At 68.3% G+C, this 43,216-nt stretch carries 29 protein-coding genes and 2 pseudogenes; 9 read left to right on the top strand and 22 right to left on the bottom strand.

The window, feature by feature from the left end; translation table 11 throughout:
* Window positions 1–390 (top strand): annotated as a pseudogene (locus ACIPEK_RS33155) (hypothetical protein); the annotation flags it as partial.
* A gap of 15 nt (window positions 391–405) precedes the next feature.
* On the opposite strand, the gene ACIPEK_RS33150 reads toward ACIPEK_RS33155, so the two are convergent.
* From ACIPEK_RS33150 to galE, 7 genes are all read right to left on the bottom strand, one after another.
* A complete protein-coding gene (locus tag ACIPEK_RS33150; RefSeq protein ID WP_402003798.1) occupies window positions 406–1,794 on the bottom strand; it encodes a GDSL-type esterase/lipase family protein in 1,389 nt (462 codons plus the stop codon).
* 44 nt (window positions 1,795–1,838) lie between these two features.
* Complete coding sequence (locus ACIPEK_RS33145) at window positions 1,839–3,842, bottom strand: PIG-L family deacetylase (protein ID WP_402003795.1); 2,004 nt, start codon at window positions 3,840–3,842, stop codon at window positions 1,839–1,841.
* Between the two features lie 58 nt (window positions 3,843–3,900).
* On the bottom strand, window positions 3,901–6,774 hold the full coding sequence (locus ACIPEK_RS33140) for a stealth conserved region 3 domain-containing protein (protein WP_402003792.1): 2,874 nt from the start codon (window positions 6,772–6,774) through the stop codon (window positions 3,901–3,903).
* Window positions 6,775–6,783: 9 nt separating this feature from the next.
* On the bottom strand, window positions 6,784–7,725 hold the full coding sequence (locus tag ACIPEK_RS33135) for a hypothetical protein (protein WP_402003789.1): 942 nt from the start codon (window positions 7,723–7,725) through the stop codon (window positions 6,784–6,786).
* Window positions 7,722–9,578: a stealth family protein gene (locus ACIPEK_RS33130; RefSeq protein WP_402003786.1), complete on the bottom strand. Its 1,857-nt coding sequence runs from the start codon at window positions 9,576–9,578 to the stop codon at window positions 7,722–7,724. Before ACIPEK_RS33130 ends, ACIPEK_RS33135 begins: the two co-directional genes overlap by 4 nt.
* A 352-nt stretch (window positions 9,579–9,930) precedes the next feature.
* On the bottom strand, window positions 9,931–10,944 hold the full coding sequence (locus ACIPEK_RS33125) for a hypothetical protein (RefSeq protein ID WP_402003783.1): 1,014 nt from the start codon (window positions 10,942–10,944) through the stop codon (window positions 9,931–9,933).
* Window positions 10,945–11,147: 203 nt separating this feature from the next.
* Complete coding sequence (gene galE / locus ACIPEK_RS33120; RefSeq protein ID WP_402003780.1) at window positions 11,148–12,134, bottom strand: UDP-glucose 4-epimerase GalE; 987 nt, start codon at window positions 12,132–12,134, stop codon at window positions 11,148–11,150.
* Window positions 12,135–12,315: 181 nt separating this feature from the next.
* On the opposite strand from galE, the gene ACIPEK_RS33115 reads away from it, so the two are divergent.
* Window positions 12,316–13,422, top strand: a complete 1,107-nt coding sequence (locus ACIPEK_RS33115; protein ID WP_402003777.1) for an LCP family protein — start codon at window positions 12,316–12,318, stop codon at window positions 13,420–13,422.
* A gap of 42 nt (window positions 13,423–13,464) precedes the next feature.
* A complete protein-coding gene (locus ACIPEK_RS33110; RefSeq protein WP_402003891.1) occupies window positions 13,465–13,872 on the top strand; it encodes an NTP pyrophosphohydrolase in 408 nt (135 codons plus the stop codon).
* Between the two features lies 1 nt (window position 13,873).
* On the opposite strand, the gene ACIPEK_RS33105 is transcribed toward ACIPEK_RS33110, so the two are convergent.
* From ACIPEK_RS33105 to ngcE, 9 genes are all read right to left on the bottom strand, one after another.
* Window positions 13,874–15,385 (bottom strand): amino acid permease, encoded by a 1,512-nt coding sequence (locus ACIPEK_RS33105; protein ID WP_402003774.1) that lies wholly within the window; start codon window positions 15,383–15,385, stop codon window positions 13,874–13,876.
* 171 nt (window positions 15,386–15,556) lie between these two features.
* Entirely contained in the window at window positions 15,557–17,485 is a 1,929-nt protein-coding gene (gene dxs / locus ACIPEK_RS33100; protein ID WP_383075130.1) for a 1-deoxy-D-xylulose-5-phosphate synthase, read from the bottom strand.
* 168 nt (window positions 17,486–17,653) lie between these two features.
* On the bottom strand, window positions 17,654–18,967 hold the full coding sequence (locus ACIPEK_RS33095; protein WP_402003771.1) for a sugar ABC transporter permease: 1,314 nt from the start codon (window positions 18,965–18,967) through the stop codon (window positions 17,654–17,656).
* Complete coding sequence (locus ACIPEK_RS33090; protein WP_402003768.1) at window positions 18,964–19,758, bottom strand: ATP-binding cassette domain-containing protein; 795 nt, start codon at window positions 19,756–19,758, stop codon at window positions 18,964–18,966. The genes ACIPEK_RS33095 and ACIPEK_RS33090 overlap by 4 nt, the downstream gene beginning before the upstream one ends.
* Before the next feature lie 280 nt (window positions 19,759–20,038).
* Window positions 20,039–21,136, bottom strand: a complete 1,098-nt coding sequence (locus ACIPEK_RS33085; protein ID WP_383075096.1) for a substrate-binding domain-containing protein — start codon at window positions 21,134–21,136, stop codon at window positions 20,039–20,041.
* Window positions 21,137–21,259: 123 nt separating this feature from the next.
* Entirely contained in the window at window positions 21,260–22,459 is a 1,200-nt protein-coding gene (locus ACIPEK_RS33080; protein WP_402003764.1) for an ROK family protein, read from the bottom strand.
* Window positions 22,460–22,657: 198 nt separating this feature from the next.
* Complete coding sequence (locus ACIPEK_RS33075) at window positions 22,658–23,575, bottom strand: carbohydrate ABC transporter permease (protein ID WP_383075092.1); 918 nt, start codon at window positions 23,573–23,575, stop codon at window positions 22,658–22,660.
* 91 nt (window positions 23,576–23,666) lie between these two features.
* On the bottom strand, window positions 23,667–24,590 hold the full coding sequence (locus ACIPEK_RS33070) for a carbohydrate ABC transporter permease (protein WP_383075090.1): 924 nt from the start codon (window positions 24,588–24,590) through the stop codon (window positions 23,667–23,669).
* Window positions 24,591–24,640: 50 nt separating this feature from the next.
* Window positions 24,641–26,089 carry an N-acetylglucosamine/diacetylchitobiose ABC transporter substrate-binding protein gene (gene ngcE / locus ACIPEK_RS33065; protein ID WP_402003760.1) on the bottom strand — a complete coding sequence of 483 codons (1,449 nt, stop codon included), beginning with the start codon at window positions 26,087–26,089 and terminating at the stop codon, window positions 24,641–24,643.
* 499 nt (window positions 26,090–26,588) lie between these two features.
* Here ngcE and ACIPEK_RS33060 point away from each other — a divergent pair, with 499 nt between their 5' ends.
* Window positions 26,589–30,434: a GH92 family glycosyl hydrolase gene (locus ACIPEK_RS33060; protein ID WP_402003757.1), complete on the top strand. Its 3,846-nt coding sequence runs from the start codon at window positions 26,589–26,591 to the stop codon at window positions 30,432–30,434.
* 166 nt (window positions 30,435–30,600) lie between these two features.
* Here ACIPEK_RS33060 and ACIPEK_RS33055 read toward each other — a convergent pair whose 3' ends face one another.
* The 3 genes from ACIPEK_RS33055 to ACIPEK_RS33045 all read right to left on the bottom strand — a co-directional run bounded on the left by ACIPEK_RS33055 (window position 30,601) and on the right by ACIPEK_RS33045 (window position 32,755).
* On the bottom strand, window positions 30,601–31,263 hold the full coding sequence (locus ACIPEK_RS33055) for a histidine phosphatase family protein (protein WP_383075083.1): 663 nt from the start codon (window positions 31,261–31,263) through the stop codon (window positions 30,601–30,603).
* A 194-nt stretch (window positions 31,264–31,457) separates the two neighbouring features.
* The gene (locus ACIPEK_RS33050) at window positions 31,458–31,784 is read right to left on the bottom strand and encodes a hypothetical protein (protein ID WP_402003753.1); all 327 of its coding nucleotides are present in this window, start codon (window positions 31,782–31,784) and stop codon (window positions 31,458–31,460) included.
* 71 nt (window positions 31,785–31,855) lie between these two features.
* A complete protein-coding gene (locus ACIPEK_RS33045; protein WP_402003750.1) occupies window positions 31,856–32,755 on the bottom strand; it encodes an aminoglycoside phosphotransferase family protein in 900 nt (299 codons plus the stop codon).
* Window positions 32,756–32,944: 189 nt separating this feature from the next.
* Here ACIPEK_RS33045 and ACIPEK_RS33040 point away from each other — a divergent pair, with 189 nt between their 5' ends.
* Both ACIPEK_RS33040 and ACIPEK_RS33035 read left to right on the top strand, forming a co-directional pair.
* Window positions 32,945–33,790 (top strand): Scr1 family TA system antitoxin-like transcriptional regulator, encoded by an 846-nt coding sequence (locus ACIPEK_RS33040; protein WP_402003747.1) that lies wholly within the window; start codon window positions 32,945–32,947, stop codon window positions 33,788–33,790.
* Window positions 33,774–33,971, top strand: a complete 198-nt coding sequence (locus tag ACIPEK_RS33035; protein WP_402003744.1) for a DUF397 domain-containing protein — start codon at window positions 33,774–33,776, stop codon at window positions 33,969–33,971. Before ACIPEK_RS33040 ends, ACIPEK_RS33035 begins: the two co-directional genes overlap by 17 nt.
* A gap of 86 nt (window positions 33,972–34,057) precedes the next feature.
* On the opposite strand, the gene acnA is transcribed toward ACIPEK_RS33035, so the two are convergent.
* Window positions 34,058–36,772 (bottom strand): aconitate hydratase AcnA, encoded by a 2,715-nt coding sequence (acnA, locus tag ACIPEK_RS33030; protein WP_402003741.1) that lies wholly within the window; start codon window positions 36,770–36,772, stop codon window positions 34,058–34,060.
* A 336-nt stretch (window positions 36,773–37,108) separates the two neighbouring features.
* Between acnA and ACIPEK_RS33025 the strand changes: the two genes are divergently transcribed.
* On the top strand, window positions 37,109–37,732 hold the full coding sequence (locus ACIPEK_RS33025; protein ID WP_402003738.1) for an RraA family protein: 624 nt from the start codon (window positions 37,109–37,111) through the stop codon (window positions 37,730–37,732).
* A gap of 319 nt (window positions 37,733–38,051) precedes the next feature.
* Window positions 38,052–39,581, top strand: coding sequence for a helix-turn-helix domain-containing protein (locus ACIPEK_RS33020; RefSeq protein WP_402003735.1), 1,530 nt, complete (start codon window positions 38,052–38,054; stop codon window positions 39,579–39,581).
* 147 nt (window positions 39,582–39,728) lie between these two features.
* Here ACIPEK_RS33020 and ACIPEK_RS33015 read toward each other — a convergent pair whose 3' ends face one another.
* On the bottom strand, window positions 39,729–40,493 hold the full coding sequence (locus ACIPEK_RS33015) for a tyrosine-type recombinase/integrase (protein ID WP_402003732.1): 765 nt from the start codon (window positions 40,491–40,493) through the stop codon (window positions 39,729–39,731).
* Between the two features lie 297 nt (window positions 40,494–40,790).
* On the opposite strand from ACIPEK_RS33015, the pseudogene ACIPEK_RS33010 reads away from it, so the two are divergent.
* Window positions 40,791–42,042 (top strand): annotated as a pseudogene (locus ACIPEK_RS33010) (IS701 family transposase).
* Between the two features lie 27 nt (window positions 42,043–42,069).
* Here ACIPEK_RS33010 and ACIPEK_RS33005 read toward each other — a convergent pair.
* Entirely contained in the window at window positions 42,070–42,882 is an 813-nt protein-coding gene (locus tag ACIPEK_RS33005; RefSeq protein WP_402003888.1) for a phosphotransferase family protein, read from the bottom strand.
* Window positions 42,883–43,216: the final 334 nt, after the last annotated feature.

The following is a 43,216-nucleotide window of genomic DNA, read 5'->3' as shown; positions in this document are numbered from 1 at the left end:
GTCGACGGGGCCGACGTCGTCGGGTCCGTGCCGGACGGCTGGTGGCGCGGCCGGCTCGCGGTGTACGGGGAAGGGCGTCGACGCGATCCTGGTGGTCGACGGGGCCGACGTCGTCGGGTCCGTGCCGGACGGCTGGTGGCGCGGCCGGCTCGCGGTGTACGGGGAAGGGCGTCGACGCGATCCTGGTGGCCGAGGGTGCGGCGCGAGGGGTCGAGTCCGTGCCCGGGGTACGGGTGGAGTCGGCGGCGGGCGGCGGGGACGACCACACCGTGGAGCCCGTGGGGCGGCTCGGACGCCCGTGCACCGTGGTCACCGCCGACCGTGAACTACGGCGCAGGGTGGAGGAAGTGGCTGCCAGGTGTGGGGGGGCCGAGGACCGTGTATTCGTGACGGCCCCGCACCGCGTCACCAGACGGGCAGGGCCGGATAGTGCTCGCAGTCCGGGCCGCAAGGCAGGCGCCCGGACATCGACGTGTGCAGCCAACTGTCCTCGGGAACGCCGTGCACCTTCAGCTCCAGACGCGCCGGAGGTGAGTGGATGGCGCTGAACACCGCGACGAACTCCACCGTGTAGGTGCCCGGTCGCCAGTCGTGAGGGTGCGTGACCCGCCAGCTTCCGTCGTCCTGCACCGGGGCCTCGGCTATCAGCCGGCCCTGCTCCAGCACCATGATCTTCTGGACGCCGCGCCCAGCCGTGCCCGAGAACCGGGGGCGGGGGCCGCTCCACGCTCCCCGGCGCGGCCCGATCACCTCGGGCGCCTCCAACCGGTCGAGAACCTCGAACTCCGTCTCCGCCTCCGTGGACACCGCGGTGCCTGCGAGGGCGATCGCAGTCACCTTGTGCCGGCCGGCGGGCCATCGCACGGCACGCCGCCACTGCCATGTCCCGTCCTCGGCGGTGCGGGTCCCGCCGAGGTAATCGCCCTCCTCGAAGAAGAGCACATACTCGGCGCCCTCCGGCGCCGTTCCCGTCAGCTTGCGTCCGGCACCGACCAGTTCAGCGAGGGCCGGCGACGTGACGGCCGGGGCGACGGCCACCTCGGGCTGCGCGGTCAGCGCGAGCTGCGGCTGCTGCACGGTGAACTCGGTCTGCACCGGCGGCATCTGCCCCGGCGCCAGCCGTTGGATGTCCACTGTCCCGGGCGGCAGTCCCGGAACGCCGGCCAGACCGCTCGCCACGAGCCGAGCCACTGCCCGGGCCCCGACATGGTTGAAATGGGAGGCGTCGATGATGCCGTGCGGGTGCGCCGGGTGCTCTCCCGGGTCCAGCCACCGGAAAAGACCCCGGGCCCGCATGGGACCCAGCTCGGCAAGGAGCTGGGTGGTGGAAGCGGTCATGTCGATGACCGGGCAGCCGAGTTCCGCGGCGGCCTCCAGAGTCAGCCGCGGGTATCCGTCGCGGGTGTCCACCGGACTCCCCGAGATGTCGAAGACGCAGCGGGCCGCCGGGGTCAGGAGGACCGGCACGGCACCCTCGGCCCGGAGCGCCTCGACATACAGCCGCAGATACTCCTTGTACTCCTGCGGGCCGTGGTAGCGGTTGAGCTGGTTGATGCGCTGCTCGACATGGCCGAAGGCGATGAGCACGACGTCACCGTGGCTGACGAGCGTGAGCAGCGCCGCGAACCGCTCGGTGTAGTAGTCCCGCAGCGTCATGGCGTCGCGCGCGTAGTTGCGTACGTCGCAGTCGGGCCCCACGAACTCCTCGAGGTACTGCCCCCAGCCCGCGAGCGGCGCCTCCTCCGCGGTGCGGGAGGCAGCCACCGAGCTGCCGATGACGCAGATCTTTCGCATGTCTTCTTCTCGTCTCCATTGTCACGTGGGGCCCCGGGTCGGGGTCAGCACGCCTGCCAGGGGCCGAAGCCGACGCCCGGCCGAGATTCTTCCTGCCGCGCCCAGTGCAGTCGGCTGTCGGTACCGAGCACCGCGACGACCGCCCGGCCGTGCGCGTCGGCGGCGATCGCCGGTGCCCCGACCATCTGGATCTCGTGGCGTTCCCAGTCGGGCCGCGCAGAGATGTGGTCGTCCGCGGACAGCACGGTCACCGCGGGCCTGCTCCGCTCGTCCCTGCGGGCGACGACCAGAAGATCACGGTCCGGGGCGAGCAACCGGGCCGCGGCGACGGCCCCGGTGCCACCGTCGTCGCTGAGCCGCTCCACCCGCTGCTCCCACGTTCCGTTGGGACGCTGCTGGTGGCGCATCACCGCTCCGGAGTCCTCCTCCCGGTAGAACAACGCCATGCGGTTGCGGCCGACCTGCACGGGAGTGAGACCGGAGGCCGGCCGCCAGCTCTCCGGCACGCCGGTGACCAGTTGGTCCTCCAGCTTGAATGGTCCGTACACGGCGTCCTGCCGCCATCGCACCCCGCCGGTGCGGTTCGTGGCGTACATGTCGATACGGCCCGTGGAGCGCAGCACAGTGGTCAGGGCGTCCTGCATCCAGCGCCCACCGAGCGCCTCCCAGGCGGTCAGCCCCTCCGGCGTCTCGCGTCGCAGGCTGACGCCCACCGAGAAGTTCCGTACGAAGACATGGAGGTGGCCGGCCGGGTCCACCACAGCCGCGGGCACACCGACCTCGCGGCAGCGCCGCCAGTCGCGGGTGCTCTCGTCGGGGTTGCCGAGAGACTCCCAGGGCAGCACGGAGCCGGTGTGCGCCTGGCGCCACATGCGCACCACTTCGACATCGACCCGGCCCTCGGCACCCGGGAGGCGGCGCAGTCCGACCAGGTGGACGCCGCCGGTGCGGTCGGGGGCGACGGCAAGGTGCGGCAGGAGGTCACCGCCGGGCAGCAGGAGCGGTCCCTCGAAGCGTCCGGCGCCGGCTTCGGTCTCCGTCCACACTGCGGCCTGGTCGCCGAGGACCGCGTAGGCGGCGAGCCGGCCGTCGGTCTGCCGGTGCAGCCACTGTGTGCCCTGCGGGTAGCGGCTGCGGGTACTCCAACCGTAACGGCGGATGTCGGCTCCGTCACCGAGTTGGAGGTCGCCGCAGTAGCGGTGCGCACAAGCGTGGCCGTCGGCCCCCGCGTACACATCGACCAGGGACTTCTTCAGCGCGTGGGAGCGCTCGCTCAGATTGTTCGGCCAGTTCTTGTTGCCGTAGCCCGTGAAGTGTTCGGTCAGCGGCGGTCGGCCTCCGGAGCGCAGGTGACGGCGGAGCGCCTCGCGGGCGAACTGGGCTGTGGCGGTGTGGTCGGCGTGGTCGCTGGAGGTGATGCCGCCCACCTCGTCGTACGACTCGTGCAGCGGGTCCGGGTCCATGGTCCACAGCAGCGTGGGCTGCGCGTAGGAGAGAAGTTGCGCGAGGGCGGCGACGACGTCCTCGCAGCCGAGGGCCAGCGGTTGGTGCAGCTCGGACTCGGCGGCGACGAGGGTGGGCTGACGGGCGGCGCGTCCGTCCCACAGGCTCGTCAGCCGGACCGACGGCTGGTCTGCGGGGAAGCCGTGTGCGGCGTCCACCATCCGCAGGCCCAGGAAGAAGAGCTGCACGTGTGGCGCCTCCGACAGATAGCACCGCTCCGCGGCCACACCCGGCACGAGTTCGACCGGCTCCCGGACCCAGGGGGCCTCCCTCTTGCCGAGGACCATGGTGGCGTAGGCGGCGCGCAGTCCGTTCTGGCGTGCCTCCATGTAGCCGGCGAAGTCGACCGGGGCCTGCTCCCGCAGCGGGTCACGGGTGTCCACGTTGCGCCCGTCGGCCTCGCCGGCCGTGAGGTAGACGCTGGTGACACGGTGGCCTGCGGCCAGCAGCCGGTACAGATCGGGATTGACGAAGTAGAGATCGTCGTCGGCGTGGGCGAACACCTGGAACAACGAGGTGGAGTTCGCCTCGGCGGGCTGGGTCATGGTCGGTGGACGCTCCGATCGGGCGCGGCTGACGAACGGCAGGCGGTGCGGGACACGCTCACAGCGGCCACCCCGGCAGATGTCCGGCGTGGAAGCGCTGATTGCGCGGGGAACCTGCCTCGAACTGGCTGGCCACCGGGAAGTACGACGGCAGGAACGCCGCCAGGACGGCATCCTGCTCGTCCTCGGTGACATCACCGTCGTGGTAGTCGTTCAGGCAGAAGACGTCGTGCGGACGGTTGAGCTGGAGGCGGGAGAGCCGCTGCTTGTGCTCGCTCAGACCCACGTTGACGAAGCCGCAGTTGATGCTGCCCGGTGCCGAACGCTGTGTGTGGAAGCCGAAGTAGTGGTGCAGCGACGACGCGATCGCAAGGTCGGAGTGACTGCGGAAGAGGCTGGCGGCGGTCGCCTCGACGGCATCCGGGTAGTGACGCTCGATGTCCGCGAGGACGCTGCGGCGCAGCGGGTGCGGCGCGTGCAGGAACGAGTGGGCGAGAACCTGCCCGAAAGTGTTGGCTATCAGACCGCGGTTGTTCTTGGCCGCGCTCATGTTGAACTCGTCACCGGTCGTGGCCGGCCCCATGGGCACAGTTGTCGGAGACATGAAGTGCTTGGCGACGCCGTTGCTGTGGAAGAAGACGCTCGGCTGGAGCACACGGCCGATGAACACGTCGTCGTTGAAGTACAGGAAGTGCTCGGACAGCCCGTCTATGTGGTGCAACTGACTTTCGATGGCGTGCGAGTTGTACGTGGGCAGCACCGACGGGTCGGCGAAGATCTCCCTGTGGTCGACCACGCGGACCCGCGGATGGTTCAGGTCGAGCCATTCCGGCACCTGCTGGTCGGTGACCAGGTAGATGGTGCGGATCCACGGGGCGTACATGTCGATGGAGCGCAGCGAGTAACGCAGTTCGTCCCGGTCGCGGAAGCGGGCGGCGCTGCTCGCGGAGTCCTCGGTCTGCATGCCGAGGGCGCGCATCACCGCGTTCTTCCGCTCCAGCCAGGAGATGTCGCCTCCATTGACCCATGTGTACACGGCGTCGACGGGGAAGTCGACGTCCCCGTGGACGGCATGGGCGTACGGCTCGATGGTGGGGTAGGTGCGCCCGCCGAGCACGGTCCCGGTCACGCTCATGGTCTGCGTGGGCACCCTGTCGCCCACCACGGTGCGGACCGGGGAGACCATCATGTAAGGGTCCTCCGGGTCCTCCTCCCAGAAGTTGATGGTGCAGCCGTAGACCCCGGCGAGGCGGAGGGTGCGGGCGGGCGTGACGGCGTTCTGGTAGACGCGCACGGCCGAGCAGGGGGTCTGAACGTACTGCTCGGCGAAGGCGGCGAGGACTGTGGCGGTCGGGTTCTGGCGTTCGTTGAGCAGCGCCACGTAGACCGCGCTGCCACCGTGCGCGGCGGTGAGCGCCTTGAGCACGGCCTCCCGGTTGGAGGCGTGGACGGCGACCGCGTGCCGGACGTTGGTGTCCCGGGTGACGAAGTACGGGATCTGCGCGTGTTCCAGGGCTGTGGCGACCAACGCCAGATTGTGCTGGACCACGTCCCAGGGGGATTCGCTCCCCATCCGACGGCACAGCTGTCCGCCGTCGCGCACGAGACCTCGGTCGGAACGGAGCAGCCGCTCCTCCAGGGCCCGCTGTTCCTTGGTGTCGATGGAGGTGGCGGGGGCCGGGGCGGCCGGACGGAGGATCCCTTCCTGGCCGCTCATCAAGGAGTGCAGCGCCTGCCGCTCCGCCTTGCGGGCCTCACGCTCCCCGGATGCCCGCTCGCCTTCCAACTCGGCGAAGACGTTCTCCCACATCGCGGTCACCACGGGCGGAGCGAGCCGGGCGACCGATTCGGCGGCCGCGTGCCCCATGCCGTGGCGCAGAGGGGCGTCCTCGATGAGCCGGATGAGCGCCTGGGCGGCGGCATCGGTGTCGCCCGCCGGCACGAGGATGCCGGTCTGCCCGTCCAGGACGACTTCGCGCGGGCCGTTGGGGCAGTCGTAGGAGACCACGGGCACACCGGCGGCCTGGGCCTCGGTCAGCACCAGCGGGAAGGCCTCGTTGCGGGAAGTCATGAGAGCGATGCTGGCCTTGGCCCACTCCTCGGCCAGGTGGGGGGAGTTGCCGTTGAGCTGGACACTGTCGTGCAGGCCGAGCACGTCGATCTGTCGCCGCAGGGCGCCGGCGAGTGGGCCGTCACCGAAGATGCGCAGCGTCCAGGTGGGGTGCCGACGGGCCACGGTGTCCCAGATGGTGATGGCGTGGTCGATCTGCTTCTCGCCGACCAGACGGCCCGCGATGACGACGGTCCGGGTCTCCAGGGTGGAGCGTGGCCGGAACCCGCGCGGCAGGGCGTTGGGGACGACATCGATGCGCGGCGCACTGTGGCCGAGGGTCTCGGCGAACCAGTTGCGCGTGCGGTCGCTGAGCACGGCGAGCGCGTCCAGGCGGGAGGCGTAGCGCAGCAGCGGTTCGGCGCTGGGACCCCGCAGTTCGGAGACACGGTGCTCCTGATGGAGCGTCATCACATGCGGGGGTGCCAACTGCACCGCGAGCGCCATGAGCGCCGGCGTGGTGGTGATCAGCAGATCCGTGTCGGTGTGCTGAAGCGCGTACTCCAGTTCCAGGTCGGTCAGCCTGCTGAACGCCGCTTCCCAGGCGGGATCCACCAGGGTGCTCGGCCGGTCGGCCACCTGCGCCCATGCCTCGGCGGTCAGGCCGGTGGGGCGGATCGGGACGGGAACGGGCCCGGTCCGGTCGATCAGATAGTCGACACGGATGCGCTCGTCGACCGGGAAGAACAACTGCGGCTGGGTCTTGAGGATGCTCAGCACGCGGACGTCGTGGTTGCCCACGAGTTCGGCGGCCTGGTTGAACACCGCTCGTTCGGTGCCCCCGACGGCGTCCGCGGTGAGCAGGAGAAAGGTGATCTTCATTGTGTGCGGTTACGCGGCTTCCGTCATCGGGCTGCACTGGATGCGGAAGTTACCCGCGGGTGTGTAGCGGGGCAGTACGAGCATGGGGTGCCGGCCGACGGGCGTCACGGCGGTCTGCCGGAAGGCGAAGACCCGCCCGGGGTTGCGAACGTCGTGCAGGCGTCGCCCCAGGCGCATGTCGCGCAGGTTGTCCGAGCACAGGACCAGGTCCCACTGCTCGGCGCGGTCGCGGCGCGGCGCCATGAGGTGCAGCGGCACGGACACCCGCCACAGCCCTCCGTCGAGCCGGTCGACGTCGGCCTTCAGACGACGCCCGGAGGCGACGAACTCGGCCCAGGGGGCTTCGGGTTCACCTCCGACCACGCGGAAGGCGACCTCGACCTGGCTGTGGGCCACATGGACACGCACGACCTCCGCCGAGGGCTGGGACGGGCTGAACGTCACCCGGGCGCTCCCGGTGACGCTACGGCCCAGCCGGTAACGGGCCCCGGTCGCCGCAGATGCCTCCATGGGCCGCGTCGGGCCGCCGTACGGCACGGGAAGGTCGACGAGGAGCAGGGGCAGCGTGCGGCGGCGCAGCCCCCGTGACAGGCGCAGCCGGATCTTCCAGCGGCCGGGGGTCAGGGGCAGGCCGCTCACGTCCTGCCCGAGCAGGATCGCGGCGTCCATCGCGACGCCTCCGTCGTGGTCGGTGTAGACCTTGGCGGCTGTGGCGAGCCGACGGCCTCGGCGTCTCAGTTCGATCCGGGCCCCCTCGTCCGGCCGGACCCAGTGCGGCATCCGGGCGTGCAGGTTGACGGTCTGCCCGTCGAGCACCGCGGCATAGCGGAGTACGGCCGCCCGGCCCTTGCGCCGGGGCAGGAAGAACCGGCGCAGCAGGACCGACCGGACGCGAGTGGTCTGGCGGCGCATCCGGCGGCGCAGTGCGCGCAGGGGTCGTCGGCGCTTCATCGGGCGACTCCGTCGGCGAGGCCGTGGTGGGTGGGGACCGCGTCCAGACTCGGGGGCAGGATGCGGCGGTCGGTGAGCCGGGTGGGACCGGTGGCCCCGTCGGGCAGCTCGTATCGGCTGGGGACGGGGAAGTAGCTCTCGAGGAACGACCGGACCATGCGGTCCTGCGCCTCGGGGTCGGGATGCACGACCGTGTCGTTGAGGCAGAACGTGTCGAAGTTGCGGCGGGCGAGCAGCGAGTTCAGGCGGCGCCGGGCCTGGTCGGCGGCGAGGTCCACATAGACGTAGCGCAGGTTGCCGACGGTCGCGCGGCTGGTGTGGAAGCCGTAGTAGTGGTGCAGGGACGACGCGATCGGTACATCCTGGGGCGAGCGGAAGCGTGAGTGCTGGGTGCGGCGGTGCTCCTCGCCGTACACCAGCTCGATGTCGGCGAGGACACTGCGGCGCAGTGCGTGCGGGGTGTGCTTCATCTTCTGCGCGATCCGGGTGCCGAAGGACCGCTCGATCAGGGCCCTGCTGTTCTTGCCCGCGGCGTTCACCGGCAGGTCGTCGTGGTTCGAGGAGCCGGTCGGCACGACCGCCTTGGACTGGAAGAACTTGCTCAGTCCGTTGGCGTGGAAGAAGTGTCCGGGGGTGAGCGGGCGGCCGAAGAACACGTCGTCGTTGAGGTACAGGAAGTGCTCGGACAGCCCGTCTATTCGGTGCAACTGGCTCTCGATGGCATGCGAGTTGAAGGTCGGCAGAGCGGTGGGGTCGGAGAAGATCTCGCGGTGGTCGACGACCTGCAGGCCCGGCACGTCGGTATCGAGCCACGCGGGCACCTGCCCGGCGGTGACCAGGTAGATGTTGCGCACCCAGGGTGCGTACTGGTGCAGGGAGCGCAACGAGTAGCGCAGCTCGTCGCGGCTGGTGAACCGGGCGTCGTTGGCGGCCTGCGCGTGCAGACTCGGAGCGGGCGCGCCGGGGCGCCCCGAACGGGCGGCGTCCCGTTCCGCCGCCCACACCGGGTCGGAGTCGTCGACCCAGGTGTAGACGACGTCGATGGGGAAGAGGTGGTCGTCCGGCAGCGGCTGGGTGAACTCCGGCAGGGTACGCGTGACGCCGGTGGTGTAGGCGCCGGGCACGAGGGCGAACAGGGCCTGCGGAGCGGCCGGTCGCGGTGTGTCCGCGGGGACCAGATCGACCACTCGATTGGGGCGGGGGGCCTCGTACTGGCCGTCCCGTTCCGTCCAGAACTCGAGGTCGCACCCCTGGTCGGTGCCGAAGACGAGGTGCTGCGTGGGATCGGTGACGTACCAGGCGAGCCGGAGGGCGTCGTGCTTGCGCAGCTGGCGCCAGGACTTGTCGTCGTCGCCCGGTCGCATGTCCGACTCCGATGCGCTGGCCACGCCCACATAGCCCGGGGTCTGCTCGAAGGCGATCTGGAGCATCACCTCCGCCGACTCGCGCAGCGCGACGGGCACCGCGACCGTCGGGACGTCCTTCGTGGCACCGCGGACACAGAAGTATTCGACGTCCCCGGCCTCCAGCGCGGAGATGAGAATGTGCAGATTGCGGGCCCGAGCCGCCCACGCCGTGGCGCCCTCCACGAGCAGGGCACGCATGTGCCGGCCTTCGACGCGCACCACCCGGCGCACGGAGGCCGCACTGTGCCGGGGCACCTTGCGGCGGCCGCCCATCGCCCAGACGACCGTCGCCGACCGGATGGCCTCGACGGAGGTGAACGAGGACTTGACGGCGGAGCGCAGCGGCGCCGGCACCTTGCGGACGATGCCCCTTCGCGCGCCCACCGGCACCACGGACCGATAGGCCGCGACCAGCGATCCCGCCTCCGGGTTACCGGAATCGACCACGAGGCATCCACCACCCACGCCACTGCGGTCCAGCGCCTACCGCGGCCGGGACACCACCTCGTGCCCGGACTGCGGACGGTATGAGACCGAAACCTGTCATCCACCATGTGGACCGCCCCCACCGGACGGTCAGACCTGCCCCACCCGCGAGCAAGTCACAGAACTTTCACATAAAAAACCAATCAACGTCCAGCCAAAAAAGTGGACATATACGACATGCAATCGTGAGGAATCCCACCGGTTACTCGTACAACCTTTTACAACTTCACGAGAACATCACATGACATCGAGGTGACGCACCTCTGTCGCTCGGCACCCTGGAAGGCGATCCGGGACGACCTTCCCCGTCGGGTCACAGCCGGTGCCAGTGCGGCGAGAGCGTGAGCCCGGGCCCCACTTCCTGCCGGGCGACGGACACGACCCCGTCCCGCCCGCGAATCGCTACGACGACGCGACCGTGTCCGTCGAGGGCGAGCGCGGGGTCACCGACGCACTCCTCGGTAGTGTCCGACCACCAGACGCCGTGCTGCTCCCCCTCGGTACCGCAGACCCCGATCAGCAGAGTGCCGCCCGCCCCGCGCTGCGCGAGAACCGTGCAGTCGTAACCGTCGAGCGGGGCGCGCAGCGCCACGACGGCGCCGTCCCCGGGGTACCCGCCCACCGGCACGGGCCAGGCGCCCGCCCGGTAGGCGACGACCCCTGCCGTGTTCGCATCGGTCCAGTAGTAGGTGAGGCGGTCCGGCGCCGTCTCCAGCGCCGTCACGGAACCCGTCAGCGCATAGAACTGCAAGGGCGGGGCGATCTGCAGCGGGCCGTCCGGATCATCCTGACGCCACTGCTGCACCCCGCGATCGCTGGGCGCGAAGACCTCCACCAGCCCGCTCGAGGTCACCGACGGCACAAGCTCGGCGGCGAGCCCGACCCCCTTGAGGTCCTGCCAGGCTCCCCATTTACCGCCCTTCCCCTCGCGGCGCACCTGGAGTCCGCGACCCGCGTTGCGCACGAAGACGAAGACAGCGCCCTGCGCGTCGACTGCCCCGGCCGGCGCACCGACCTTCCGACCCGCCTCCCGGTCACGGTAGAAGTTGCCGAGGGAGCGCCATTCGGTGACGGGACGACCGGTCTGGTACTGGATGGCGTGCACGAAGTCCACACCCGGCCCGTCGGAACCACTGCGCTCACGCCGCCCGAGGAAGTGCACGTACGAGTCGGCACCCTGAACGACGGTCAGATCCGTCAGGTCCGCGATCGGCACGAACTCAGGGCCGTCCCACCGGTCCCCGCCCGGACTCCGCTGCGTCCAGCGCAACAGACCGCCGTCCGTGCGGGCGTAGATCGTGAGCCTGCCGTCCCTGCCGAGCGACATCCAGCGGCCACGCGGCGTTCCGGAGACCTGGTGGCACCCGGACGACGGGACGGGTGGGCGGGCACTGCTCGCGGAGTCCGGTCCTCTTCTCCGCATGACCCGCAACGCCCTCTCCGCCTCACCGGTTCTTCATCCCGCCCTCACGGGGCCGACACATCATATGCTCAGCGTCGCCCCGCCCCGGCGGGGCGTCGACACTCGGTTCAGCGCCGCGCCTGCGGCATCCGCAGACACCACCCGGCCCATGCCGAAGCGACCATGGCACGCGCATCGTGCTGCGCGTGCCAACCCAGCTCGCCGCGGATGCGGTCGGCTGCGGCCACGACGCGGGCAGGGTCACCGGCCCGGCGCGGGGCGCTCACGGGTGTGGCGGCGGCACCGTATCCGGTCACTTCCCCGATCAGTTCGATCATCTCCCGCACGGAGACACCCTCCCCGCGGCCGATGTTGACGGTCAGGTCGGTGCCCGGCTCACGGTCGAGGAGTGCTCGCGCCGCGGCCAGGTGCGCCGAGGCGATGTCGGCGACGTGGATGAAGTCGCGCACGCAGCTGCCGTCCTCGGTGTCGTAGTCGTCACCGAACACCACCGGCGCCTCGCCCCGCGTGAGTTTCTCGAAAACCATGGGCACCAGGTTGAAGACGCCCGCGTCGGCGAGGGCCGGTGTGGCCGCGCCGGCGACGTTGAAGTACCGCATCGAGGCGGTGGCGATGCCGTGCGCCTTCCCTGCGGCGCGCACCATCCACTCGCCCGTCAGCTTGGTCTCGCCGTAGGGGTTGATCGGGGCGCACGGAGTCGTCTCCGTCACCACCGGTACGTCGGGCATTCCGTAGACGGCCGCCGACGAGGAAAAGAGGAACGCTCGCACCTCACTGTCGGCCACTGCCTCCAGCAGGGTCTGCAGGCCCTGCACGTTCTCCCGGTAGTAGAACAGCGGGCGCTCGACGGACTCCGCCACCTGCTTCTTCGCGGCGAGGTGGACCACCCCCCGCACCGGCAGTTCCGCCAGGGTGCTCCGCAGCAGGGCCGCGTCGAGCGTCGACCCCCGGACGAACGGGACATCCGCGGGCACGCGCGAGCGGTCGCCCGTCGAGAGATCGTCGTACACGACGACCGACTCACCGGCCTCGCGCATAGCGCGGACGACATGCGCCCCGATGAAGCCCGCCCCACCCGTGATCAACCAAGTCATGAACGAATAGTAGTTCGAGCAGCGCAGATCAGGATTCCGGGGGCCAAAACACCCATTCGCGCGGTCCTCTGTTCTATAGTGCACGCTCAGTCAGGCATACACGGACCGGCCACACCCCCCACCCGAGTCCCACGCACTTCACAGCCCACCTCGGGCCATGAGATTTGAGGACTCGACCAGGATGAGCCACGACGCCATGACACAGGGCACGCACGACGGTCGTCCGGCCTCCGGTGGCGGCGGACGGAAACAGCGGGGAGCCCCTCGCAAGCGCCGCCGCGGCCTCAAGATCACCCTCAGCGTCCTGCTCATCCTGCTGCTCGCCGGCGGCGGCACCGCCTACTGGCTCTACAGCCGCCTCGACGGGAACATCAAGGGCGTCGACATCGACAAGGCGCTCGGCGACGACCGCCCCGAGAAGCTGCCGACCAGCGGTCAGAACCTGCTGGTTCTCGGCTCCGACTCCCGGGCCGGTGCCGAGAACAAGAAGCTGGGCGGCGGCGGAAACGTCAGCGGCGCCCGGTCCGACACCGCGATGGTGGTGCACATTCCCGAGGGCCGTACCAAGGCCGTCGCCGTGTCCATACCCCGTGACACCCTGGTGACCAGGCCCGAGTGCACGAAGGCCGACGGCTCGGCCGTTCCGTCGGCGAACCGCGTGATGTTCAACTCCGTCTATTCGCAGGTCGGTCCGGCCTGTGTGGTCAAGACCGTCGAGAAGATGTCCAAGGTCCGGATCGACCACTATCTGGAGATCAACTTCGCCGGGTTCAAGGATCTGGTCGACGCCATCGGCGGTGTCACGGTCGATGTTCCGCAGGACATCCACGACAAGTCGTCCGGCCTCGACCTCACCGCGGGGCCGCACAAGCTCGACGGCACCCAGTCGCTCGCGTACGTACGCACCCGGCACGGCATCGGGGACGGCAGCGACCTCGGCCGGATCGGGCTGCAGCAGCAGTTCCTGCTGGCGCTGCTGAGCGAGGTCAAGTCGCAGAATCTGCTGGGCAGCCCGACGGACACATACAAGATCGCCAACTCGGCGACCAAGTCACTGACGACCGACGACGGTCTCGCCTCGCTGACGTCGCTGTCGAAGTTCGCCCGCTCCATGCAGGGCGTCGATCCTGCCTCGATGGAGACGATCATGCTCCCGGTGGCGTACGACAAGGCCGATCCGAACCGGGTCGTGGCGGCGCAGCCGCAGGCCAACACGTTGTGGAAGGCGATCCGCGAGGACGCCGCGATCCCGGAGTCCGCGAAGAAGTCCCCGGCCACCGGCGGCTGACGGTCTCCGGCCGCGGTCGGCACATGGCACCCTTCGGGGGTGCTGAGCGAACCGACCCTGGTGATCGTCGACGCGGCCAACGTGGTCGGGTCGGTACCGGACGGATGGTGGCGGGACCGGCGTGGGGCGGCCGTACGACTGCGGGATTCGCTGGTCCCGTTCGCCGCGGACGGTCTGGACTCCTTTCCCGGTCCCGCCGAGCTGATCCTCGTCGTCGAGGGCGCGGCCCGGGGCGTCGAATCACTTCCCGGGCTACGGGTGGAGTCGGCGCCCGGGAGCGGTGACGACCGGATCGTCGAGCTGGTCGCGGACGCCATGTCCCGTCCGGCGGCCCGTATCTGTGTGGTCGTCACCGCCGACCGGGGGCTGCGGCAGCGGGTGGAGGCGTACGGAGCGCAGTGCGTGGGCCCCCGTTCTGTACGGCCGCTGCCTCCCTCCCGCAGCGACTGATCTACGGCCGGCCGACGGGCTCGTTGATCCGGCTGTGCCTGCGCCCGTACGCGAAGTAGATGACCACGCCGATGGCCATCCAGATGGCGAACCGCAGCCAGGTCTCGGCCGGCAGATTGAGCATCAGCCAGACCGAGGCGGCCACCGAGAGGATCGGGATCAGCGGCACCCACGGGGTGCGGAACGCGCGGTGCAGATCGGGGCGGGTGCGGCGCAGCACCATGACGCCCAGGGCCACGACGACGAACGCGAAGAGCGTGCCGATGTTCACCAGCGTCGCCAGTTCGTTGATGCTCGTGAAACCCGCGACGATCGCGATGATCACGCCGAGCAGGATGGTCGGGCGGTACGGGGTGCGAAAGCGGGGGTGCGTCACGGAGAAGAACCTCGGGAGCAGACCGTCACGGCTCATCGCGAAGAACACCCGGGTCTGTCCGAGCAGCAGGATCAGACAGACCGTGGTGAGGCCGATCGCTGCGCCGAAGCTGATGAATCCCGCGTAGACGGGATGGCCGACGGCCTTGAAAGCATCGGCGAGCGGGGCCTCGACCGACAGCTCGCTGTAGTGCTGCATGCCCGTGACCACCAGTGACACGGCGACATAGAGCACGGTGCAGATGAAGAGCGAAGCGAGGATGCCACGTGGCATGTCACGTTGCGGAACCTTCGTCTCCTCCGCAGCGGTGGCCACCACGTCGAAGCCGATGAAGGCGAAGAAGACGACGGAGGCGGCGGTGAAGATGCCAAGGACGCCGAAGTTCGTGGGCGCATATCCGAAGATCAGCTGGATCAGCGGCGCGGTCAGTCCGGAACCGGAGGGCTGTGGCTGTGCCTCGGGGATGAAGGGCGAGTAGTTGGCGGCCTTGACGAAGAACAGTCCCGCGATGATCACGACCAGGACCACGGCGATCTTGATGGCGACCACAATGGTGGTGACCCGGGCGGAGAGCTTCATGCCGAGCACCAGCACGACGGTCAGGACGAGTACCAGGACGAAGGCCAGGATGTCGAAGCCGAATCCTTTCGCCACATCGGGTCCGGAGAGCACTTCGGGCATGCTCCAGCCGAAGTTGTCCATCAGCGAGCGGACATAACCGGACCAGCCGACCGCCACCACCGCCGTGCCGAGTGCGAACTCCAGCACCAGGTCCCAGCCGATGATCCAGGCGATCAGTTCGCCGAGCGAGGCGTACGAGAAGGTGTAGGCGGAGCCGGCGACCGGGACGGTGGAGGCGAACTCGGCGTAGCAGAGCGCGGCCAGGGCGCAGACGATGGCCGCGGCCACGAAGGCGAGGGCGGTGGCGGGGCCCGCGGTCTCCTTGGCCACCTTGCCGGTGAGCACGAAGATGCCGGTGCCGATGATGACGCCCACTCCGAAGACTGTGAGGTCCAGCGCGGAGAGGGACTTCTTGAGCGCGTGCTCCGGCTCCTCGGTATCGCGGATGGACTGTTCGACCGTCTTGGTCCGGAACAGTCCGCCACTGCTGGGTGGTGTGTCCTGCTGGGCAGTCACCGGCGTACCTCCACGCACTCGTCGTGTACGCCATGATTGGGACCATATCTGCGGCGCAGGGCTCCGCGCGGGGCGATTTCACGCGAATGGGCCGGTCGGACCACTCGTACAGGGTGGCCGACCGGCCCATTGGCCGTATCGTTTCCGGCCGCCGGGACCGGGTCGTACGGATCAGTCGCGGACGGGCTCGATCACGGAGCTGCTGTCCGTGTCCGTCTCGTAGCGGCCGTCCAGCCTGGCGACCAGGCCGGTGACCTGACGGGCGATGTCCGGCGCGGTCAGTCCGATCTCGGCCATGACCTCCTTGCGGGAGGCGTGGTCGAGGAAGCGCGGCGGGATGCCGAAGTCGCGCAGCGGTACGTCCACCCCGGCGTCACGCAGCGCCTGGGCGATTGCGGAGCCGACGCCACCGGCCCTGCTGTTGTCCTCGACGGTGACGACGACCCGGTGCTGCTCGGCGAGCGGGGCCATGGCCTCGTCGACCGGCTTGACCCAGCGCGGGTCGACGACGGTCGTCGTGATGCCCTGGGCGTCCAGCAGATCGGCGATCTCCAGGCACATCGGGGCAAGCGCGCCGACGGAGACCAGGAGGACGTCCGGCCGGATGGTGCCGGGCTCGCGCAGGACGTCCATGCCGCCGACCCGGCCGACGGCCTTGACCGCCGGGCCGACCGCGCCCTTGGAGAAGCGGACCACGGTCGGGGCGTCGTCGACCTCGACGGCCTCGCGCAACTGGGCGCGAACCTGATCGGCATCGCGCGGGGCGGCGATCCGGAGGGTGGGCACGCACTGCAGGATCGACATGTCCCACATGCCGTTGTGCGAGGCACCGTCCGTGCCGGTGACACCGGCCCGGTCCAGGACGAACGTCACACCGCACTTGTGCAGCGCGACATCCATCAGGACCTGGTCGAAGGCGCGGTTGAGGAAGGTGGCGTACACCGCGAAGACGGGGTGCAGTCCGCCGGTGGCGAGGCCGGCCGCGGAGACCGCGCCGTGCTGCTCGGCGATGCCGACGTCGTAGATCCGGTCCGGGAACGCCTTCTCGAACTTGGTCAGGCCGACCGGCTGGAGCATGGCCGCGGTGATCGCGACGATGTCCTCGCGCTCCTTGCCGAGCTTGACCATCTCCTCGCCGAAGACGGAGGTCCAGTCGAGGCCCGAGGTGGCGACCGGGAGGCCGGTGTCGGGGTGGATCTTGCCGACGGCGTGGAAGCGGTCGGCCTCGTCGAGCAGGGCGGGGGTGTAGCCGCGGCCCTTCTCGGTGAGGCAGTGCACGATGACGGGCCCGCCGAAGCGCTTGGCGCGCTGGAGCGCGGACTCCAGGGCCTCGATGTCGTGTCCGTCGATCGGACCGACGTACTTCAGGCCGAGGTCCTCGAACATGCCCTGCGGGGCGATGAAGTCCTTCAGCCCCTTCTTGGCGCCGTGCAGCGTCTCGTACAGCGGCTTCCCGACGACGGGGGTGCGCTCCAGGATGTCCTTGCCGCGGGCCAGGAAGCGCTCGTAACCGTCGGTGGTGCGCAGGGTGGCGAGGTGGTTGGCGAGGCCGCCGATGGTCGGGGCGTAGGAGCGCTCGTTGTCGTTGACGACGATGACGAGGGGGCGGTCCTTGGCGGCGGCGATGTTGTTCAGCGCCTCCCAGGCCATACCGCCGGTGAGCGCGCCGTCGCCGATGACCGCGACGACGTGGTCGTCCTTCTTCAGCACCTCGTTGGCCTTGGCGAGGCCGTCGGCCCAGCCGAGCACGGTGGAGGCGTGCGAGTTCTCGATGATGTCGTGTTCGGACTCGGCCCGGGAGGGGTAGCCGGAGAGGCCGCCCTTGCTCTTGAGCTTCGAGAAGTCCTGGCGACCGGTGAGGAGCTTGTGCACATAGCTCTGGTGACCGGTGTCGAACAGCACCTTGTCCTTCGGCGAATCGAAGACCCGGTGCAGGGCGATGGTCAGCTCGACCACGCCCAGGTTGGGGCCGAGGTGGCCGCCGGTCTTCGAAACGGCGTCGACCAGGAAGGTCCGGATCTCTTCGGCGAGCTGGTCCAGCTGCTCGGGAGTGAGCCGGTCCAGGTCACGCGGTCCACCGATGCGGGTCAGCAGAGCCACCCGTTCCTCCTTGCGTTCGAGCTGGTCGAGCATGCCGATCCGATGAGTCTAATGTTCCGTCCGTCGTCGCAGGCATCGGGCAGGGGGTATGCAGTCGCCCCCCTCCCCGCAGCCGACAGTGCCCGGCGCCTGATCGGGCGCCGGGCACTGGATCGGGCGGGCGTGATGTTACGCGCGACCTGCGGTCTTCTGGGTGCGGCGGGAGACCGAGTCGATGACCACGGCGGCCAGCAGAACCGCGCCGGTGATCATGTACTGAATGGCGTTGGCCATACCGATCATGTTCAGGCCCTGCTGGATCGACTGGATCACGATCATGCCGAGCAGCGCGGACCAGACCTTGCCCCGGCCTCCGAAGAGGCTGGTGCCGCCGATGACGGCGGCGGCGATGACCAGCATCAGTGTGTTGCCGCCGCCGACGCTCTTGGTGGCGCCGCCGGAGAGGCTGGCGATGAAGAGGCCGCCGAAGGCGCCCAGCGTGCCGGACAGGGCGAAGACGGTGATCCGGACCCGGTCGACGTTGATACCGGCACGGCGCGCGGCCTCCGGGTTACCGCCGACCGCGAAGACCTGACGGCCGAAGCTCGTGCGCCGGGCGACGAAATCCGCGACGACCAGGACGGCGAGGAAGAGCACCAGGGCGAGCGGCAGGCCACGGGCGCCCTCGGGTTCGTTCAGGACATACGCGACGACGAAGCACAGGACCGCGACGACGGCGGTGCGCAGCACGACCTCGCTGGTTGGCCGGGCGGGCAGGCCTGCGGCCTTGCGGCGCCTGCTGTCCACCAGGAGCGAGGCGGCGTACGCGAGGACGGCGACCAGGGCGAGTCCGTAGCCGGCGGCCTTGTCCTCGAAGAAGTAGTTGGTCAGGTTCTCGACGGCGCTGCCGGACGGCGTGTTGATCGAGCCTTCCCCGCCCATCATCCAGTCCTGAAGACCGCTCCAGCCGAGGAAGCCCGCCAGCGTGACGACGAACGCCGGTACACCGATCTTGGCGAAGAAGAAGCCGTGCAGCGCACCGAGAGCCATTCCGGAGAGCACGGCGGCGATGATCGCGAGCCACTCGTTCCAGCCGTTGTTGACGTTGAGCACGGCCCAGACGGCCGCGCCGACGCCGGCGACGGAGCCGACCGAGAGGTCGATCTCGCCGAGCAGCAGGACGAACACGATGCCGACCGCCATGATGCCGAGGCCGGAGCTGTAGACCGCGATGTTGGCGACGGAACTGGCGGAGAGGAAGTTGCTGTTCTGGAACTGGAAGACGATCGCGATGACGATCAGGCCGACGAAGACCGGCAGGGAGCCCAGCTCACCACCACGTACCTTGCGGGTGAACTCCGACCAGTAGCCCTTGAAGCCCTCTTCGCGTACGAGGAGCCGCGGGTCCACGGCGGAGGTCGGGGCTGCCGACTGCTCGGCGGCCGGTGCCGTGGCGGCGGGCTTCTCGGTGGAAGTCCCGGGGGTCTTGGCGAGGTCGCTCACTTCGCGTCCTCCTTCGTGGCTGTGCGTACCTGGCGGCGCGTGACGGCATTGTCCGTGGCGCCGGTGATCGCGGCGATGATCTCTTCGTGGGAGGTGCCCGCGACGTCGAAGACACCGTTGTTGCGGCCCAGGCGGAGCACCGCGACCTTGTCGGCGACGGCGCGCACGTCGGCCATGTTGTGGCTGATGAGGATGACGCCGTGGCCACGCTCGCGCAGCCGCTCGACCAGGTCGAGGACCTGGGCGGTCTGTTCGACGCCGAGGGCCGCGGTCGGCTCGTCCAGGATGACGACCTTGGGGTCGCCGATCAGGGCGCGGGCGATGGCCACGACCTGGCGCTGACCACCGGAGAGCGAGGCGACCGGGATACGGACACTGGGGATCCGGATGGACAGCGTGTCCAGCAGTTCCTTGGCGCGCTTCTCCATCGCGATCTCGTCGAGGACGGAGACCTTGCGCAGTTCGCTGCCGAGGAAGAGGTTGGCGACGACATCGAGATTGTCGCAGAGGGCCAAGTCCTGGTAGACGGTGGCGACTCCGAGCTCCTGGGCGTCGTTCGGCCGGTTGATCCGGACCGTCTCGCCCTCCCACTCGATGGCGCCTTCGTCGATCGGGTGGACACCCGAAATGGTCTTGACGAGGGTCGACTTGCCGGCGCCGTTGTCGCCGACCAGGGCAACCACTTCGCCGGGGTGAATCTCCAGGTCCACGTCGGTGAGCGCCTGGACGGCGCCGAACCGCTTGGAGATTCCGCGCAACGCCAGCACGGGCGTAGCGGACACGTGAATCATCTCCTTCGCCGCCTGACCGGCGGGGATGGTGCTGCTGAGCACAGGGGGGTAGGGCCGTCGTCCGACCGCTGTCCTGCCCCGGAGGGCCGTCGCTCGACAGACGGCGGGGTGACGACGTGCCCCCAGGTCCCGTCGTCGGGCCGCCGCCGTCGCCCGAGGGGGCGGCGGCGGTCAGACGACCGGACCTGGGAAGGAGTCCGGCGCCCACCCCCGCTTGCGGGGCGTTGACGGGGCGGGTGCCGGACTGGCAGAGGTGCCCGGGGGAGCTTGCCCTCGGGTGCTACTTGATGCCGGCTGCGTCGCAGGCCGCCTTGTACTGGGCGGTGCAGATCTCCTCGACCTTGTAGACCTTGTCCGCGACGATCGTGGAGGCGATGTTCTCCTTGGTCACGACCGAGGCGTCGTACAGCTTCGACGGGGTGCCCTTGAACTCGCCCGAGAGGCTGTCGACCTTGATCGGGGCCAGATCGTCGATCTTCTCGCCCTTGAGCAGCCTGACGGCGATCTCGGCGGTGGTCTCGGCCTCCGGCTTGATCTGCTTGTAGATCGAGAAGGCCTGCTCGCCCGCGATGATGCGCTGCAGACCGGCGAGCTCGGAGTCCTGACCGCCGACCGGAACCTTCACACCCTGCTTGTTCAGGGCCGTGATGATGCCGCCGGCCATGCCGTCGTTGGCGGAGTAGACACCCTGGAAGCCGTCCTTGCCCAGGGAGTCGATGGCCGCTCCCATCTTCTTGTTGGCCTCGTCCGCCGACCAGTCCGGGATGTCCTGCTCGTAGACGACCTTCTTGACCTGCTTGTCGAGGACGCTGTGCGCGCCCCTCTTGAAGAAGGGGGCGTTCGGGTCGGTCGGCGAGCCGTTGATCATGACAACGTTGCTGTCCTTGGCCTTGGCGCCCAGCGCCTTGACCAGCGCCTCACCCTGGAGCTGGCCGATCTTCTCGTTGTCGTACGACACATAGGCGGAGATCGGCCCCTCGGCGAGACGGTCGTACGCGACGACCTTGACGTCCTTCTTCGCGGCCTGCTGGACCCAGGACTTCGCGGCCTTGTAGTCGACGGTGTCGAGGATGATGACCTTCACACCCTGCGTGACGAGCGCGTCGAACTGCTTCTTCTGGGTCTCGGTGTCCTGCGCGGCGTTGTTGTACTTGACCTTGCAGTCGGCGCAGAGCGCCTTGATCTTCGCCTCCATGATGGGGCGGTCGAACGTCTCGTAACGCGTCGTCTTGTTCTCCGGCAGCAGCAGACCGATGGTCTTGCCGTCGCCACCGCTGCCGCTGTCCTTGTCGCCGCCCGCCTTGCCGCAGGCTGCGAGGGAGACGGCCATCGAAACTGCGGCCGTGCCTATGACGATGCGTCGCGTCATTGCGTTCATTGCGGGTTTGCCTCCCTGACGAGGCCGCAACGTTGCGGCCGAGGTGGCTGGAAGTCAACTCGGCCGCGACGTCAGCGTCAAGGAGTAAATTCTTAACGAGATGACAACGGTGCCATTCGTTATCTAAGTGAAGACAGGGGTCGCCGTCGACAGGGTGCTTTCCAAAAGGGTTGAATCCCCCATCTCGCTCAGCACCAGGGCCAGCGCGCCCAGCACCTCGGCCCGGCCGCCGAGCGCCCCGGGCAGCACCGAGAGCTGCCTGGCGGCGCTGGGAATGGCATAGCGGGAGACCGAGTCGCGGATCGGCGCGAGCACCAACTCGCCCGCCTCGGCGAGCGATCCGCCGAGCACCACCCTGCTGGGGTTGAGCAGATTGCAGAGGTTGGCCACCCCGCTGCCGATGTGCCGCCCGACGTCGCCGATCACCCGACGGCAGCCCGGATCGCCCCCGCGGGCCAGCTGGACCACCCGTTCCATGGTGAGATCGGGTCCGTGGCTGGGCTGGAGCAGTGGCAGGACGTATCGCGCGGCTGCGAACGTCTCCAGGCACCCCCGGTTGCCGCAGCGGCACACCGGGCCCGATTCGTCGAGCGTGATGTGCCCGATTTCGCCGGCTGTGCCGCCCGGCCCCCGGTAGATGTGCCCGTCGATCACCAGACCCGCGCCGACACCGCTGGCGACCTTGATGTAGGCGAGGTCCTTGACCCCGCGGCCGCTCCCCCAGACCAGCTCGCCGAGCGCCCCGAGGTTGGCGTCGTTGTCGACGTACACCGGAACGCCGAGGCGGCCTGCGAGCTCCTTGCTGGGGTTGATGCCCGTCCAGCCCGGCAGGATCGACGTGGAGCCCAGTGTGCCGGACTCGACGTCGATCGGGCCGGGAACACCGAGGCCGACCCCGATCACCTTGTCCGGGCTGATCCCGGTCGTCTCGATCAGCCGTTTGACCAGGCGTTCCGCCCGTCCGAACCCCTCCGCAGCCGAGGCGTCGACGTCCATCGGCTCGGACTCCTCTGCGAGCACCTGGTGAGCGAGATTACCGACCGCCACCCTCAGATGCGTATGCCCGAAGTCGACGCCGATCACAATGCCCGCGTCACCGCTGAGCGAGACGCTGCGGGCCCGGCGGCCGCCCGCCGAGGTGGGGGTCACCTCGACCGTGCCGCCGTCCTTCAGTTCGCGAACGATGTTGGAGACGGTGGCCGCTGACAGGCCGGTGCTCCGTGCGATCTCCGCCTGGGTGAGCGAGCCCGCCATGCGTACCGCGCGCACCACCCGCTCAAGGTTGGCGCGATGCAGAGATGTCTGCGAACCCGGAGTCTCCATCGACTCTCTCACTCCTACCGATTTCTCTAACATGTGAACTCTAAGCTGAGCGTTTTGAGGTACTCCCCGTCAAGACCTTGAGCATGCGAAGCCGCGGATGAGCACAGTGCCCGCCCCCGAGGCAGCCCTGTGCACGCGCGAACCGCCCGCCGGCGCGTGGCCGGCGGGCGGTTCGTGTGTGTACGGAGGGTAGGAGTGCTACTTCACCGCACCTGCGGTGAGCCCTGCCACGACCTGACGCTGGAAGATGATGTAGGCCGCGAGAACCGGCAGCATCGCCATCACCAGACCGGCGAAGAGACCGGACCAGTCACCCTTGTATCCCTGGCTGTTGGCCAGTTCGACCAGCCCCTGGGAGAGCACCCGGTGGCCCGGATCGGTATTGAGCACCGTCGGCAGCATGTACTGGTTCCACTGCCCGAGGAAGTTGAAGATACCGACGCTGATCAGGCCGGGCTTCGCCATCGGCAGCATCACCTGGAAGAACGTCCGGGTGTGCGAGGCCCCGTCGAGCATCGCCGCTTCCGCGACCGAGGTCGGCAGCGTCCGGAAGAACGAGGTGAGGAAGAAGACGGTGAACGGCAGCGAGTACGCGATGTAGACCATGATCAGTCCGTGCCGCGTGTTCAGCAGGCCCATGTTGTTCATGACGAAGAACAGCGGAACCAGCGCCAGGATGATCGGGAAGCTCATCCCGCCGATGAACAGGTAGTAGAGGAAGCGGTTGCCGGGGAAGTCGAACCGCGCCAGTACGTACGCCGCCATCGACCCGAGCAGCAGAGTACCGACGAGCGAGCAGCCCACCACCACGACCGTGTTGAAGAAGTAGTCGCTCATGTGCGCCTGGCTCCAGGCGCGCGACCAGTTGTCGAAGTGCAGCTTGTCCGGCAGCGCCCAGGGCGTCGACAGGATCGAGTCGTCGGTCTTGAACGACGCCATCACCGCCCACAGCAGCGGCATGACGACCAGGATCGCCCAGATGATCAGCACACCGTGCGAGAAGACATTGAGGACCTGGCCCTCGCTGCTCTTCTCCTTGACTGCGGGCGCCGACGCCTTGGCCACGGGGGCCGGGTCCACGTCCGGGACCGCGGGCGGGGTGTCAGTGGTCTTCACGTGTACTCACCTCGTACTGTCGAGCCGGACACGGAGGCCGACCTGTGGTGCCTGCCGGTGATCCGGGGGCCGTCTCCCGTCAATCGCAGCATCAGAACTCCAGCCGCTCGCGCCGGCCCAGCCGCATCACGATGGCGGCGAAGGCCATGGTGACGATGAGCAGTCCGACACCGATCGTCGTTGCGTATCCGGCCTGCCCGTCGCGGAAGGCCGTCTGGTACACGTACAGCGGAAGGACCGTGGTCGAGTAGTCGGGACCACCGGGGCCCACGGTCATGACCTGTACGGCGGTGAACGCCTCCACGCCGAGGGCCAGGATCCCCATGTAGACCCAGCCCGACTGCACCGTGTCCCAGAGCAGCGGAAGCGTGATCCGGAAGAACGTCGTGAAGCGGTCGGCGCCGTCCAGGAGCGCCGCCTCGTAGAAGTCCTTCGGGATGGACGCCATTCCGGCCGAGAAGAGGACGACGAAGAATCCGACCGTCGACCAGACCAGCACCGACATGACGCAGACCAGCGCGAGACTCGGATCGCCCAGCCAGTCCGGCTGGATGGAGCCCAGACCGATTCCCTTCAGTGTCGAATTCAGCATCCCGCTAACGGGGTTGAAAGCAAACTGGAAGAGCAGGGCGACGATGACGATCGAGAGCACCTGCGGGAAGAAATAGGCGATCTTGTAGAAGGACGAGCCCCGCACGCCGGAGACCGCGGCGTTCTTGCGCCGCCGGCCTCCGACATTGAGCATGAAGGCGAAGAACAACGCCAGGCCCAGCGTCACCAGCGGCAGCAGCAGCACGAGCAACACGCTGTGCTGCAACGACTTCCAGAAGATGTCGTCCTTCAGCATCCTCGTGTAGTTGTCGAACCCGACCATCTTGAAGTCCGGGCTCAGGCCGGTCCAGTCCGTGAACGAGTAGTAAATGGACTGGATGAACGGCCAAATGACGAAGACCGCGTACAACGCCAGTGGGACTACCAAGAACCCCACGATGAAACGGTACTTGCCATGCTGCATCGTTTACCGACCCCGATCTTTCCGCGGGTGCCGCCGCTGGTGACGGTTGCTCACTGGTGCTTGTAGTGCTTGATGGACTGGTCCTTGGCCGCCGCGTCGGCGAAGGCCTGGATCTTCTTGATGGCTTCCGCCGGGGTCGCGCGGCCGGCCATCATCTCGCCGATACCGGCGACGCCGATCTGCTCCTTCTGGAGCTTCACGTACCAGTCCTGCAGACGCGGGTTCACCACGTTGTCGCCGGCCTTCTTCAGCGAGTCGACACCGGACTGCATGGCGGTCGACAGGGTCAGACCGTCGGTGCCGCCGTTGAAGGCGCTGAGCGACTTGACCTGCTTGGTGAAGTTCTTCGAGGACTCCTCGGAGAGCATGATGCGTAGCTGCTCCATGCCGCCCTCGGGGTTCTTCGCCTTGGCCGGGACGACGAAGGGTTCGCCGCCGGAGGCCCAGATGGTGCCGAACGGCATCGCGTCGGACGAGTCCAGGCTGGACGGCGGCGCGACCATCATCTTGAAGTCCTTGGGCGTGGTCGGCGCCGCCTCGTTCTCCACCCACGAACCGTTCGGGATGAAGAGCGCCTTGCCCTTGGTCCACTCGGTCTGCGACTGGATGTGGGTCAGGCCGGGGGTGCCCTTGAGGATGTACCCCTTCTGGTACAGCTCGTAGTACGCCTCGAACGCCGCCTTGACCGCGGGGTGCTTCCAGGCGTTCGGCTCCAGGTTGTCGATCTTGTCGAGAACCTCCCGGCCACCGATCTTGGCGATGAACGGGTAGAGCGAGAACGGCAGGTAGTACGGGTACTTACCGGCGTACGTCCAGCCGGCGATGCCCTTCTTCTTCGCCTTCGCGCAGAGGGCGAGCATGTCGTCCCAGTTCTCGGGGTACTGCGCGTCGAGGTTGTCGAGCGCGGTCTGCGAGTACCAGACGCCGTACACGGTGTACGCGTAGTACATGATCCAGACCGGGTCGCCGTCGAACTGCCCCATCTCCAGAACACCCGGACGCAGCGTGTCGCGGACCTTCTTGGTCGGGTCGTCGATGGACGGGGCGTCCATCAGCGGCGTCAGGTCCAGCAGCTGCTTCTTGCCGACCAGGACACCCATGTCCATCTGCTCGGCGCCGGAGTTGTCGATCAGGTCCGGCGGGGTCCCACCGTTGAAGCGCGGCTGCAGCTGCGACTGGATCTTCTGGGTCGCGACGTGCTTGACCTTCGGGGCCTTCGGGAACGCCGCGTTGTACTTCTTCTCCGCGTCGATCGCGTACTGCTGGCCGAAGCCGCCGTCGAAGATGACCACCTCGAGGGGGGCCGTCTCGTTGACGCCGAGCGGGTTCGTCTTGCTGGTCTTGCCCTTCTCGACCTTCTTGTCACTGCCGCTGTCGCTGCTCGCACACGCCGACAGGAAACCCATCGTAGGAACGGTGAGCAGGCCGAGCGCGGCAGATCGCTTGATCACATCGCGACGGCCGAGGCCCTCATTCTTGTGGGCGGAGGTGGATCCCATGCTCAAGTCCTCGCCTTCTCCAGGACTCAGGCGGTGTGTACCGGTCGCCCGTCGATATTCGCCTCAGGCGAAGGGCCCCGCCACCGCGGTCAGTTGCGCTTGGGTAGTGCTGATCTCAGGCTAGCCATGTGCAGTGGGGGCTTCGGGAGATCGCGCATCGGATGCACTTGTTGTGCACTCCTTGACCGTTCCCCGTGTCCCCCTTGTCCGCGCGCCGGAAAAAAGCTGTGCGGACGCCGACAGGTATAGTCCACTCACGGCCGCCTGAGCAAGATCGAATGCAAGGTTGAGCGGCAGTCTTTCCCGAGTTGAGACCTCGCGGATACCTGGGCCCCGTGCGTCCCGGTCCGGGTGTAACGATTTCCGCATTACGGTCGATTCGACTGGCGATTCATGCCCAACACCCTTGACACGTCCTGGCACTTGGCTCCCTACTGGACCTTGCGCATCTCCATGACAACGTTGTCCAAGCACACTTCCTCGGGAGGAATGGCTCGGCATGCAGCCCCGACATGGTTCTCGCAAGAGACAAAGCCGTACGGCCGCACTGATCGCGGCTTCACTGGTCCTGGTCGTGACAGCCCCCACCGCGGCCGCCGCTCAGTCGGCCGGGACAGGCGAAAAGGACCAAAGCCCCTTGGGGGAACGGACATTCAGTTCGTCCTTCGAATCAGACGAAAAGCAGCCGGACTGGCGTAACACCGTCGAAGAAGGTCTTGACGGAAAGAAGCGGTCATCGGGTGTCGATGGCGGCTTCTCCGCAGGAATACCGGGCAATGTCACGGACAAGGTGACAGATGTCCGCGCCAGTGCCGAGAACACCGGCGGCGGGGAGGTGAAGGAGAACCTGATCGACGGGGAGTCCGGCACCAAGTGGCTGTCCTTCGAGCCCACCGCCTGGGTCGAGTTCGATCTCACCGAACCGGTGAAGGTCGTGACATACGCGCTGACGTCGGCCAATGATCACGACGAGCGCGATCCGAAGGACTGGACCCTCCAGGGCTCCGCCGACGGCAAGGCCTGGCAGGACCTCGACTCCCGGACCGGCCAGACGTTCACCGAGCGGTTCCAGACGAAGTCGTACGATTTCACATCTGACACGGCATACCAGCACTACCGACTGCAGATCACGAAGAACAACGGCGCCTCCGACGCGACCCAGCTCGCCGACGTCCAGTTCTCCGACGGCGACACCTCGGTCCCGGCGCCCGACACGATGCGCAGCCAGATCGACCGCGGCCCGTCCGGCTCCCCCACCGCCAAAGCGGGCGCCGGCTTCACGGGCAAGAAGGCCCTGCGATACGCCGGTACGCACAAGGCGGACGGCCGGGCCTACTCGTACAACAAGATCTTCGATGTGAACACGGCCGTCACCCGTGACACCTCACTCTCCTATCTGATCTACCCCCAGATGGGCGAAACGGACCTCTCCTACCCGGCGACACATGTCTCGGTGGACCTGGCGTTCACGGACGGCGCGTATCTGAGCGATCTGCGGGCCACCGACAGCAACGGCGGCCTGCTGACCCCCCAGGGCCAGGCCGATGCCAAGCGGCTGTACGTCAACCAGTGGAACAAGGTCGACTCGACGATCGGCACGGTCGCGGCGGGCAAGACCGTCGACCGGATTCTGGTGGCGTACGACTCCCCCAAGGGCCCGGCGAAGTTCCAGGGCTGGATCGACGACATCAAGATCGCCCCGAAGGCACCCGAGAAGCGCCGCTCGCACCTCTCCGACTACGCGTCGACGGTCCGTGGCACCAACTCCAGCGGTGGTTTCTCGCGCGGCAACAACTTCCCCGCCACCGCGGTCCCGAATGGCTTCAACTTCTGGACGCCGGTCACCAACGCCGGATCGACCAGCTGGCTGTACGACTACGCGCGCGGCAACAACGACGACAACCTGCCCACCCTCCAGGCCTTCAGCGCCAGCCATGAGCCGAGTCCCTGGATGGGCGACCGGCAGACCTTCCAGCTGATGCCGTCGGCGGTCTCCGGCACCCCGGACGCCTCCCGCAAGGCGCGGGCCCTGCCGTTCCACCACGAGAACGAGACGGCGAAGCCGCACTACTACGGTGTGACATTCGACAACGGCCTCAAGGCCGAGATGACACCGTCCGACCACGCCGCCCGGATGCGGTTCACCTACCCCGGTGACGACGCGAGCATCGTCTTCGACAACGTCTCCAACGACGGCGGGCTCACCCTCGACCCGAAGAGCAGCTCCTTCACCGGCTTCTCCGATGTGAAGAGCGGCGGCTCGACCGGCGCCACCCGCCTCTTCGTCTACGGCGTCTTCGACGCGCCGGTCACCGCGAGCGGCAAGCTGTCCGGCGGCGGCGGCGACGATGTCACGGGCTACCTCCGCTTCGACGCGGGCAAGGACCGCACGGTCGACCTGCGACTGGCGACCTCACTGATCAGCATCGACCAGGCGAAGCAGAACCTCGCCGCCGAGATCCCCGCCTCCCGTTCCTTCGGCCGGGTGGAGGACCGGGCGCAGCAGGCCTGGGACGACATCCTGGGCAAGGTGGAGGTCGAGGGCGCAACGGCCGACCAGCTGACCACGCTGTACTCCAGCCTGTACCGGCTGTATCTGTACCCGAACTCGGGCTTCGAGAAGGTCGGCGGCAAGGACAAGTACGCCAGCCCCTTCTCACCGCAGGTCGGCTCCGACACCCCGACCCACACGGGCGCGAAGATCGTCGACGGCAAGGTGTACGTCAACAACGGCTTCTGGGACACCTACCGGACGACGTGGCCCGCGTACTCCCTCCTCACGCCGGACAAGGCCGGCGAGATGGTGGACGGCTTCGTCCAGCAGTACAAGGACGGCGGCTGGATCTCCCGCTGGTCGTCCCCCGGCTACTCCGATCTGATGACCGGTACCTCTTCGGATGTCGCGTTCGCGGACGCCTACGTCAAGGGCGTGAAGTTCGACGCCGAGGCGGCGTACGACGCGGCCCTGAAGAACGCCACCGTGGTCCCGCCGTCCTCGGGCGTCGGCCGCAAGGGCATGCAGACGTCCCCGTTCGTCGGCTACGCGAACACCTCCACGCACGAGGGCCTGTCGTGGTCGCTGGAGGGTTACCTCAACGACTACGGCATCGCGCAGATGGGCCGGGCGCTCTACGAGAAGACGAAGAAGGAGCGGTACAAGGAGGAGTCCGAGTACTTCCTGAACCGCGCCCGCAACTACGTCGACCTCTTCGACAGCAAGGCCGGCTTCTTCCAGGGCAAGGACGCCAAGGGCGACTGGCGGCTCCCGTCGGACCGGTACGACCCGCGGGTCTGGGGCTACGACTACACGGAGACGAACGGCTGGGGCTACGCCTTCACGGCCCCGCAGGACAGCCGGGGCCTGGCGAACCTGTACGGCGGCCGCGACGGCCTGGCCAAGAAGCTCGACACGTACTTCTCCACTCCCGAAACGGCGGGCCCCGAGTTCGTCGGCTCGTACGGCGGTGTCATCCACGAGATGACGGAGGCGCGTGACGTACGGATGGGCATGTACGGCCACAGCAACCAGGTCGCGCACCATGTCGCATACATGTACGACGCGGCCTCGCAGCCCTGGAAGACGCAGGAGAAGGTCCGCGAGGTCCTGGGCCGCCTCTACACGGGCAGCGAGATCGGCCAGGGTTACCACGGAGACGAGGACAACGGCGAGCAGTCGGCCTGGTACCTCTTCTCCTCGCTCGGCTTCTACCCGCTCGTCATGGGCAGTGGCGAGTACGCGATCGGATCCCCGCTCTTCACGAAGACCACGGTCCATCTGGAGAACGGCCACGACCTGGTCGTCAGGGCGCCGAAGAACAGCGCGAAGAACATCTATGTGCAGGGCCTGAAGGTCAACGGCAAGAAGTGGAACTCGACTTCACTGCCGCACGACCTGCTGGCCAAGGGCGGTGTGCTGGACTTCGACATGGGCGCCAAGCCGTCGTCGTGGGGCACCGGCAAGGACGCGGCGCCGACCTCGATCACCACGGACGACAAGGTGGCATCGCCGAAGGCGGACGTACTGAAGGGCGAGGGTGCCCTGTTCGACAACACATCGGCCACCTCGGCGTCGGTCACCTCGGTGGACCTGCCGGTGCCCTCGGCCACGAACGCGGTCCAGTACACGCTGACATCGAGCGCGGCGGACAAGGCACCGGCCGGGTGGGTCCTGCAGGGCTCGTCGGACGGCACGACATGGAAGGACCTCGACAAGCGGTCGGCCCAGTCGTTCGCCTGGGGCAAGCAAACGAGGGTGTTCTCGGTGAGCACGCCGGGCTCGTACGCGCACTACCGGCTGGTCTTCACCGGTGAAGGGACGCTCGCGGAGGTGGAGTTGCTCTCCTGATCCGACGCTCCCCTCGCTTGTGGCACCACCCGCGTTTCACACGGACGGCCGGTACCTCCCCTGTGAGGTACCGGCCGTCCTGCGTTGCTCCGAGGGTGGGACGGGGACAACATCACGGGCTCCGGTCGGCCACGGCGCTCAGGACGAGGCAGCAGCCGGTGCCCCCTCAGCCGGGCACGACACCCTCGCTCCCGCTCGGGGAATCCGGAACGGCCCGGGGGAACAGGCCCTCGGGCAATGTCACATTCCATGCTGTCATGACCGGCTGACCGTGCTCGGTGCCGAGCCGGGAGACGGCCCCCGTGGCGAGCTGGAACAGCGTGCCCTCGGCCGGGGTCAGGCCGAGATAGCGGGCGGTCAGTACACGCAGGAAATGGGAGTGGGCAACGAGCGCGATGTCCTCGTCCGCGTCGCGGCCCGCCGCCTCCGCGACTTCGGCCAGCACCCGGTCGGCACGCGCACCGACCTCGGCGGGCGTCTCGCCGGGGTGCGCCTCGGGGCCGGGGGCGACCCCGTCGGTCCACAGATTCCACTCGGGACGGGTGCGGCGGATCTCCTCGGTGGTCACCCCTTCGTAGCCGCCGTAGTCCCACTCGCGCAGCTCGGGTGTGATGCGGGGTGCGACGAGTCCGGCGAGCTCCGCGGTGCGCCGGGCGCGTACCGCGGGGCTGACCAGGGTGAGTGCGATCTGCCGGTCGGCGAGCAGGGGCGCCAGCGCGCGTGCCTGACGTTCGCCGAGGGGGGTCAGGGGCAGATCGGTGTGGCTCGTGTGCTGCCCGGACCGCGACCACTCGGTCTCGCCGTGCCGGATCAGGATCAACTCGCCCATGGGTGTCATCCGCTCTCTGTGCTGTTCGTTCCGCGAAGCTCGCAGATCTGCAAACCCGCTGGTCGACCATCGCATTCCGTGCGCCCACGACGAAGCGGGCAGTGGCTCGTTTCCGGGTACGGCAGCCCCGTGGTCCGCGACATTCCGTCAAATGCCCCAGCCGGACGGACCGGACCCGACAGGGCCGCAACCGGTCACGCGGCGCGCTGCTCCCGGCGGTTGCCACCGCGCAGCAGGGCGAAGACGACGGTGCACAGTACGAGGCAGGCCACCGCGAGTCCCCAGAGCACGGTGTGGAAGGCGGAGTCGTAGGCCTGGGTCAGGGAGTCGAGGAATCCGTGCCAGTCGGTGGCACCGGAGATCTCGGCGGCGCGGGAGAGATCGCCGCCCGCCGCCTGGCTTGCCACTTGGGCGGCGTGACCGGCTCCGGCGTGCGCGCCTATGGAGTCGGCGATGTCCGATCCGAGGACGGTGGCGAGCGACGAACCGTACACCGCGACGGCGATGGCGATGGCGCGCACAGCGAACACCCAGCGCCAGCCGAGGGTCTGGACAAGCGCGGCCGGGCCGGCCGGGCAATGTCACACCGGTTTCACGGCGCGGATCCGTCGTCGGTGAGGACTTCGCGGATGACGTGTCGTGCGATCGCCGCCATGGCCGGATTCGAGTCCCGGTAGTAGCGCAGTTCCCCGAGCGCGGTCGACAGCGCCCAGCCACGGCCCCGCGCCCAGGCCGCGTCATCGGCGTTCACGGCGGTACGGAAGGTCCCGCGGGCGTGCGCCGGCAGCAGGTACCACGCCGCGATCAGGTCGACGGCGGCATCGCCCAGCCCCATGCAGCCGAAGTCGATGACGGCGCTGAGCCGTCCGTTTACGAGCAGCAGGTTGCCGGGTTGCAGATCCGCGTGGATCCAGACGGCCGGACCGGTCGGCGCGGAGGCCCGCAGCGCCGCCTCCCACACGGCGAGCGCCGCGCCGGTGTCCACGGCCTCGTGCAGCACCGCGATCGCGGCGCGCGTCGCGGTGTCGCGGGCCGCCAGGGGTTCGCTGCGGAAGGAGGGCGGCCCGTCGGCGGGGTCGATCCGGTGCAGCGCGGCGACGAAGTCCGCCAGGTCCGCCGCGAGCGGGCCGGGTTCGACAACCTCCCCGACCGCCGGGTTCGCGCCGTCGAGCCACTGGAAGACCGACCAGTGCCACGGATAGCCCTCCGCGGGCCCGCCCCTGCCCAGCGGTACGGGGATCGCGGCGGGAAGCGACGGGGCGAGCCGGGGCAGCCAGTGGTGCTCCTTCTCCACGTCGCCGGCGGCTCCCGCGGTACGGGGCAGTCGCACCACCAGGTCCTCGCCGAGCCGGTACATGGCGTTGGACGTGCCCACGGGGACGACCGGTTCGACGGGCAGTCCGGCCCAGCCCGGGAACTGCGAGGCGATCAGCCGGTGCACGAGGGATTCACCGATGTCCGGTTCGTCGGCATGCATCTTGCCCGTGTGCATGAGGACCCTTCAGGAGTGGGGCACCGACCGGCGGTTGGCGGCCGACGGCCATACGAACGCTCGCGCGCGCCGCCCGTCAACTCGTTTACCGCGCGCGGCCCTCGACGACCGGGCGGCGGCAGCCACCTACGGGTGGCGCGTTCCCCGATTCCCGGACCGGCGCGTCCGTGCGCCGTTACATTTCGGCGTATGCCGCAGCCCAAGGACCTCGATCCGTACACCGACGCCCGCTCCTTCTACGGTTCCGAGTTGCGCCGCCTGCGCGAGGCCGCCGGGATGTCCCAGAGCGAGCTGGGCGACCGGGTCTTCTGCTCGGGTACATACATCGGGCTGTTCGAGATGGCGGAGCGGCGCCCGCAGGAGGACATGTCCCGCGCCTTCGACGAACTGCTGGGAAGCGGCGAGCACCTTCAGCGGCTGTGCCGGCTGGCGCGGAAGTCGAAGGTGGCGAGCTACTTCGCGGATGCGGCGGAACTCCAGCTGCAAGCCTCGTCCATCGAGAGCTACACGTCGATGGTGGTCCTCGGACTGCTGCAGACAGAATCCTATGCACGTGCGCTGACCCGGGCTGCCCACCCGTTCGCTGACGCGCAAGTCATCGAGGGACATGTCAAGACGCGCATGGAACGCACCAGTCTTCTCGACTCGCCCACGGCACCCGTGCTTTGGGTGGTGCTTCACGAAGCCGCGCTGCTCTTGCCCGTTGGTGGGCCTGCCGTCATGGCTGAGCAGCTCGATCATCTCGCCGAGCAGATCGCTTCTCGCCCTCGTGTCGTCACCCAGGTGCTCCCGTTCTCCGCCGGGGCGCACCCTTTCCTGCACTCGTCCATGACACTGATGCAGTTCACCGATGCCCCGTCCATCGTGTACACGGAGAGCGCGTACAGCGGTCAACTCGTCGAAGAACCACGGCTGGTGGAGCAGTACCGATCCGCATACGATCTGGCCAGGGCCGTCGCGCTGTCGCCGGAGACGTCCCTGGATCGGATCGTGTCGGCGGCGAAGGAGTTCGCGACCGATGAGCGTCACACCTGACCTGAGTACCGCTGCCTGGCGTACGTCGTCGTACAGCAATGGCGACGGCGGTGAATGCGTCGAGGTCGCCGACAACGTCCCCGGCTTCGTCCCCGTACGCGACTCCAAGCTGACCGACAGCCCGGTCCTGGCCTTCCGGGCCGCAGGCTGGGCAGCATTCGTGCGGACCGTCAAGCGGTAGGACGACCGCAGGCGTCGTACAACGCGAAGGGCCGCACCCCGGGAGACCCGGGATGCGGCCCTTCGGCTCTGCTGCCTGCCTCGCGCCTACTTGCGGATCAGGCTGCGGAGCACGTACTGCATGATCCCGCCGTTGCGGTAGTAGTCCGCCTCACCGGGGGTGTCGATGCGGACGACCGCGTCGAACTCCACACCGGTGTCGGTGGAGACCTTCACCGTGCGCGGCGTGGTGCCGTTGTTCAGCTCGGTCACGCCGGTGAAGGAGAAGGTCTCCTCGCCGGTCAGTCCGAGGGCCTCGGCGGTCGCGCCCTCCGGGAACTGGAGCGGGAGGACGCCCATGCCGATGAGGTTCGAGCGGTGGATGCGCTCGTACGACTCGGCGATGACCGCCTTGACGCCGAGGAGCGCGGTGCCCTTGGCGGCCCAGTCGCGGGAGGAGCCGGAGCCGTACTCCTTGCCCGCCAGGATGACCAGCGGGGTGCCGGCGGCCTGGTAGTTCTGCGAGGCGTCGTAGATGAACGACACCGGGGCGTCAGCCTGGGTGAAGTCGCGGGTGAAGCCACCCTCGGTGCCCGGGGCGATCTGGTTGCGCAGGCGGATGTTCGCGAAGGTGCCGCGAATCATGACCTCGTGGTTGCCACGGCGCGAGCCGTACGAGTTGAAGTCGCGGCGCTCGACGCCGTGCTCCGTCAGGTACTTGCCGGCCGGGGTGTCGGCCTTGATCGCACCGGCCGGGGAGATGTGGTCGGTGGTGACCGAGTCGCCCAGCTTGGCGAGCACGCGGGCGCCGGCGATGTCGGCGACCGGGGTCGTCTCCATCGTCATGCCCTCGAAGTACGGGGGCTTCCGCACGTAGGTGGACTGCGGGTCCCACTCGAACGTGTTGCCGGTCGGGATCGACAGCGCCTGCCACTGGGCATCGCCGGCGAAGACGTCCTGGTAGGACTTGTTGAACATGTCCTCGCCGATGGAGTTGGCGACGACGTCGTTGACCTCGGCCTCGGAGGGCCAGATGTCCGCGAGGTAGACCGGCTTGCCGTCCTGGTCGATGCCCAGGGCGTCCTTGGTGATGTCGACCTTCATCGAACCGGCGATGGCGTACGCGACGACCAGCGGCGGGGACGCCAGGTAGTTCATCTTGACGTCAGGGTTGATCCGGCCCTCGAAGTTACGGTTGCCGGAGAGCACCGAGGTCACGGCCAGGTCGTGCTCGTTGACCGCCTTGGAGACCTCCTCCGGCAGCGGGCCGGAGTTGCCGATGCAGGTGGTGCAGCCGTAGCCGACGAGGTTGAAGCCGACCTTGTCGAGGTACGGGGTCAGGCCCGCCTTGTCGAAGTAGTCGGTGACGACCTTGGAGCCCGGGGCGAGGGTGGTCTTGACCCACGGCTTGCGGGTCAGGCCCTTCTCGACCGCCTTCTTGGCCACGAGCGCCGCGGCGACCATGACGTACGGGTTCGAGGTGTTGGTGCAGGAGGTGATCGCGGCGACGGTGACGGCGCCGTGGTCGATCTCGTACGTCGTCCCGTCGGGGGCCGTGACCGTGGTCGGACGCGACGGCACACCGTTGGAGGAGGCCGGCGAGTCGGAGGCCGGGAAGGACTCCTTGCCGGACTCCTCGTCCTCGGAGACGTAGTTGCGCACGTCCTGCGCGAACTGCTCCTTGGCGTTGGCCAGGACGATGCGGTCCTGCGGGCGCTTCGGGCCGGCGATCGACGGAACGACCGTCGACAGGTCCAGCTCCAGCTTCTCGGAGAAGTCCGGCTCGGCGGCCGGGTCCAGCCAGAGGCCCTGCTCCTTGGCGTACGCCTCGACGAGCGCGACCTGCTGCTCGTCACGGCCGGTCAGACGCAGGTACTTCAGCGTCTCGTCGTCGATCGGGAAGATCGCCGCGGTGGAGCCGAACTCCGGCGACATGTTGCCGATGGTGGCGCGGTTCGCGAGGGAGGTGGCGGCGACGCCCTCACCGTAGAACTCGACGAACTTGCCGACGACACCGTGCTTGCGGAGCATCTCGGTGATGGTCAGCACGAGGTCGGTGGCGGTGGTGCCGGCCGGGAGCTCGCCGGTCAGCTTGAAGCCGACGACGCGCGGGATGAGCATGGAGACCGGCTGGCCGAGCATCGCGGCCTCGGCCTCGATGCCGCCGACGCCCCAGCCCAGCACACCGAGGCCGTTGACCATGGTGGTGTGCGAGTCGGTGCCGACGAGGGTGTCGGGGTACGCCTGGCCACCCCGGACCATGACCGTACGGGCCAGGTGCTCGATGTTGACCTGGTGGACGATGCCGGTGCCCGGGGGGACGACCTTGAACTCGTCGAAGGCGGTCTGGCCCCAGCGCAGGAACTGGTAGCGCTCCTTGTTGCGGCCGTACTCCAGCTCGACGTTCTGTGCGAACGCGTCGTTGGTGCCGAACTTGTCGGCGATGACGGAGTGGTCGATGACCAGCTCGGCCGGGGCGAGGGGGTTGATCTTGGCCGGGTCACCGCCCAGCTCCTTGACGGCCTCACGCATGGTGGCGAGGTCCACGACACACGGCACACCGGTGAAGTCCTGCATGATCACGCGGGCCGGCGTGAACTGGATCTCCTGGCTGGGCTGCGCCTGGGAGTCCCAGCCGCCGAGCGCCCGGATGTGGTCGGCGGTGATGTTCGCGCCGTCCTCGGTGCGGAGCAGGTTCTCCAGCAGCACCTTCAGGCTGTAAGGGAGGCGGGCGGAGCCCTCGACCTTGTCCAGCTTGAAGATCTCGTACGACTCGTCGCCCACGCGCAGCGTGCTGCGGGCGTCGAAGCTGTTCGCCGACACGACAGTCTCCTTCATCAATGTGCGCGTACTCCGCGCCGCGCCTCATTACGGCGGGCGCCGCGTGGTGCCGCCTACGGCCCCTCGACCATCCGCTAAGGTAAGGCTTAGTTAGGTAACCCTTACCAACTGGCGGACTGCGGTGCGCCTTCGGCATATATCTCGATGTCGAGATAACTCTAGTACATCACCGCCGCACGGTCATGCGCGGGCGGCGCGGCTGCGCTGCGCCCGCTAGTCTCGCCGCCGCACACCTCTTCTTCCGATGAACGTATCGACCCCGCGGCGGCGCGGGAACGTGCCGTCATCGGGGGACGGGCGCCCGGACGAAGGAGGAACATGAACGACGTCACCGAGTTCAAGGACATCTCCCCGACCACCCTCGCCGATCTCCTGGGCCGCGAGCAGGTCATGGACATCGGCATCCGCCCCCTGTGGCCCTCGATCCCCCGCGTCGCCGGCCCGGCGTTCACCGTGCGGTGCCCTCCGGGCGACAACCTCATGCTGCACGCGGCCATCCACCGCGCGGAGCCGGGCTCGGTCATCGTCGTCGAGGCAGGTGACGTCGACTACGCACTCGCCGGAGGAAACGTCTGCGCCGTCGCTCAGCGCCGTGGGATCGCGGCGTTCGTGACCGACGGAGTGATCCGTGACCTGGCCGAGGTGCGCGAGATGGGCTTCCCCGTCTTCGCCAGGGGAGTCATCCCCGTCCCGGGCACCAAGAAGGCCATTGAGCCGCTCAACGGCCCGGTGCGGTGCGGCGGCGTGAGCGTCGACGCGGGCGACATCGTGGTGGCCGACGAAGAGGGCATCGTGGTCACTCCCCGCGCCCGCCGGGAGCAGGTGCTCCTCGACGCCCGGAAGAAGCTGGCCGAGGAGGCCGGCGAATCCCTCGATGTGTGGGAGGAAGCCCATCGCACCCGCATCGACAAGCTCCTGACCGAAGGCGGCTTCGAGGGCTGATTCGACGCCAGGCTTCCGTCATACCTGCACTGTCCCCCGGCCTCGGCCCGGCCCGGCCCGGCCCGGCTCGGCCCGGCCCGGCCCGGCCCGGCCCGGCCCGGCTCTGCGAGTGGGGCCGGGGCGAGGCCGACGCCCCCGGATGGACCACACCGCGCGCAGTCGCGGCGATACGGGTGGACCATGGAACGCACGGTGCGCTCGCAGCCCGCACCTTTCACGCACATCAGGCTGCGTAACCGCCGTGCCTCCACACGCAGCCGTCACCCGAACACCACACCCCACCACAGGCCCCATCTCATATCTGAGATAACCTTTCGTCATGTCAGACGACTATCTCGTGCGCATAGGCAAGCTCATCCGTGACGCCCGTCAGCACCGGGGCTGGACACAGAGTCAGCTCGCCGAGGCGCTCGCCACCAGTCAGAGCGCCGTCAATCGCATCGAGCGCGGCAATCAGAACATCAGCCTTGAGATGATCGCGCGCATCGGTGAGGCACTTGACAGCGAGATCGTGTCCCTCGGCTACGCCGGGCCCATGCACCTGCGGGTGGTCGGCGGGCGTCGGCTCTCGGGCTCCATCGATGTCAAGACGAGCAAGAACGCGTGCGTGGCACTGCTCTGCGCCTCGCTGCTCAACAAGGGCCGTACGGTACTGCGCCGCGTGGCCCGCATCGAGGAGGTCTACCGACTCCTGGAGGTGCTGAACTCCATCGGCGTGCGGACGAAGTGGATCAACGAGGGAGTCGATCTGGAGATCGTCCCGCCGGCCCGGCTCGACATGGACGCCATCGACGCGGACGCCGCCCGCCGGACCCGTTCCATCATCATGTTCCTCGGTCCGCTGCTGCACCGGATGGACTCGTTCAAGCTTCCGTACGCGGGAGGCTGCGACCTCGGTACGCGGACCATCGAGCCGCACATGATCGCGCTGCGCCGGTTCGGGCTGGAGATCGCCGCGACGGAAGGGCTCTACCACGCCCAGATAGACCACTCGGTCACGCCCGACCGTCCCATAGTGCTCACCGAGCGCGGGGACACCGTGACCGAGAACGCGCTGCTGGCCGCCGCCCGGCACGACGGCACGACCGTCATCCGTAACGCATCCTCCAACTACATGGTCCAGGACCTGTGCTTCTTCCTGGAGGCACTGGGCATACGCGTGGACGGCATCGGCACGACCACACTGACCGTGCACGGCGTCCCGCACATAGATGTGGACGTCGACTACTCCCCCTCCGAGGACCCGGTCGAGGCGATGAGCCTCCTCGCCGCCGCCGTGGTGACGGAGTCCCGGCTGACGATCCGCCGGGTGCCGATCGAGTTCCTCGAGATCGAGCTCGCGGTACTGGAAGAGATGGGCGTCGACTGCGACCGTACGACCGAGTACGCCGCCGACAACGGCCGTACCCGGCTGGTCGACCTCACGGTCCGCCCCTCCAAGCTGGAGGCGCCGATCGACAAGGTCCACCCCATGCCGTTCCCCGGGCTCAACATCGACAATGTGCCCTTCTTCGCGGCCATCGCCGCCTCGGCCCACGGCCAGACCCTCATCCACGACTGGGTCTACGACAACCGGGCCATCTACCTCACCGATCTGAACCGCCTCGGCGGCAGGCTGCAGCTCCTGGACCCGCACCGGGTACTGGTCGAGGGCCCGACCCGCTGGCGCGCCGCCGAGATGATGTGCCCGCCCGCGCTGCGGCCCGCCGTGGTGGTGCTGCTCGCCATGATGGCGGCGGAAGGCACCTCCGTACTGCGCAATGTGTATGTCATCAACCGCGGTTACGAGGAGCTGGCGGAGCGGCTCAACTCCGTGGGCGCGCAGATCGAGATCTTCCGGGACATTTGATCGACAAAGGCCGCCGCCCCCTTCCTGACCAGGCATAACGATGGTTCGGAAGGGGGCGGCGGCATCTGTGGGACTTCTCTGGGACTTTGCGCCCGAGCGGGGGCTGCTACGAGCTACAGTCCGGCCTCGGCGCTGTCCGGGCCGAGGCTACGTGAAGATCGCGTCGATGGCGGCGGTGCCCCGTGCGCCCGCGCGGGGCAGGAAGTGGGAGTACTTCCGCAGGGTGAATCCGGGGTCGGAGTGGCCCAGCCAGCGTGCCAGTGAGACGACCGATTCGCCGGCCTCCAGTTCCTCGGAGGCGTAGAAGTGACGCAGGGCATGGAAGCCGTGCTCCCGGGACGGCTCCCACACTCGGGATCCGCTCTGATTGCTCTCCTGTAGTGGAGCGATGACGCCCGCTCCGGCCAGGGCCGGCTTCCAGACGTAGGAGTTGAAGAAGTTCCGGTTGATCGCCTTCCGCTCGCGTCCCGTCACCAAGAGGCTGTATGTCCTCGGCCGCCGGTGCTTGGCTTCCACAGGCGTCTCAGGGGGGCGGGGGTCGTCCCAGGGCAGCGTGACCGGCACTGGCGCGAAGAGCTCCATGTGCCGCTGGATGGCCCGGGCCACGCTTGAAGGCAAAGGCACGTCTCGGACCTTGCGGCCCTTGGGAAGCGCGAAGCACAGCTTCGCACGCACCATCTTGACCTGGCGCCGGATATGCACGACTTCCTTGGCGAAGTCGATGTCCTCTACGCTCAGCCCGAGCGCCTCTCCTTGCCGGAGGCCCAGGCCCGCTCCGATCTCGACAAGTACTCGGTACCGTTCCGGCATTGCCGCGCGTACGGCCAGCACGCGCTCGGGAGCCCACGCCTCAACTCTGCCGGGTGCGGCGGCCGGCGGACCGACCGTGCTGGAGCGACACGGCTTGATCAAGGTTGACATGCTCCTGGCGGATAATTCCAGTCCGCGCCGCCCCGAATCGGTCTGCCGTCGGCGAACTACCTCCAGAGGGACACATGCCGGATTGCGTCCGACACCAAAAGAGTTGCCCCTGAGGAAAGTTCGGCCCAGTACTCCAGCCGTAGATGATGACCGGCTGGTCAGGGGCGGTGTGGAGGCAGGTGCGGCCACCGGTGATCACCGGGTGTTGTGTGGACAAACGAAGATCAGGCGGTGGCCGCAGGCCATAACGTAGACCCCGCTCGCTGGCTGGAGATGTTCGAGGGCCTAATGGGCCGGATCGCGGGACGGTCGCGCGATCCGAACCCCGGCGCCGCGCACGCTCACTTGTCCTGGGGCTACTGTCCGGCCTGCCGCGCAAGAACTGCTGGACCATCGCCGAGCCTGCCGGGCACGCCACCCCAGATGGTCTGCAGCACCTACTGGCGCGGGCCAAGTGGGACGCCGATGCCGTCCGTGACGATGTACGCGGATACGTCGTGGAGCATCTCGGAGACACTGACGCTGTCCTGGTCGTCGACGAGACCGGCGACCTGAAGAAGGGCATCTGCACGGTGGGTGTGCAGCGCCAGTACACCGGCACCGCGGGCAGGATCGAGAACTCCCAAGTCGCCGTCTACCTCGCCTACGCCACCGTCGGCGGACACGCGGCGACAGACTGGGAGTTGTACGTTACGCGCTCACGGACCGAAGATGCAGACCGCTGCCGGGCGGCCGGGATACCCGACGAAGTGGCCTTCGCCACCAAGCCAGCCCTGGCCGCCGCGATGATCACGCGTGCCCTGGACACCGGCGTCCATGCCGCCTGGGTCGCCGGCGACGAGGTCTACGGTGCCAACCCCTACCTGCGCGCGGCCCTCGAAGCCCGCCGGACCGGCTACGTCCTCGCCGTCGCCTGCGACCAGCAGGTACTCACCAAGGCTGGAAAGTTCCGGGCCGACGCCCTGGCCAGGAAGCTGCCCAAACGCGCCTGGCAGCAGCGCTCCGCTGGCGCCGGAGCAAAGGGCTGCGCCTGTACGACTGGGCCGTGGCCGACCTCACCAGCACGCAGCCCGGCCACCACCAACTACTGGTCCGCCGCAACCGTCGCACCGGTGAACTCGCCTTCTACCGCTGCTACGCGCCCCACCCGGTCCCCCTGGCCACGCTGGTGAGGGTCGCGGGAGCAAGATGGCGGGTGGAAGAAACCTTCCAAGCCGGAAAGGGCCTGGCCGGGCTGTGCGAACACCAAGTCAGACGGTGGACCTCCTGGCACCGGTGGGTCACCCTCGCCATGCTCGCGCACGCCTTCCTCGCCGTCGTCCGCGTCGACGAACACGCCCAACATCCAGCACCTGACCGACTGATCCCGCTGACCTGCAACGAGATCCAGCACCTGTTCACCAGCCTGTCCGTCCAGCCCGTCCACGACGCAGCCCACCGGCTCCGCTGGTCCCACTGGCGACGCCGCCACCAAGCCCGCGCCCGCGACAGCCACTACCGACGACAAACAGCGGCAACAGCCACGGCTGGACGGAAGTAATGGCTGATCAGGATGGCAAATTCTGTTTCATTCCGTAGTGGCAAGGCGCCCCTTGGCCCAATCGGTGTGGCGTTTACGCAGGTCGGCCGCGGTGAGATCGGTGCGGCCGAGATCGTGGTAGTTGGGCAGCCAGGTCTCGACGGTGCGGTGGGAGTTCGTGAGCGCAAACAGGTCCCATAGCGCCATGTCGGGTACGGCCTCGCCCGCTGCCTCCTGGTATGCATTCAAGAACACTTCGGCTGCGATCGGGCCGTGCAGCAGAACCAGGTCGAGCCGACACCAGCTCACATCAAATCCCCGTGGTGCTCGTGACGCACCTGACCAGTCGACTATGCCGGTGAGCGCCCCCTCCTGCCACAAGACGTTGCCGGACCAGTAGTCGTAGTGCGTCAGAACCAATCTTTGGCCAGCAAGACGATGGCCATGGGCGGCCAGGATCGACGCGGCGGGGCCCGCATCGCCCGCGTGAGCGGATGAAGTGGCTGCTGCCACCATGCCGTCACGAAGCGTGCTGAGCCGGGCGATTGGAACAGCGTGGATGCGGGCCAGGGCGCGTCCCAGTTGAGCTGCTGTGGTTTCCGCTGAGGCCGACGTGATGTCGGCGCGGCCGGGAAGCCGAGTGATCAAGATGGCAGGTTCACCAAACCGACGCCCGTCGGGGTCGACGTCTACGAGGCGTGGCGCCCAACCATCCAGTCCGTCCAGAACTGTCAGCACATGCGCTTCATGCGCCGCCGCGTTGTCACCGGAGGGGAAGCGTCGCAGCACCATCTCCACGGTCGGCCGCTCGGTTCTCAGCAAATGCGTAGCGGCGTGGGTACCACCAGCAAGTCGCCGCACGATGCGCGCGGAAGCGGCAGGACCAGCGGCCTCGGCAGCCCAAGCAACGGCCGCCGGAGGTGGGAGCGACTCGATCACCGCGTCATACTGCACGATCCAGCCCGCAGAAACCACCGTGTTTTGCAGGCTTCCAGAGCGGCGCGCTCTCGGACCTCAGCTCATAGACCGAGCACCCGCCCCCAGCCTCATGCGCTCAAACCACGCCACATGGAGATCGTGATCTACGGCTGGAGTACTAGCTAGCTTGATCTTTAACCTGTGCGGCGGGGACGTGGGGTCGTTGGGTTCTTCGTCCGTCGCTTCGTGGTGTCTTTTTTGCGGACTGTGTGCACGT

The sequence above is a fragment of the Streptomyces sp. NPDC088246 genome, assembly GCF_044741025.1.
Lineage (GTDB): Bacteria > Actinomycetota > Actinomycetes > Streptomycetales > Streptomycetaceae > Streptomyces.
This window is presented reverse-complemented; position numbering and strand designations above follow the sequence as displayed.

Bases quoted from the DNA above. Each gene is read 5' to 3' on its own strand.
- ACIPEK_RS33055 (WP_383075083.1), bottom strand. From the start codon at position 31,263: ATGGGCGAGTTGATCCTGATCCGGCACGGCGAGACCGAGTGGTCGCGG.
- ACIPEK_RS33150 (WP_402003798.1), bottom strand. From the start codon at position 1,794: ATGCGAAAGATCTGCGTCATCGGCAGCTCGGTGGCTGCCTCCCGCACC.
- ngcE (WP_402003760.1), bottom strand. From the start codon at position 26,089: ATGGGATCCACCTCCGCCCACAAGAATGAGGGCCTCGGCCGTCGCGAT.
- ACIPEK_RS33025 (WP_402003738.1), top strand. From the start codon at position 37,109: ATGAACGACGTCACCGAGTTCAAGGACATCTCCCCGACCACCCTCGCC.
- ACIPEK_RS33115 (WP_402003777.1), top strand. From the start codon at position 12,316: ATGAGCCACGACGCCATGACACAGGGCACGCACGACGGTCGTCCGGCC.
- ACIPEK_RS33035 (WP_402003744.1), top strand. From the start codon at position 33,774: ATGAGCGTCACACCTGACCTGAGTACCGCTGCCTGGCGTACGTCGTCG.
- ACIPEK_RS33040 (WP_402003747.1), top strand. From the start codon at position 32,945: ATGCCGCAGCCCAAGGACCTCGATCCGTACACCGACGCCCGCTCCTTC.
- ACIPEK_RS33125 (WP_402003783.1), bottom strand. From the start codon at position 10,944: ATGTCGCTCGGCAGGGACGGCAGGCTCACGATCTACGCCCGCACGGAC.
- ACIPEK_RS33135 (WP_402003789.1), bottom strand. From the start codon at position 7,725: ATGAAGCGCCGACGACCCCTGCGCGCACTGCGCCGCCGGATGCGCCGC.
- ACIPEK_RS33070 (WP_383075090.1), bottom strand. From the start codon at position 24,590: ATGCAGCATGGCAAGTACCGTTTCATCGTGGGGTTCTTGGTAGTCCCA.
- ACIPEK_RS33020 (WP_402003735.1), top strand. From the start codon at position 38,052: ATGTCAGACGACTATCTCGTGCGCATAGGCAAGCTCATCCGTGACGCC.
- ACIPEK_RS33080 (WP_402003764.1), bottom strand. From the start codon at position 22,459: ATGGAGACTCCGGGTTCGCAGACATCTCTGCATCGCGCCAACCTTGAG.
- ACIPEK_RS33145 (WP_402003795.1), bottom strand. From the start codon at position 3,842: ATGACCCAGCCCGCCGAGGCGAACTCCACCTCGTTGTTCCAGGTGTTC.
- ACIPEK_RS33090 (WP_402003768.1), bottom strand. From the start codon at position 19,758: ATGATTCACGTGTCCGCTACGCCCGTGCTGGCGTTGCGCGGAATCTCC.
- ACIPEK_RS33085 (WP_383075096.1), bottom strand. From the start codon at position 21,136: ATGAACGCAATGACGCGACGCATCGTCATAGGCACGGCCGCAGTTTCG.
- galE (WP_402003780.1), bottom strand. From the start codon at position 12,134: ATGACTTGGTTGATCACGGGTGGGGCGGGCTTCATCGGGGCGCATGTC.
- ACIPEK_RS33060 (WP_402003757.1), top strand. From the start codon at position 26,589: ATGCAGCCCCGACATGGTTCTCGCAAGAGACAAAGCCGTACGGCCGCA.
- ACIPEK_RS33140 (WP_402003792.1), bottom strand. From the start codon at position 6,774: ATGAAGATCACCTTTCTCCTGCTCACCGCGGACGCCGTCGGGGGCACC.
- ACIPEK_RS33045 (WP_402003750.1), bottom strand. From the start codon at position 32,755: ATGCACACGGGCAAGATGCATGCCGACGAACCGGACATCGGTGAATCC.